Here is a 57,671-nt window from a genome sequence, read left to right as displayed (position 1 = left end):
AGAAAACAAGCCCTGCAGATATCCAATGTATAGAAGATATTCCATAACAGCCTTTGGATTTGATATAGCAAAAATACTTAAAGATTTCTTTGATATAAAACTAATCTGGTGTTCCAACAAACTTCCAGAATACGAACTTGCCGTTTCAGCAATTTTCATATAAAAAAGCTTTAGATTTGTTCATCTAAAGCCTTTTTTAGGAGAAAAAACTAGCAGATTTCACCGCAGTTTTTTAATATAATCTCTGAAACAGTTCCCATGGAGCATTTCTTCTCCATACTTAATAATCTTATTTTTTTATAGGCATGATCCTCAGAAAGACACTCGGCTTTCATAAGATAACCCTTGGCTTTTTCAATAACCTTCCTGTCAGCCAGCCTTTTTTCCATAAGAGATAAATCATGCTGAATTTTTTCCAGCTTAAGGGCATTGGACAAGGCGATTTCACAGGTAGAAACAAGAGTCTGGGCATTACTTACAGGCTTAACAAGATATCCCAAAACCCCTAAATCCTTAGCCTTTGACAAAAGACTACTGTCGTAAGAAGAAGTCATAAGAACAATAGCCTTACTGTTTTTTTCCTCATGAATAACCCTAAGAGCGTTGAAATCCTCTGCCACAGGCGTTTCAACATCAAATATGGTAACTTCAGGATTAAACTGCCTTGAAAGATAAATGGCATCAAAACCGTCCGTTCCCTCCGCAACTACCTCATTATCAGCATTTTCCATAAAACATTTGATATTCAGACGCGCATCCAAATCCTCATCAATAATCATAATTTTCATTTTCCACATTTACTCCCTTAACCTTTTATTTTTAGAAATTCCGTAATATATTTCGGAATATATCAATAATTAATTGATAATTATTAAGCACAAATATATAAATTTAATAAATTAGACAAAAATCAAATAGATAACAAATAATAAAAAAAATCTCATATTGTTCACAAAAATATTTAATATATCAAAAATAAGAAATCCCTCGATAAAATCAGAAAAATAAAGGCGTTTGCAAAAAATAGAGAGATAAAATAAGAAAATCTTAAAAAAAATTACAAGAAACCTTTTATTTTTGATAATAAAGAATTCTTTTGTTGTTGCTAGAATTTAATTATGAAAGCAAGAAAAATATTTTTGCAATTATAAATCCGTACAAAGAAAGGGAGAAAAAAATGAAGAAAAAAAATATAGCAGTAATTTTTGGAGGTAATTCCTCAGAATATGAAGTGTCATTACAGTCAGCATCATCAGTTATGGAAAATATTAATGGTGAAAAATACGAAATACTTCCCATTGGAATAAGCAGAAGCGGTAAGTGGTTTCACTATACCGGAGAAATGAAAAAAATAGCAAAAGATGAATGGTTAGAAGATATTGAAAATCTAAAAGAAGTATCGGTATCCTTAAATCCTTGTAATAAAGGATTTTTAGAATTTGATAAGGACAAAATAAATATAATTTCCATTGATTTAGTTATTCCTATTTTACATGGAAAAAACGGAGAAGATGGAACCTTACAAGGAATGTTTGAACTGGCACAAATACCTGTAGCCGGGTGCGATACTTTATCTTCGGCTCTTTGCATGGACAAGGATAAAGCCCATAAAATAGTAAGCTTAGAAAATATAAAAGTTCCAAAATCAATTACCTTTAATGAAATAAATAAGGATAAAGCAATAAGACAAATAGAAGAAGAACTGGACTTTCCGGTATTTGTAAAACCTGTAAGGGCAGGCTCATCCTTTGGAATAACAAAGGTTTTAGGAAAGGATGAATTAGAAAATGCCATAAATTTAGCCTTAGAACACGACAACTTGGTAATTGTAGAAGAAAACATTGAAGGATTTGAAGTAGGATGCGGAATACTTGGAATAGATGAGCTGATTGTGGGAAGAGTAGATGAAATAGAATTATCCAGTGGATTTTTTGATTATACAGAAAAATATACCCTAAAAACCTCAAAGATTCATATGCCTGCAAGAATAGATGCAAAAACTGAAAAAAGAATACAGGATACAGCTGTAAAAATATACAGAGCATTAGGCTGTAAAGGCTTTGCAAGAGTAGATATGTTTTATACAAAAGAAGGCCAGATAGTATTTAACGAGGTAAATACTATTCCGGGATTTACCAGTCATAGCCGTTTTCCAAATATGATGAAAGGAGCAGGTCTGTCCTTTGAAGAAACCATTGAAAAGCTGATAGATCTTTATTTGAAATGATTAGAGAAATTATTTTAGAAAACAAAGATATATACAAAGGAAATCTAATTCTTGTAAATGAGTATTATCCTCTTAAAAAATTTGAAATAAATGATTTAAAACCTCTAGAAGATTCTGATATTTATTTAAAAAATGATGTAGTTGATATATTAGAAAAAATAATAAAAAAAATATCAGCTAAGGGGAAGATAGTATATGTAAGTGGCTATCGCTCCTTAGAAGAACAAAAAAATATCTGGAATGATTCTATAAGAGAAAGTGGCGAAGAATTTACAAGAAAATATGTTGCCATTCCAGGTTGCAGTGAACATCATACAGGTTTAGCTATAGATTTAGGATTAAAAAAAGAGGAGATAGACTTTATTTGTCCTGATTTTCCTTATGATGGAATATGTGAAGAATTTCGAAAACTTGCCTGTGATTACGGTTTTATTGAGCGTTATCAAAAAGAAAAAGAAGAAATAACAAAAATATCAAAAGAGCCATGGCATTTTAGATATCTGGGATATCCCCATTCAAAAATAATAAAAGAAAAAGGTTTTTGTCTTGAAGAATACATTGATTTTATAAAAGAATATGACAATGAAAAAAAATATATATTTAAAAACAGCAAAGAAGAAACTTTTGAAATATATTTCCTTCCTGCAAAGAAAGATAAGACCTTGTTACAGATTCCGGAAGGCTTAAATTATGAGCTTTCCGGAAACAATGTTGATGGCTTTATAATAACACTTTGGGGGAGAGAAAATGCTTAAAAAAGAAAAATATATAGCAATAGATTATTTTAGAATAATAGCTGCACTGTTAATTGTAGCAATACACACTGCTCCTCTTATAACCTACACAGAAACGGGAAATTTAATATTAGAAAGGGTTATAGGTCGCCTTGCAGTTCCCTTCTTTTTTATGACCACAGGATTTTTCCTCATTACAAGATATAGAAAAGATGACAGCAATTTAATAAATTTTCAAAAAAAGACAGCCTTTTATTATGCCATAGCCATAATAATTTATATACCTTTAAATATTTATACAGGCTATTTTAAAGTGGATAATCTTTTGCCAAATATAATAAAAGATACAGTATTTGACGGAACCATGTATCATTTGTGGTATCTTCCGGCATCAATTATGGCAGCAAGCCTTGTCTGGTATCTTTTAAAGAAATTTGATTATCAAAAATCCTTTATAATACTTTTAATTTTATACATTTTGGGTTTAATGGGAGACAGTTATTATAATCTGGCATGTAAAATCCCGGTATTAAAATCCTTTTATGATTTAATATTTCAGGTAAGTGATTACACAAGAAACGGATTGTTTTTTGCTCCGGTATTTTTTTTGCTGGGGGGATATATAAGTGATAAAGAAAAGATTATTTCTCTTAAAAAAAGCCTTATAGGTTTTGGAATCTTTTTTACTTTAATGCTTATAGAAGCTCTTATTATAAACAATCTTAATTTAAAAAGACATGATGCCATGTATATTTTCCTGATTCCTTGTATGTGGTTTTTGTTCAACTTTCTTTTAAATTTCAGGAAAAAACGTTTAAAAGGTCTGGGAAGGATTAGTCTTATTGTTTATATTATTCATCCATTAATGATAGTTTTCATAAGACTTATTTCAAAAATAACAGCTCTAAAAATCCTAATAGAAAATAGCCTTTTATTCTATTTTGAAGTTTGCGTACTGTCAATAATATTCGCCTTGTTTGTGGATAAGATAAGAAAAAAACTTAAATCTGAAAATAAAAACCGAGAATCTCTAAAAGACAGGGCTTATCTTGAAATAAATATTAAAAATTTAAAGTCAAATGTAAGGGAAATAAAAAAGGCAATGCCTAAAAAAGCTAAGTTAATGGCAGTAGTAAAGGCAAATGCCTATGGACACGGAGACTTTGAAATTGCCACAAACCTTTGTAAAATGGGGGTATCTGCCTTTGCAGTGGCAACAATTGATGAGGCTATAAGTTTAAGAAATTACGGAGTAAAAGGAGAAATATTAATACTTGGCTACACCTCACCACTGGAGGCAAAAAGACTTTCAAAGTATGATATTACCCAGTCTCTTATTGATTATGACTATGCTAAAAAACTTAATGAACAAGGTTACAAGGTAAAAACCCACCTAAAGGTGGATACCGGTATGCACAGACTGGGATTTTCCTATCAGGATAAAGAAAAAATATTAAAGGCATTTTCCATGAAAAATCTTAAAATTGATGGAATATTTTCTCATTTGTGTGTGGCAGACAGTTACGAAGAAAGCGATGTGGAATTTACAAAATTACAGATAAAAAGATTCTTTGAGGTAACTAACTATCTTAAAGAAAATGGTCAAAAGCCAAAAACCCATATACAAAGCAGTTATGGATTTTTAAATTATCCGGAAATAGAATGTGATTATGTTAGAGCGGGAATCTGCCTTTACGGAGTCTTAAGCTCACCAAAGGATAAAACAAAGCTTAAGCTTGATTTAAAACCTGTCCTTTCATTAAGATCAAAAATAGTATTAACCAGAAATATAAAGGCGGGAGAAAGTGTAGGCTATGGCAGAGCCTTTGTGGCACAACAAGATAGTAAAATCGCCGTAGTTCCCCTTGGATATGGAGATGGATATCCCAGAAATTTATCCTTTTGCGATAATTATGTACTTGTATCAGGTAAAAAGGCAGCAGTTATTGGAAAAATATGCATGGATCAGTTAATAATAGATATTACGGACATTCCAATGGCAAAATGTGGAAGCATCGTAACATTAGTAGGAAAAGATGCTGGAGAAGAAATACAATCAGTAGTAGTGGCAGATAATTCAGAAACCATAAATAATGAATTCTTATGCAGAATGGGAGGTAGATTGAAGATAGTGTAAGTGAAAATACTTTAATAAGTTGCTTATTTTTTATAATTTAAATGATTAAAATTATATATTTATTATCCCCCTGTGGGGCTTGTGGGTGAAAAAGTGATTTGCTATATTGAGTCTTATGTATGAGAATATTTATAAACAAAACAGAAACAGGAACATTACAGTAATAACATTTGTAGTTTTAGCAGTAATATTTTTGGCAATAGTAAGTTTGTTTACAGGCTCATCTAATATGACCGTAAAAGATGTGACAGATACACTTATTTTTAAAGGCGACGCAATAAATGGCAGAATAATCTGGAATATCAGAATTCCAAGAATAATGGCTGCTATAGTCGCAGGGGCAGGCTTGTCACTTTCTGGACTCATTATGCAGACTGTTTTAAACAATCCCATGGCATCTCCTTCTACGCTGGGAGTTTCAAATGCAGCTGTTTTTGGAGCAAATTTATCCATTATAGCCTTTGCAGGGGGATTTTTAAATGTTGGAAACAATTTGTCTAATTATCAGACCTCAGCTAACCCTTATGCCACTTCTTTAGTGGCTTTTGCTTTTTGTGTATTTTCTATTTTTTTAATTCTGGGTCTTTGCCGTATCAGAGCCTTTTTACCGGGGATAGTAGTTTTAGCCGGGATTGCCATTGGCTCCATATGGACGGCAGCCACAACTGTATTGCAGTTTTTTGCAACAGATGTAGGTATTTCGGCGGCTGTAATCTGGAATTTTGGGGATCTTGGACGAGCCACTTACAAGGTGGATTTGATAATGTCTTTAGTTGTTGTAATAGCAATAATCGTTTTTTCATTTCTATCCTGGAAATATAATGCTGTACTAAGTGGCGATCAGGTTGCAAAGTCAGTTGGAATAAATGTAAACAGGCTCAGGTTTTTGTCAATGCTTTTAGCTTCATTGTTGACTGCTGTGTGTGTTTCATTTCTGGGAATAATAGGTTTCATAGGAATAATAGCTCCACATATTACAAAAAAAATATTTGGACAGGACCATCGCATAACAATTCCTGTTTCTGCATTAACCGGAAGTTTGATTTTACTTCTCTCAGATACCTTTTCAAGAACCCTTGGAAATGGTTCTGCATTGCCGGTAGGTGCTATTACCTCACTTTTGGGAGCACCTTTTTTCCTTTTTATAATTTTTTCAAAAAGGAGGGATTATTAATGTTTGAAATAAAAAATCTCGTCTTTAGATACAAAAAGAAAGGAAATGACATTTTAAAGGGGGTAAATTTAAAACTTAAACCGGGAGAAATCGGTATTCTTTTGGGAGAAAATGGTGCAGGAAAGACTACTCTTTTTAAAAACATTTTAGGGATAGAAAAACCTGTGTCCGGAGAGATTTTGTTTGATGAAAAGGAGATGAGTAAGCTAAAAGAAGTGGAAAGGGCAAAATATATCGGCTATGTTCCTCAGAATATAAGATATGGAGCCCTTAGTGTTTATGACACTATAATGACCGGCAGAATATCCTGTTTTGGCTATAGGGTATCAGAAAATGACCACAAAAAAGTCTGCGAGGTCATAAAAAAAATGCGCCTTGAAAAATTAGCCGCTAAAAATGTTAATGAATTATCCGGGGGAGAAAGGCAGAAAATTGCCATTGCAAGAGCCATGGCAGCTGAGCCTGAAATGCTTATTTTTGATGAGCCCACGGGTAATCTTGACATTGCCAATGAGCAACTGATTCTAAAAGAGGCAAAAAAACTTGCAAAAGAATTAAACATTACCATCTTAACTTCATTACATGATTTAAACCAGGCGACCTTTTTAGGGGACAGGCTTTTTTTTCTGAAAGAGGGAAAAATCATTTATGATGTGAAAAAAGATGAAATCACGCCGGATATGATAAAAGAAACCTTTAATATAAAGGTAAGGATTATAGATATAGACGGTGAAAAATTAATTATTGGAGGAGAAAATGAAAAATAAAAAACTTATATCAATTATTTTAACAATTTTAACAATTATTGCTTTAACGGCATGTGGAAATAATGAAAAAGCTACTGCTTTATCAGACGAAAAAACTCCTACCACAGCCAATGCAGATGAAACTTCAGAAACTGAAGTAACTGACATGATTGGAAGAAAGGTAACAGTAAATCCTGGTAGTTACAAAAAAGTAGTATGCATAGGTGCGGGAGCCCTTCGTATGTACAGCTACATTGGTGATGTTTCCCTGCTTTCAGGTGTGGAGGATATTGACAATACATCTCTAAGTGAAAGACCACAAATGTTTGACGGTGTAGCCCGTCCTTATGTAATAGCTAATGAAGAAGTATTTTCACAACTTCCTTCCTGTGGTGTGGGAGGCCCAAATGCCCAGGCGGCAGAGGCAGAAAAAATCCTTAGCTGCAAACCGGACATAGTAATTTCAGAATATGAAGATGCAGATAAAGAAGATGCTTTACAAGAACAGCTTAATGTTCCGGTAATTACCTTAAAAACCGGCCCTATGGGAGTGTTTGATGATGCTTTTTTTGAATCAATGAATCTTTTGGGAGAAATTTTTGAAAAAGAAGATAAGGCAGAAAGTCTTGTAAATTATATTACTAAAGAAAAAGAAGACATAACAAAAAGAACTTCAGATATTAAAGAAGAGGAAAAACCTTCAGTTTATATCTGCGGTCTTGGAAATTGGGGAACCACAAATCACTTAATGACAGCACAAAATTATGTATCATTTAAGGTTGCCAATGTAAAAAATGTAGTTACCGGATTAGAGGCAGACGGAGTCCAGGAAATAGAATCAGAAAAATTTGTAAGCCTTGGTGCAGATACAGACATTATGTTTATAGATGCGGCAGCTGTAAAAAATATAAAACCTTTATATGAAGAAGACCCTTCCATGTTTGATACAATGAAAGCATGGAAAGAGGGAAATGTATATCTGGAAATGGCATTTAATGCTTATTATACAAATTATGAAACTGCCCTTATAAACACCTGGTACATTGCTAAAACAGTATACCCGGACAAATTTGAGGACATTGACATTACCCAAAAAACAAATGAAGTAACAAAAGCATTTTTAGGAAAGGAAATGGCCAAAGAAATCTTTTCAAAACCGGCAAGTTTTGGAGGATATCAAAAAATTGACACAAATTCTTTCTTTAAGTAAAGAAGGTTATAGCTTAATCTTTCCAAGTTCATAAGGGGATAAAAAATATGATAAAAAAACAAGATGTAATAACTTTTTTTGACAATTTAGCTTACCAATGGGACGATATGGAAATTCGTTCAGATAAAAAAGTTAATAAAATACTGGATAATGCCGGTGTATTTAAAGGAAAAAAAGTTTTGGATGTGGCCTGCGGTACCGGAACCTTAATAAAAGATTACATAAAAAGACAAGTATCAGAAGTAACGGGAATCGACATATCTCCCAATATGATAGAACTTGCCCAAAAAAAGTACGAAAACCTGCCAGGGGTTAAATTAATTTGTGGCGATGTGGAAGAGTGTGTTTTAGAAAAATATGATTGCATAGTAGTTTATAATGCTTTTCCCCATTTTCCAGACCCTGACAGACTGATTTTGTGCCTGTCAAATAAGCTCTTAGAGGGAGGAATCCTTACAGTTGCCCACTCAATGAGTAGAGAAAAAATAGACAGTCACCATGAAGGTATAGCAAAACATGTATCAAATGGCCTAATGGAAATAGAAGAACTTTCTAAAATTTTCGGAAAATATCTTCAAGTCACAAAGAAAATATCCAACGAGGAAATGTACCAGATAACAGGGAAAAAAATATAACAACAGTGTCAATATGTCCTTTTTCTTCATTTGTGAGAAAAAAATAGTGAGTAGTCTTGCTTCCACTTTTATTGTGGAAGCAAAACTGACTCACTAAACAAAAAGACTTAACAAGTAGCAAGAAAAAGTTAATCAAAACTCATTGTTTAGGAAATTTACATTTATTCCAAATGTGTGTGTGAGATAGATTAAGTTCATTTAGACTGAAAATTCAGCCAGGACATAATTTTAAATGTCAATAAGGACGAAGAAAACATTGACACTTACAAGGTAAGCAGGATTAAACTTACCGTAAAACCTTTGGATTAAGAACTTAAGTCTTAGGTTTCCTTCTGGCAATCTTTAAAAGAAACCTAAAAAAAGGAAAAAAGCAAAATCCGGTTCTTGTCATCTTTTTGTAAAAATGAAATCCACCCTAAAAGCAAAGCAATTGCCAAAATTCCCTAAAAAAGAAGCAAAATCATTTTTAATGTTAAATGCACATACTATATAGGAAAAATTTTTAAATTAGTTATTGGGCATTGGCAAAAGGTAAGCTTTATTAAGTATAAGCTGTAAAATTTCACCAAATACTTACGGGCTTAATGCAATATTTTTTGCACTGACAAAATAATATCAGATAATATTTGGGAATTTAAGCCACAAGGGGGGATATTTTTTAAATTTTCTATAAATTTTTTCACTCTGACCATGAAAAAAGGCATAAAGTATTAACTCTTTTAAACAAAAGGAAACTTACTCCGAATAATGTATAAATATTATGTTATAATTAAAGAAATTTTTGATTAATACACATCAATACCTTAAAAAAAGAAAATTTTACAAAAAGGAGAGAAAAATGCCACAAAGAAAAGATATAAAAAAAGTTCTCATTATCGGCTCAGGCCCTATTATTATAGGCCAGGCCTGTGAATTTGACTATTCCGGAACCCAGGCTTTAAAAGCATTAAGAAGCTTAGGTTACGAAACAGTACTGGTAAATTCCAATCCTGCCACCATTATGACAGACCCTGAGATGGCGGATATTACCTACATAGAGCCCTTAAATGTAAAAAGATTAGAGCAAATTATAAAAAAAGAAAAGCCGGATGCCCTGCTTCCAAACCTGGGAGGACAGTCAGGCTTAAATCTTTGTTCTCAATTATATAAAGAAGGTATCCTTGATAAATACAATGTAAAAGTAATTGGAGTTCAGGTAGATGCCATAGAGCGGGGAGAAGACCGTATCGAATTTAAGGACACAATGAATAAGCTGGGCATAGAAATGGCAAGAAGCAAGGAAGCCTATTCTGTGGAAGAAGCCTTAAACATAGCAAAAGAACTTGGATATCCTGTGGTATTAAGACCTGCCTACACCATGGGGGGAGCCGGTGGCGGACTGGTTTACAATAAAGAAGAGTTAAAAACAGTTTGCGAAAGGGGCTTAAAGGCCAGCCTTATCGGTCAGGTTTTGGTAGAAGAGTCCATTTTAGGCTGGGAAGAGTTAGAACTTGAAGTTGTAAGAGATAAAGATAATAACATGATAACCATTTGCTTTATAGAAAATGTTGACCCTGTGGGTATGCATACAGGAGATTCATTTTGTACGGCACCATTTTTAACAATTGACAAAAAATTAGAAGAAAAACTTAGGGAGCAGGCCTATAAAATAGTTGAGCATATCGGTGTTATCGGGGGAACCAATGTACAGTTTGCCCATGATCCTGTATCTGATAGAGTAATAGTAATAGAAATAAACCCAAGAACATCCCGTTCCTCTGCCCTTGCCTCAAAGGCAACAGGCTTTCCAATTGCCCATGTTTCGGCACAGTTAGCCACAGGACTTACCCTAAAAGAAATTTCCTGCGGAAAATATGGAAGTCTTGATAAATATAAGCCGGACGGGGATTATGTAGTAGTAAAATTTGCCCGCTGGGCCTTTGAAAAATTCAAAAATGTACAAGACCGCCTGGGCACCCAAATGAGAGCCGTGGGAGAAGTAATGAGCATAGGAAAAAATTACAAAGAAGCCTTCCAAAAAGCCATTCGCTCCTTGGAAAAAGACTGCTACGGCTTAGGTTTTGTAAAAAATTTAAATGAATTGTCCAAAGAAGAATTATTAAAAGAGCTTATAACCCCTTCAAGCTTAAGACATTTTCAAATGTATGAAGCCCTTAGAAAAGGTGCCACAGTAGATGAAATCTATGACATAACAAAAGTAAAAAAATTCTTCATTAAAGAAATGAAAGAGCTTGTAGAGGAAGAGGAAAAACTTCTTTTAAATAAGGGAAAACTCCCATCAGATGATGCTTTAATACAGGCAAAAAAAGACGGCTTTTCAGATAAATATTTAGCCAAAATTCTGGAAATTTCTGAAGATGACATTAGAAATAAAAGAGAAGAACTGGGGATAACGGAAAACTGGGATAAGGTTCATGTAAGTGGAACAAAAGACAGCTCATATTTTTATTCCACCTACAATGGCAAGGACAATAATCCTGTACAAAATGAAAAGAAAAAAGTAATGATACTTGGAGGAGGTCCAAACAGAATAGGTCAGGGTATAGAATTTGACTATTGCTGCGTTCATGCTGCCAAATCCCTTAAAAAGCTGGGCTTTGAAACAATAATAGTAAACTGTAATCCTGAAACCGTTTCAACAGATTACGATACCTCGGATAAATTATATTTTGAGCCCCTTACCTTAGAAGATGTATTAAGTATCTATAAAAAAGAAAAACCTGTAGGGGTAATTGCCCAGTTTGGAGGTCAGACTCCATTAAATTTGGCTGAAAGCCTTAAGAAAAACGGTGTAAACATATTGGGAACCACTCCTGAGGTAATAGCTTTAGCAGAAGACAGAGACCAGTTTAGAAATGTAATGGATAAACTGGGGATACCAATGCCTGAGGCAGCTATGGCATCAACCATTGAAGAAGCCTTAAAGGCAGCAGGTCAAATCGGCTATCCGGTAATGGTTCGTCCGTCCTTCGTCCTTGGAGGAAGGGGAATGGAAGTGGTTTATGACGATGAAAGCTTAAAAGATTATATGGATAAAGCTATAGGTGTAACTCCTGACAGACCTATACTTATAGACAGATTTTTAAACCACGCCTTAGAATGTGAAGCTGATGCCATAAGCGATGGAAAAACAGCCTTTGTACCTGCAGTAATGGAGCATATAGAACTGGCAGGAATACATTCCGGAGATTCCGCCTGCATCATTCCATCAAAGCATATTTCACCAAAAAATCTTGAAATAATAAAGGATTATACCAAAAAAATCGCTGAAGAAATGAATGTTGTGGGATTAATGAATATACAATATGCCATTGAAAATGACAAGGTATTTGTAATAGAGGCAAATCCAAGGGCATCCCGTACAGTGCCATTGGTTTCAAAGGTATGTGGAATAAGAATGGTACCATTGGCTGTTGATATATTAACTGCTCAGTTTACAGGAAGAACTTCACCTTTAAAAGAATTAAAAGAAAAAGAAATACCATACTACGGGGTAAAAGAGGCAGTTTTTCCATTTAATATGTTTCCGGAAGTTGACCCGGTACTTGGTCCGGAAATGCGTTCAACAGGAGAGGTTTTGGGAATATCAAATACTAATTCAGAAGCTTTTTATAAGGCTCAAGAAGCTGCAAACCAGACCCTACCTTTAAGTGGATGTGCCCTTATTTCTCTTAATAGAAAAGATAAAGACGAAGCCCCGGAACTTGCTAAAATGCTTAAAGAGGCAGGCTTTAAAATAGTAGCAACAGGTCAGACCTATGACAAAATTAATGAAGCCGGCATAGAAGTTACAAAAGTAAAAAAACTCTATGAGGGACGACCGAATATAATGGATATGATAACCAACAAGGATATTGACCTGGTAATAAATACTCCAAGTGGCAAAGAAAGCATCCATGACGACAGCTATCTTAGAAAAACAGCCATAAAGGCACAGGTTGCCTATATTACCACCATAACAGGGGCAAAGGCAGCAGTAGAAGGTATAAAGAATGTATCCCAAAATGGCGATGATGAAATAAAATCCTTACAGGAATGGCATTCAAAAATACGATAAATAAAAAGGAAGGTAAACATGACAAAATTAATATCCTGGAATATAGATTCCCTAAATGCAGCCTTAACATCAGATTCTGCCAGGGCAAAGCTTTCAAGAGATGTCCTTGATACTTTGGTAAAAGAAGATGCTGATGTAATTGCAATACAAGAAACCAAACTTCCATCTACCGGCCCATCAAAAAAACATATGGAAAAACTTTCAGAATATTTTCCGGATTATAAATATGAATGGGTAAGTTCTGCTCCCCCTGCCAAAAAGGGCTATGCAGGAACAATGGTTTTATATAAAAAAAATTTTAGTCCCACAAAAGATACTCCAAAAATCGGGGCACCTGATACCATGGATGAGGAAGGAAGGCTTCTAACCTTAGAATTTGACGACTTTTATCTGGTAAATGTATATACCCCAAATGCCGGGGATGGCTTAAAAAGGCTTAAAGAAAGGCAACAATGGGACATAGCCTATGCAAATTATTTAAAAGAATTAGATGATAAAAAGCCTGTTATCGCCTGCGGAGACTTTAATGTGGCTCATAAAGAAATAGACCTGAAAAACCCTGACAGCAACCACTTTTCCGCCGGATTTACTGACGAAGAAAGAGAAGGATTCACCAATCTTTTAAACAAGGGATTTATTGATACCTTCCGTTTCATTAACGGCGACATAAAAGATGTTTATTCCTGGTGGGCACAAAGAATAAAAACCAGTAAACAAAATAACTCCGGCTGGAGAATAGACTACTTTTTAGTAAGCGAAAGAATCAAAGAAAAAGTAAAACAATCATCTATGATAGACTCCGGTCCAAGACAAGACCACACACCGATTCTTTTGGAAGTGGAAATTTAGGAAAAAGATATAAATTATAACAACTAATTTTGAAGAAACGAAGCTTTGTAAAGGTCCCCCATTTACTGGATAGTTAAACCAGTGAATGGGGGTTTTACAGTTCTTTGATAATTTTGTCCTGATTACGACCAGAATAGACAAATCTCAAAACAACAATTTCTTTTTCAATATCATTGATCAAATAATAAACAATGTAATTTTTAACGACAAAGTGTCTTACTTCTTCTCTTTTTAAAAAATCATTTTCAACAAGGCGTCCTGTAAGTGGATGTTTACATATATCATCAATTTTTTTCTCAAATTCGTCAGCAAGAAGTGATGCTGCATCCTTATTTTTTAAAACTTTAGAAATATATGCGAATGTTGAATCAATATCATTTTCTGCGGTCTTGGTGAGAACATAGTCATATGCATTAGATGCCATGGTTTTCTCTCAACTTTCTTAAAGATTCTTTTCCCTTAACTACATTACCTGTTTCGAAATCTGAAATACCTTTGTTGACAAGGTTTGCTTCATCAATTTTTTGTAAGATACGTTCATAATAATCAATATCCATTACAACAAGTCTTCCATAACCATTTTTTGTCACAAATACCGGTTCATTAGATTCTGCACATAAGCGCTCAATTTCTACAGTATTTTTTAGAACTCTCATTGGAACTATTTGCATAATAAAACCTCCTATCTGTGGCTAAATTATAATATATATTTAGCCACAATACAAGAAACAAATCTCAAAAATCATAGCAAACCTCGAAATTCAACTGCCCATCGGCTAAAGCCAATGGGTTTCTCGCCGAGGGTCGAATTATGAATCAGGAATGTCTTCCTGGAGAAGGCAAAAAGCATGGGGGTGGGTGGGAAGAATGTAAAGAAAACTTAAAAAATATAAAAATAATGTGAAAAAATAATACTGGTATAATTAAATAAAGTGAAAAATAAAATTAATTATCAGGAATTACAAAAATATTACCAAGAAAACCAAAAAAACGCTAAACACTTCTTAAAATATTTCGATAACTTTACTAGAGTATCTAACCGGATAGCTATATCCGGTGGTTTAAAAACTAAAGAAAGCATACCCTGATTAGATAATTACTCATAAAAGGCATCTATTAGATTCGGCTTAGGGGGGTTAAAACTTCTAACTCGTAGCTAAAAGAAGAATTACTGAAATTGTGAAAAAGGGATGTTATTTAAGCTTTTTGTTCCTTTATTAAATATCTTAAATAAAGGACCTAAAGGATAAAAAGATTATTCTAAAGCCTAAAAAAGATTAGTCTAAAGTCTAAACAAAAGATTAGACTAAAGCCTAAGTTAAATATCCTGGTAGAAAAAAGTGGATTAGGAAAGGTTTTTACTAAGAAACTTCCACAGCTTCAAAGGACCGGCTTACTTAAATAACAGTTACCAATATTTCAGAAATAATAAAGTGAGAAAGGAGATAAAAGTTAAGTATTATGGGTTTTGTTTAAAGAGTATGTGAAAAAAATATTTTAAGAAAGGTGAGATAAAAATATGAAAAAACGAAGTTTACAAAAATTTTGTGCATTATTTTTAGCGTCATTGATGATAGGCGAGTCGGCAGCCCAAGTGCCCGGCAGTGTGTTGAATATGTCATTAGAGGCATTTGCGGATTCTTCTGCAATTGTAGTAAAAGAAGGTGCTAGTGCTAGTGCTTTAAATAAAGAATATGACGGGGAACCAGTTAACCCTACTGCAGCAGAGTTTGTTGAAGCAAATGAAGGATTTTCAATAGTGGGAGATTGTACTGCACTGTATAAAAAGATTACAGATGGTGTAGAAGTAGAACAACCAGAAGCTCCGGTAGATGCAGGAACTTATAAACTTTTAATAAGTGCACAAGTAGAAGATGAAAGTGAAGGTCCACTTCAAGATGTAGAGATAGAAATCGGTACCTTCACAATATCAAAAGCCAGCCCAAAGATAACAGAAGTAAATCTTAGAAGAAAGTACAATGAAAGCGGTGTAACTTTAAGTAAAGGAGACTTTGAACTTGACTATCTAAAAGAAGAAGATTTTGACGTAACCTACATGAACTCAGCAGGCGAAGTAGTAGCTCAGATGTATGACGTAGGTAAATATACTGCTGAGATAACGATTATAGGATCAGATAACTATGATGCACCGACTCCGGCTAAAACAACAGTTGAGGTAACCATCTATAAATCAGCGATTACTGCAAAAACTGATTTTGGAGCAGATACGGATTTAGATAGAAATTCTTCTACCAAAATAGGTAAAGCCTATGACGGACAAGCTGTTAATCCAAGAGAAATGTCAACATATGTGGAACTAGATGGTGGTTATTACGAAGAACCTGTATTTAAGTATGCTAAGGGAGAAGTAGCCCCAACAGTTGATACTGAAGGTGCTATTGATGGTTATATATTTAATAAAAACTCAGCAACTGAGCTAGCTCCTTCTGCAGTAGGTAGATACATGCTTTATGTACAAGCACCGGCGCAGGCAGCAGCTGCCGAAACAGAATCTACACATGATGTAGATGCTTACGATGAGATGATGGAACCAGTTGGATATTTCACTATCTCAAAACCTGCATTTGCTGTATTAGATGGTGCTACAGCAAAAGTTGAAAATTTAAACAGGTTTGAAGGTGAAAATAGAGAAGAACTTACAGTAGATGATTTAGTAAAAAAAGAAAGTGATTATGCTGTAGTTGATAATCCTGAAGTTAAGTATTTGAAAAAAGGTGATGAGGGGTATCCTGATATTAATAAAGATACTAGATGGGAAGTAGGTTTTCCAACTGATGCAGGTACTTACATGGTATATGTAGTAGGTGCTGAACAAGAACAATCTATGGAAATTCCTTTCTACGAAGCACTTAATCTTCCAATAGGAGAATTTACTATTGATGCTACTTCTATTGAAAAGCAACCTACAGTAGGTGTAACAGATGGCAGCGGTATTGAAGAAAAAGGTTATATTAAATATAATGATAATCTCTTAAATATTTCTTACACTGGAAAACCTGTAGGTTATGATTTTGCTGGTTTAATAAAAGCGAAGGAGAACTACAAAGGTCTTGACAAAGTTACCTTCCAATTTGCTAAGCAAACTCAAAAAGAAAGTGGAAAATACAAAGAAACATTTGCTGAATATACAAGTGAAGCTCCTACCCAGGTAGGTACCTATAAGGTAAAAGCAGTAGCTCCAGCTCAGGCAGTTGTAAATGAAAGCGATATAGCGTTTAAGGCTTGCTCAATTGAACTTGGTAAATTTGATATTAAAAAAGCAACATCAGCTATAACAGAAACTAAAATAACCAGAGCTTATAGTGAAAATGATGAGATTAAAGTTACTAAGAATGAATTAGGTCTTGATCATGTAGCTGATAGTGACTTTAGCATATCTTATGTTTACCATGGAGCAGATGGAAAAGACGATCCGGTAGAAGTAACCACTCCAAAAGAAGCAGGTATCTACAAAGGTACAGTTACAGTTACAGAAACTGACAATTATACTGCATTAGATACAGATCATAATACTTTTGCTTTAACTGTTTATGCACCTTCATTTGAAAAATATGTATATTCACAAGATGAAGTAGCTAAGTTATCTAAAGTAGATGATAAAACAGCAGTAGCGCCAGGCGATGCTAAAACTTATGTAAAAGTTAAAAATGATTATAAGGGAAATCTGGGATTTAATTACTATGATTTAGGTGGTAATGGACTAGACGAAGCTCCAAGTGCTCCAGGAACCTACAAATTAGCAGTATATGGACCAAAACAGGATTCAACGCAAGCTAATCCAGAATACGCTGCACACGAAGTTGAAGTAGGAACCTTTACAATTTATCCGGCTTCAATAGAAATATCTTCTTCTAGTGCAACAAACTTAAGTAATTTAGGTAAAACCTATGATGGAATAATAGTTGAACCTACAGCAAGTGATTTTGTAACAGCAAATGGAGGATACGACTTAAGTGCAGTAACTTTTGAATATGCTAAAAAAGATGGTTCTGATTATGAAGAAGCTACTAGCAAAGCTCCAAAGGATGCTGGAACATATAAGCTTATAGCAGTAGCACCAGCACAAGGTGATTTTGTTGAGTGCGTACTTGAAATTGGTGACTTTAGTATTACTAAAGCATCTCCGACTATTCCAGATAAAAATTTGAGAAAACCATTTACAGGAGAAGCTATTGTTTTAGATAGTAATGAACTGCCATTACTTGGTTATGTAGATAAAGATGATTTGACAATTACTTATAAAGATGAAGCAAATAATGATGTTTCTGAGCCTACAGCTTACGGTAAATATACAGGAACAATTGAAGTTAAAGCAAGCGATAACTATAATGCTCTTACAACTTCTAACACATTTACTTTAACTATTTATGCACCGGCTATTACATTAGACCCAGGTGCAGCAACTGAAGTCGCAAAATTAACTAAGACTTATGATACATTAGCTGTTACTCTTCCAGACATAAGCACACTTGTTGTGAAAGCTGATGGATATAATGGAAAGGTTACATATTCATTTGCAAAACAAACTAAAGCTGCTACAGATACTAAAGCGGCAGAATATGCTGATCCTACTACTGTAGTTCCAAGTCAGCCTGGAACCTATAAAGTTATTGCAAACGCAGCAGCTCAATCTCCTTCAGCTGGAGAAAATCCTCAAGAAGCATTTAGTGCAGAAACACTTACTTTAGGAACATTTATAATTTATGAACCATCTATGCGTCAGAAAGCAGATGCTGCTGATGTGATTAAGAAAACTTATGATGGAAACGCAGTTGTTCCTAATATAGATGCCCTTATAGAAGTTGCTAGTGATTATAGAAAAGCAAATATTACCTTTAAATATGCTAAAGCTAATACAGATGGTACATTTGAAGAGGCTAGCGAAGTTGCTCCAAAAGATGTAGGAACTTATAAATTAATTGCAGTAGCACCTGCTCAGATGGCTAATCCATTAGAAGAGATTTCAGAGTTCCCTAACTATGAATTACCTTTAGGAACATTTGAAATCACAAAAGCTAAACCAGTTATTAAGAATACTACAGTTTCAAAGGCTTATACAGGAGCACCTGTTGAAATTACTAAAGAGGATATTGGTTTAACATTAGCAGATGCATTTAATGTAGCATTTAAGGATGTAGATGGAAATCCACTTTCATCAGCTCCTGTAAATGTAGGAACTTACACAGCTGTTATTACACTTGATGCTAGTGATAATTGTGAAGCTCTTGAAGGAAGCGTTGCTTTAACTATCGAAAAAGCTACATTAGCTTTAGAAAAAGATGAATTTGATGTTACTTATACAGGTGACAAGATTGCACTTACTCCACAGGATTTATTTGGAGAAAATACAGCTATTACAGCAAATGACTTTACAGTTAAATATGCTAAGGCTACAGAACCTGAAACAAGTGTTGATCCAGTTGAAGTTGGTAAATATACAGGTACTGTTACAGTAGCAGGACTTGCAAACTACGAAGACTTTACAAAATCATTTACATTAAATGTTACTAAGGCACAGCCTACTTGCGAGTTTGCAGAGACTGAATTTACATATAATAAAGCAGTACCAGTTGTAGTAGTTAATGTACCGGAAGAAGTTAAGAGTACATTAAAATTAGAATGGTATTCTGACGAAGAAGCAACAACTAAACTTGCTGCAGCTCCAATGAATGCAGGAACCTACTATGCAGTAGCAAGCACAGAAGCTACAGCAAACTTTGAAGCTTTCGAATCAGCTCCTGTTAAGATTACTATTAACAAAGCTACACCACAGCTTAAGTTAGATGATAAGACAGCTACTTACAACAAGAAAGCTCAGACAGTTGAAGCTGAAGTTGTACCAGAAGGTATAGTTGTTGAATATGCATATTATGCAGACAGCGCCTACATTAAGAAACTTGATGCAGCTCCAGTAAATGCAGGAACTTACTATGTAGAAGCTACTACAGCAGAAAATAATAACTATGTAAGTACTTCAACAAGAGCTACATTAACTGTTAAGAAAGCTGCTACAACAGTAACATTTAAAGCAAAGACACTTACATATACAGGAAAAGTTATAGCTCCTAAGGTTACAGTTAGCAGTAAAGCAAAGGTTACATTTACCTTCTACAAAGATGCAAAATATAAGACAGTAGTTAAGTCTCCTAAGAATGCAGGAACCTACTATGTAAAAGCTACAGCAAAAGCTACAACAAACTACAATGCAAAAACTGTTAAAGCTAAAATAACTGTTAATAAAGCAGACTTTACTAAATTAACTGCTAAAGCTATTACTCTTAGAGCTGCAGATCTTAAAAAAGCAAATAAGACAGCTAATATTAAAGTAACAGCTACATTTGGTAATACAAAAATTACAAAAGGATTTACCTTTGCTAAGGCTTCCGGAAATAAGAAAATTACAGTTAGCAAGACAGGAAAGCTTACTGTAAAGAAAGGTCTTAAGAAAGGAACATATAGTGTTGGAGTTAACGTATCTGGCACTAACTTTAAAGCTAAGAAAGTAACAGTTAAGGTTGTAGTTAAATAACAGTTAACTTACAAATTAAAAAGAAGTACAAAAGATTTCATAAAAATATCTTTTTCACCCATAGTCTACGCACAGATTAAGGGGAGCCCCGTCGGAAGCCTCCGGCGGGGTATTTTTTTAAGTTTGACCCATATTATTGAAGCTGCTCAGTCTCTTCTTCGTACTCTAAAAGAGCCTTTTTTAATTAATGTAAAAATATTTTTGGGAAAAATCGCCGATACGGCGGGGTATTTTTATCTTGCATACAGAACATGAGTTTGGTATAATGGGAGTATAATATTATTCATGGATTAAAATTTTAAAGTGCTTTAGAAAATATGTAACTAAGGAAGGAGCCGATTTCGTCGTTGTCTAATTAATTTAACGATGATAAAATATAATAAAGAAATGAAGGAACAAAAAAGAATCCAATGGCATCCGCCATTTTGTTCAGCCATAAAGTTGGAATTAAGAGCTAATAAGAAGGATTTATCTTTTGATTCAGAGCGTGTTCTTAATACTAAGCCCATACAAATGGATTTACTTGTAATTAAGAAACTACCACATGCCCACATCCAAAACGAAATAGGTAAAATCTTCAAAGGACATAATATATTTGAATATAAATCTCCGAAAGATACTATTAGTGTAGATTCATATTATAAAACATTGGCTTATGCCTGTCTTTACAAGGCGAATAGTCCTACTGCTAACGGCATAAAAGCTGATGACATTACCGTTTCCCTTGTTCATGAAGGAAAACCTGTTAAACTGTTTAAGTGGTTTGAAGATAACGATTGTGTTATAACTGAACAATTTCCCGGAATTTATTATATCTCCGGCATAAAAGCTCTTTTTCCGACACAAATTGTTGTTTCTTCCGAGCTTAAAACGCAAGAACATGAATGGCTTAAATCACTCACTGATAACATTGGTGTAGAAGTTGGAGAACGATTACTATTATCAGCTAACAAACTCTCAGATAAGGACGATAAAGAAAATGCCGATTCTGTTATACAGTTAGCCATGGCTGAAAACGGTAATCTTTTCAAACAGTTAAAGGAGGTACCTGAAATGTGTGAAGCACTTAGAACTCTCATGCAACCCGAAATAGACGAAGCAGTAGAAAAAGCAGTAGAAAAAGCAGTAGAAAAAGCAGTAGAAAAAGCTGAGAAAAAAGGTATAGAAAAAGGAATAGAAAAAGGAATAGAAAAAGGAATAGAAGCATTAGATAATGCAATTGAACGTCTTAAAAAGGGAGAAACTCCGGAAAACCTTCTAAAAGAAGGTTTCTCTGAAGAAATAATAAAACGCGCAAAGAAATATATTTAAAATGATTGCCACTTAAACTTATTTAGGTGGCAATTTTTTTTCAAAATTTCCCCACTTCCTTATCCCCTTTTCATATAAAGTAAGCTGATTTTTGTCGATAAATATAGATGAGAACCCGTAGTTTTTCACGAAGGTTAAATTTTTTTTAATGAAAGTTTAATAATTTGTTTATGAAAGGTGAGGTAAATGATGAAAAAAATTAGTTTTAAAAAGAAGATATCACTTTTTTTGGTGGCAATATTGCTAGCGCAATCCCTTGCCAACCTGCCTTGTAGTTTTTTTAATATGCCTATTGTGGTGTATGCTGCTGATGCTCCGACTATAAGCTGGATGGGAACTGCCTCCTCTAAAGCTAATTATACCGGAGAGGTTTTGGATCCGGCAGCAGATTTTGTGAAAGATACAAATTATGAGGTGACATCAGTTGATGCAGATCCTACTGTAACTTTTGAATATTTTACAGATTCGTCTTTCTCTGCTAAAACAAGTATCACAGATTCTAGCGGAGCAGTAAGCGAAGGAGGAGCACCTAAAAATGTCGGTACATATTACATAAAAGCAACTGTAACTGCTACTAATGGTACTGCATCTACAATCGGTGCTTATACATTTGAAATAGAAAAAGCTACACCAACTATTACATTAAAATCCGAAAAAAAGACTGTTACATATGATGGTATTAATACTTTTTCTATAACAGCTGATGATTTTACTGTAACAGGCGCAGTGCATGATGATAATTATACACCCCCTGTAGTTTCCTTTGATTATTATTCAGATGAAGAGTGTACTGAAGCTAATAAAATTACAGATAATTTACCTACTGCAAAAGGCACTTATTATGTAAAAGCAAGTGTAGAAGCTGACGGAAATTATGCAGCAGCTAGTGCGAAAATTGAAGTTAAAATAGTTTCTGGAAAACCTGGTTCTTCTATAGTATTAAAATCTGGAGTAGCCACTTCAAAAGAATATGACGCTCTTCCATTTGAATTTTCAAAAGCAGATTTTAATATAACTGGAACAACTAAAGAACCTGAATTTATATATTATGTAAAAAAAGGAAACACGAGAGAAAGATTATCATCTGCTCCAAAAGATGTAGGAGAATATTACTGTATTGCTTTTGCTGACGAGGATGATGAAAATGATGCAACTGGTGAATTGGAAGTTGAATTTAAGATTACAGAAGCCACTCCGAATATCACCTGGAATTCTACCAAAATAAACCGTTATTATTCAAATAGTCTATTGAAGATAACTAGTAGTTTTTATACTATTACAGGTGCTGAAGAAGACAAGAGTTTTTCTAATGATTTATTTGAAGATGTTAAATTTACATATTATAAAGATGAAGATGGAACTATTCAAACAACTACTTCAGATGGAGCTAAAAGCGTAGGAGAAACTCCGAAAAATGCTGGAAAATATTATATCAAAGCTTCTATAACACCGAAAGATTCAACAAAAAATTATACAGGAGCCGAAACTAGACCTCTTATCGAATATGAAATTGTATCAAATAAGGCTACCGCTTCCTGGAAAATAACAAATGCAACAAAAAAATTTGATGGAACAGATGCCTATCCTTCAGATATTAAGATTGAAAATGTAAGTAAAAGTGGAGATGGAGCAGTAAGTTTTAAAGCTTATTCCGACGAAGAGTGTGCAAATGAAGTAGAACATCCAATTAATGCCGGAAAATATTACATAGTGGCAGAAGTAGCCAAGTCTGATAATTCCGATCCTGCTTTTACAAAGCCTCTTGTTTATACCATAACAAAGGCTGACCAGACTATTACATGGAAAATTACTAAAAAAACACATGAATATAATAATTCTGATCCGAAGTATAAATTAGACACTGATTATATGCTAGCTGGGGTAGCTAATGATAGCAATTATAGTGGAAATGCCAAGGATGTTACTTTTTCATATTATACAAACAGGAATTTAAAAACACAATTATCGTCACCACCAAGTAAAGTTGGAACATGTTATGTTGTAGCTAGTATTGCTGAAAGTGAGAATTATGAAGAAGCTAGAACAATTCCGTTGGAAGTTGAAATTACTAAAGCTACTGTTAATTTTGCTTGGTCTGATAATCCTGAGGACTATGTGGCATTTTATACTGGAAAGCCTATAGACTCTAAAAAACTTCATATGGCTAAATTAACAAATAATACAGGAGATGAGTTTTCAGGGGACATTACTTATTCATTTTATAAAAATGAAAATGACACTTCACCTCTTCCAAATCTTGCTGCAAAAGGAAATTATTATGTAGAAGCAAAGGTAACAGTAGATACAGATAACTATGAAATTTCAAATCCATCTGAAATTACAGGGAAAAAACAATTTACAGTAAGAGAAGAACTCTTAAGTATGCTTATTAGCAATAAGACGGTGGAATATACCGGAAATCCTGTAAAAACAAACCAGGCAAAGGTATGCGGAGAGGATGGTGAAATTAAGGATTCTCTCTTGGGAAATCTTTCTTTGAATTATGCTTATTATGAAGATGAGAATTGTACAAAATTATTAAGCGGCTATCCTACAGACAAAGGGGAATATTATGTTCAGGTATCCCTGCCAGAAAGTGAATATTATACGGTTGCTCCAATTACCGGAAAAATTGTAATAAAAAAGGCAACTACAAATATTAATATTTCAAATCCATTGTCTGTAGTAAAGATAGAAAACGAAAATGATTTTATAGATAAATCTGAATTGAGCTTTACAAATAATGATGGTGAAAAGATATCTAAAGTTGGTAGGTCATTTTATTTTTGTAATTATAATCCTAGTGTGAATAATGAAATAGGTGAAAAGGTTAATCTTCCTTTAAAGGAGGAGGGAGAATATCGTGTAAAAATAACGGTCAATCCTACAAGTAATTATTCTGATGGAGAACAAATTATTAAGCTTATTATAACCAATAAAGAAGCAACCATTACTCCAAAAGAAACCAATTACACTAAGGTTTATGATGGCAAACCAATCTCTCTTAGCAGGGATGATTTTAACATAACGCCAAGTAGTTTAAATGATGTTTCCTTCAAATACTACACTGATTCATCCCTAACCAATGAATTAAAACAAGCTCCTAGTGATGTAGGAGAATATTACATTGTTGCCACTGTTGCTGGAGATGGGACATATGCTAAAAATTCAACAGATAAATTTAAATATACCATTACAAAATCACCTACAACAATTTCCTTAAAGGAAGATGCGGTTACGGTGAAAAAGCATGATGGTACAAAGCTTTCTATTTCATCAAATGACTTTGATATTATAGGAAGTAAGGGATATATTACTATTGAGTATTTTACAGATGATAAGGCGACTAACGAAATTTCAGCTCCTAGTGAAATTGGAAACTATTATGTAAAGGTTTCGGTGGCAGCTGATGAAAATTATGAAGCAGCAAGCGATATTTTTGGATTTAACATTATTGGAACTGATAGTGAAATTTCCTTTAAGGAGCAGACTAAATCAAAGACTTATGATGAGAAGGTAATAGCTCTTTCAAAAAGTGATTTAACTATAGCAGGAAGTAGCGGAGAGGTTGAATTTTTATACTACAAAGATGCAGAATGTACAGAAAAATTGGACAGTGCACCGAAAAATGCCGGAACCTATTATATTTTAGCAAAAGTTGCATCTGACTCTACCTATAATGAAGCTACAACCAGGGAACCTTTGGTATATACCATAAAAAAAGCTCCTTCCACCATTAGCATAGAAAGTGCACAGTATGAATGTGATGATACAAAACATACCGTGAAAGCTGCTATTGTTACAGGAAGTAGTGGAAAGGTTACCTATAATTACTATAAAGATATAGATTGTAAAAAACGTGTTTCCACTACCGGTTGTCAAGGGGAAGGAATATTTTATGTAATTGCTAAAGTTGCGGCAGATACAAACTACGAAGCTGCTACTTCAAATAAGGCAACCCTTATAAATGTAAGGTATGATTCCCAGATTTCCATACAATCCAAAACTGTTACTTATAATGGAAAGAAACAAAAAGTTGATAAAGCTCTGGTAGCCGGAAGTGAAGGAACTATCAGATATTACTATTATACGGATTCCGCTTGTAAAAATCTTATATCAAAAAGCGGTGTTAAAGATGCAGGAACCTACTATGTTAAAGCTGTTGTAGCAGCTAAAGGAAAGTATAGAAAAGCTACTTCAACTGCAGTAATATTTGTTATTGAACAAAAAAGTCAGACCTGTAATATTGTGGCTTCAAACCAGACTGTTAAGCTTTCTGTTATTAAAAAGAAGAAAAAGACCTTTAAGGTTTCAGCAAAGGCCACCACAGAAGTTGAATTTAGCCTAAGCAGCAGTAATTCAAGCTACTTTAGTATTGATTCCAAAACAAGAACCATTACCATAAAGAAGGGTACACCAAAGGGAATTTATAAGCTAACTGTAGAAGCAGTGGCTAAAGAAAACAATAATTATAAAAAAGCAAGTAGTAAAAAGACAATTAAAATCGTGGTTAAATAAAATCTATTATACTTAAAAAGTCCTGTCGGTTAATCCGGCAGGATTGTTTTTTGGGGCAAAATTCAGACGGAAAAAATCTATTGTTCCAAAAATGTTGTAAAAAATGTAAATGACAAAGCCCGGGATAATTATTTAATTAAATGTGTATTAATACTATGAAAAAAGCATTAAATAAGACTAATATTCCCAAAAACTAATTATTTAGGCCGATATATTATTAGCAGGTTAAGGGGGAGTGTTTTAGGAATGAGGTGTGATGCTTATGAAGAAAAAAGTTTTAATGAAAAGGGTAGCATTTTTGTTGATGGTTCTTACTTTTATTTTTACTGGGGTTAAGTGGTTAAGTGATGATTTTTCCATGACTTTGGAGGCTTCCCAGACTGTAAATATTTCTTTAAATGCAGACAGGATAGACGCAGTTTACAACGGTAAAGAAAGGACTTTTGAAGACCTTGGGGGAACGGTCAATATTAGAACAAATAAAGGAAAGGTAATTACTGATGCAAATGTGAATTATACCTATTATACAAACTATGATTCCGATAAAAAACAGAAGGTGGAATGTCCCTTAGGTGCCGGTAATTATACGGTTATTGCCTCTGTTAAGTCAGATAAATATGTGGGAAACAGTAAGCCGGTCAGCTTTAAAATTAAGACGGCAACCACTACTCTTGCTTCTACTCCTGAGGTTTATGTTAGATATTCAGGTAAGGCTGTTAAATTAGACGATATTGAAAATTTGTCTTTGGTTTTTGCAAATCAGTATGGGGAGGAAATAAAAGGTATAACCATAGGAGATTATATCTTTTGTAAATATGATGAAAAGTCTCAAAATCATGTAGGTGCAGTTATAGAAGCTCCAAAAGAGGCAGGCAGATATATTATTGCCATGAGCGTTTTACCTACCTACAATTATTCTTATGCCACTGCTCAGACGGTGCTTGTTATAAAGGAATAGTTAGTTGTGCTTTTATTCTGATAATTCAAAAAAATTCGATTATAACGGATATTATGTATTGATAATTGGGGCTTATTGATAAAAATTATCAATACATTCCTTTGTCCGTTTTAATAAAAAGTCAAAAAGTATATAAAAATAAGTATATATGTGACTTGACATTGCCGTGTGAAAAATTTACAATGTAAAAGGTAATTTTTGCTGAAAATGATATGTATTCATTTTGACTGGAGTAATATTAAGAGAGAGGACAAAATTTAATATGAGAAAAAGCATGAAAAAATTATTGGCACTTGGTATGTCAGCTGCTATGGCTGTAAGTGCCCTTGCAGCATGTGGAAATAATTCATCTACAGATAATAAGACTGCAAGCACAGGTAAAGACACTTCTACAACACAATCATCTAACGATTCATCTGGTGAAAAAGTTCTTAAGTTTGGAGTTCAGATGTACTCAGACGGATTAATTGATCCGGCAAGCCAGACAAATGAAGCTTGGAACTACATGAGATTTGGTATCGGTGAATCTCTTTTCAAGTTTAATGACAACATGGAAGTAGAACCATGGCTGGCTGATTCTTATGAAGTTTCAGAAGACCATAAAACATGGACAATCAAATTAAAAGACGGAATTAAATTCTCAGACGGATGTGAAATGACCGCTTCTAAGGTTAAAGCATCTTTAGACCGTCTTAAAGAAGAAGGACCAAAAGGCTCTTCAACACCTGAAAAATACTTAGAGTATGAAGCGGAAATCACAGCTGATGATGATGCTAATACTATTACTATCGTTACTCAAAAAGCTTATGTTGATTTAACAGGAAATCTTGCAAACCCTGTTATGGCTATAGTTGATGTTGATGATACAAAAGATTTTTCAAATGAAACTATTGGAACAGGTCCATACAAGGTTGAATCTTTTAAAGATCAGGTTGGATATACCATGGTTGCTAATGAAAACTACAGAGAGGAAGTTCCATACGATAAAGTTGAAATCCTTTTCATGGGAGATGCTTCTGCAAAAGCTATGGCTTTAAAGAGTGGACAGATTGATCTTGCAGAAAACATTACAAATGTTTCAGATATCAAGGATTTTCAAGATAATGATGATTTCACTGTAGATATCGCTTCCGGTGTTCGTACAGGATTTTCATGGATGAACCAGAATGGTGTTCTTAAAAATGAAACTCTTAGAAAAGCTATCCTTATGGCTATTGATTACGATACAATTTGCGAATCTAATGCTATCGGTGGTCTTTACACAGCAGGTTTCTCAGTACTTCCTTCAACATTATCCTATGGATATGACAAATTAAAAAATCCATATGCATACGATGTTGATGCTGCTAAAAAACTTCTTGACGATGCAAAAATAGTAGATACAGATGGAGATGGAATCCGTGAGTTAGACGGAGAAAATATCAATCTTAAATATGTTTCTTATGAAAACAGACTTCTTAACGATTTCTCTGATGCTCATGCACAGTATCTTGCAGAAATCGGAATCGGTGTTACAGCTGATTACGGTAGTTCAGATGATCAGTGGAGCAAGCTTGTTGCAGGAGAATATGACTTAAACAACAACAACTGGACAACTGTAGGAACAGGAGATCCAACAGAATATCTTGCTAACTGGTATTCAAAATCAGAAGCTGATTATTGTGGATACAAGAATGATGAATATGATAAACTTTATGAAGAACTTTTAGCTGAGTTTGATGCAGATAAGAGAGCAGAAATCATTCAGAAATTACAGCAGGTTCTTGTTGATGACGCTGTAGCTGTTATTGACGGTTATTACAACTCATCAATGATTTATTCAAAGAATGTTGGATATGCACATATTCACACAGCAGATTACTATTGGCTTTCAACAGAAATAACACCAGCAAAATAGATCTAGGAATTTTAATCTTGCATTAAATTACCATTTCAGGAATACATATGAAACATCTATTGTAACTTATTGTTTAGGACTAAAAGAAAGGATACCTTAAAAAGTATCCTTTCTTTGCAATATACTTTTTGAAGAAAGAAAGGAGAAAAAGTTGTCTAAGAAAAAGATTATTTCCAGATTAATACAAATTGTTGTTGTATTATTTGGAATCAGTTTTTTGACCTTTTTACTTACCTACATGTCCCCGGGAGATCCTGCAAGGACTATGCTTGTTGCCACAGGTGTTATGCCGACTCAAGAAACTTTAGATACCCTTCATGAGCAAATGGGACTTAATAAGCCTTTTGTTGAACAATATATAACTTGGCTTACTAATTGTTTACATGGAGATTTTGGGACTTCATATTCTTTAGGAAAGCCGGTTTCAGAGCTTTTACTTGCCAGACTTTGGCCAACTATTAAACTTACTTTATTATCAACTGCTATGATGATGATTTTAGCAGTACCCCTTGGAACATTATCGGCAGTCTATAAGGATTCACCGATTGATTATATAATTCGTAATATTACATTTTTGGGAGTTTCTTTACCTAACTTTTGGGTAGGACTTTTACTTATGCTGGTATTTTGTGTACAGTTGGGAGCATTTCCGGTTATCTGTTCTGACTGCGATTTTAAATCTATGGTACTTCCGGCAGCCACCCTGGCCATTGCCATGGCAGCCAAGTATGCAAGGCAGGTTAGAACCGCAGTTTTGGAAGAGTTGAATCAGGATTATGTAATAGGTGCTAAAGCCAGAGGCGTTAAAGGATGGAAGATTCTTTGGTTTAATGTATTTCCAAATTCATTATTTCCACTTATTACCATGTTTGGTTTATCCCTTGGTTCACTTTTAGGTGGTACTTCTGTTGTAGAAGTTATTTTTTCTTATCCGGGACTTGGAAATTTGGCTGTATCAGCTATTACCTCCTGTGATTATAATCTGATTCAGGGATATGTACTTTGGATTGCTTTAATTTATATGGTTATCAATCTTTTAGTAGATATATCCTATAACTTTTTAGACCCACGAATGAGAGTGAAGAGGTAAGTAGAATGAAGAAGAATTTTTTCCTTAAGAATATTAGTTTTACTATCTTTTCTGTATTGGCTTTGCTTATTATTTTAGCAGCCGTATTTGCACCCCTTATTACCCACGGTATCGACCCTTTAAACGGAAGCTTAAAAGATAGTATTATTGCTCCAAATGCAGAGCATATTTTTGGAACAGATAAAATGGGCAGAGATATTTTTGCCAGAGTTATATATGGTGCCAGAACTTCTTTGGTATCAGCTTTTGCGGTAGTATTTATTGTATTTATTGTTGGTATGATTTTAGGAGTTGTAGCAGGATATTTTGGCGGAATTGTAGATGCAATTATCATGCGTATTGCAGATATGATGATTGCCTTTCCGGGACTTGTTTTGGCTTTGGCTGTTGCAGGTATTATGGGAGCCAGCATTAAAAATGCGGTTTTGGCTATTTCCATTGTTACCTGGCCAAAATACGCAAGATTAGCAAGATCTCTTGTTATGAAGGTCAGAAATATGGATTATGTAAATGCAGCTATTGTTACCGGTTCAAAAACCTTACATATGCTTGTTAAATATATGGTACCAAATGTTTTGCCAACCCTTATTATCACAGCTGCAACAGATATTGGTTCAATGATGCTTGAAATAGCAGCTCTTTCCTTCCTTGGTTTTGGAGCAGTTGCTCCGACTCCTGAATGGGGACTTATGCTTAGTGAAGGCCGTGCCTATATGCAGTCTGCACCGTGGCTTATGGTTTATCCGGGTCTTGCTATTTTTATAACAGTTGTAGTTTTTAATATGCTTGGTGATGGTTTAAGAGACATCCTTGATCCAAGGGAAAATGATTAGGAGGTAATTATGGCTTTATTAGAAATTAATAATATAACTATCTCTTATGGAAAAAGAGAAATTGTAAAAGACTTTTCCCTTACGCTGGATGAAGGTCAGATTTGTTCTTTGGTAGGAGAATCCGGAAGTGGAAAAACCACGGTTATAAGATCTGTATTCGGACTTTTACCTAAGGGCGGTAAAATCACAAAAGGTGATGTGATTTTTGAAGGAGAATCCATTTTAGGATTTTCAAAGGATAAATGGAGAAATTTACATGGTACGGATATTTCTATGATTTTTCAGGATTCAGGTGCCATGATGAACCCTACAAAAAAGGTTGGAAAAGCCTTTGTTGAATATATAAGAACTCATGAAAATCTTTCTAAAAAAGATGCCTGGGATAAAGGCATTGAAATGCTTGAAAGAATGAGACTTCCTGCAGCGGATAATATTATGAAAAGCTATCCTTTCCAGCTTTCTGGTGGAATGAGACAAAGAGTTGGTATTGCCATGGGAATGACTTATCAGCCTAAGCTTTTGTTAGCAGATGAGCCTACCTCAGCTTTGGATGTTACCACCCAGGCTCAGATTGTCCGCCAGATGATGGAACTTCGTGAGGATTATGGAACCAGTATTATTATTGTTACCCATAATCTGGGAGTTGCAGCTTATATGGCAGATTATCTGGTTGTTATGAAAAATGGAGTTGTGGAAGACAGAGGTGACAGACATTATATTCTTCACCATTCTCAAAATGAATATACAAACAAGCTTTTAGATGCTGTTCCGTCTTTAGGAGGTGAAGAACATGAGTGTTGATAACGACTTTCAGGTTGTTTTAGAGGCAAAACATGTTACCAGAAAATTTCAGGTTGCAAAGGATGTTTATTTAACAGCTAATAATGATATAAATTTAAAATTTTATAAGGGAAAAACCCTAGGACTTGTGGGTGAATCCGGATGCGGAAAATCTACCTTCATGAAGTTTTTAGTTTCCCTTGATACACCTACAAAAGGTGAGATTCTTTACCGTGGAGAAGACATAACAAAGTTAAAGGGAGAAAAACTTCGTCTTCACAGACAAAATATTCAGATGGTTTTTCAGGATCCTAACTCTTCTTTTAGTCCAAAGATGAAGATTAAAGAAATTATTTGTGAGCCTCTTCTTAATTTTAAAAGAATTAAAAGAAGTGAAGTAGATCAAACCGCAAAAAATTACTTAAGACTTGTTGAGCTTCCTGAGGATCTTATAAACAGATATCCTCACAGCCTTTCCGGGGGACAAAAACAGCGTGTGGCTATAGCAAGGGCTCTTTCATTGGAACCGGAAGTTATTATCTTTGATGAAGCTACAAGTGCTTTGGATGTTTCCGTTCAGAAAAATATTGTTGATTTAATAAAAAAACTTCAAAAAGAAAATAATATTACTATAGGGTTTATCTGCCATGATATTGCCCTGATAGCAGATATAGCAGATTATGTTGCGGTTATGTATCTTGGAAATATTGTGGAGACTTTGCCGGGAGATAAGCTTTCAACAGATGCAAAACATCCTTATACTAAAGCTTTAATTGATTCCATATTTGATATCGGAATGGATTTTAGTCAAAAGATTCAAAGTATTGACAGTGAAATTCCAAGTCCTTTAGATATCCCTGCTGGATGTCCGTTTTGTGACAGATGCGATAAGGTTATGGATATTTGTAAAAAGGAAAGACCTACTGAAAAAACTATTTCACAAGGACATGATATAGCCTGTCATCTTTTTTAAAAAGTTATTGTTACCACATCTTCTAAATAAAGAGGATGTGGTTTTTTTTTCCTTTAGTAAAAACTTTACTTCATTTTAAAAAATTAGGAAAATATGGCATTTTAGGTTATAATTAAAATTAACTTTATTTATTTGTTCAATGAAAAAGAGGTGTAGTATGAAAGTTCTTATTTTAAACGGAAGCCCTAAGAAAGAGGGAAATACGGCTGTTGCCATTAAAGAAATGTCTGAAGTTTTTAAAAATGAAGGCGTGGAAGTTGAAGTGGTAAATGTAGGAATTGAAAATATCAGAGGTTGTATTGGTTGCGGAAAATGCAGAGAAAAAGGAAAATGTGTATTTGATGACCTGGTAAATGAAGTTGCTTTAAAATTTAAAGATGCAGATGGCCTTGTGGCAGCAAGTCCTGTTTATTATGCCAGTGCAAATGCCACTTTGGTAGCACTTTTACAAAGACTTTTTTACAGTTCAAACTTTGATAAAACCATGAAAGTCGGAGCAAGTATTGTCTGTGCCAGAAGAGGGGGATGTTCTGCTACATTTGATGAATTAAACAAATTCTTTACCATAAGCGGAATGCCTATAGCTTCCAGCAGATACTGGAATTCTATTCACGGAGCAGCACCGGGAGAAGCTAATGAAGATTTAGAAGGCAAGGCTGTTATGAGAACACTTGCTAAAAATATGACTTTTTTAATGAAATCTATAGAACTTGGAAAAAAAGAATTTGGTTTACCTTCACAGGAGCCATTTGTACATACTAACTTTATAAGATAATAAGGAGCAAAAATGTCAGGATTAAATATCCCTTCAGATTTGGATGAAAAGGTAAAAAAAGCCACAGAATTTTTTTGGTCTACGAGAAATAAACAGTTTAAAAAGCAGGAAACTTCTGCTGTAAGTGATCAGGGAAACAGAAGTGCTGTTACTGCCGGAAAGCAATTAGATGCTTTTGTGGAACTTATTAAAGAAATACTTTTAGAAAACGGCGTACCAAAAAAATGTATTTTTACAAGCTCAAATCTGGAATTACCGGGCTTTTACAGGCCTAATAAAAAGTGGGATTTGCTGGTTGTCCATAATAAACAGTTAATTATCACCATAGAATTTAAAAGCCAGGTGGGACCTTCCTTTGGAAATAATTTTAACAATAGAACGGAAGAGGCTATGGGAAGTGCTCTGGATATCTGGACAGCTTACAAAGAAGGGGTATTTGGAGATAATCCGCCCCCTTGGCTTGGTTATTTTATGGTTTTGGAGGATTGTGAAAAATCCTCTACTCCCGTTAAAACAAAATCTCACCATTTTGACATTTTAGAGGAGTTTAACAATGCTTCCTATAAGGAGCGTTACAGGATTTTTTGTAAAAAGCTTTTGCTGGAGAGAAAATACTCTGCAGCTTGTTTTTTAACCACAAAAAAAGACGAAGAAGAAAAACTTGTAACCTTTATGGATGAAGCTTTAAGTATAAATACCTTTATAAGGTCTATGCTTGCAGCTATCCTATCTCATGATTTTAGCTGATATTATTTTTAAAAAAGGATTAACAAAGGAAAATGACAAAGCATACAATATACAACAAAGATGCCAGAAATCTTGATTTTATAGAAGATGAAAGCGTACATCTTGTTTTAACCTCCCCTCCCTATTTTAATTTAAAGCCTTATGAAAGAGGAGAAAATCAACTGGGGATAATTGATGATTATGAAACCTTCCTAGACGAACTTTCAAAGGTTTTTAAGGAATGTTACAGGGTTTTAGTTCCCGGGGGAAGGGTGGTTTGTGTAGCCGGAGATGTCTGTCTTTCCAGAAAAAAATACGGAAGGCATGTGGTTATGCCCCTTCATTCAGACATTGCGGTTTTTTGCAGGAAAATAGGTTTTGATAACTTAAATCCTATTCTCTGGCACAAAATATCCAATGCAAAGTATGAGGCAAACAAAAGAAGTTCTATTTTGGGAAAGCCTTTTGAGCCGAATGCCATTATTAAAAATGATATGGAATATATTTTAATGGAGAGAAAACCGGGAGGTTACAGAAAACCTACTAAAGAGCAAAGGCAGTTAAGTAAAATTGATAAAGAGGATTTTTATGAATGGTTTAGTCAAATCTGGACAATGCCCGGAGCTTCCACCAGAGCCGGACATCCTGCCCCTTTTCCTTTAGAACTTGCCTTAAGGCTTGTAAAAATGTTTTCTTTTGTGGGGGATACGGTTTTAGACCCCCTTTGTGGCAGTGGTACAAGCATGCTTGCAGCCTTAATGACAGACAGAAACAGCATAGGAATAGATGTGGAAGAGGCTTATTGTAAGCTTTCCCTTAAAAAATTAGAAAAGGAAAACAAACATATCAAAAGGGGAGAAATCTCATATATAGCCCCTTAATTAAATTTTTTAAAAATAATAATATCATTTTTTTTCAAAGTCAAAGAAGGGGTGGGCAATATGGAAAGTTCATCCCTTATTATAAGATAGATGATTATATCCTTAATCTCCATTATTTTTTTATTACAAAAATCATCATTTTTTTCTACTTTAATTTCTAAAATGTCTTTGCTGTCTAAGTTGGAATAGTTTAGTATATGCTGATCTTTAGTATACTCTTCCACAAAACCGGCACTTATAATACCGGTAGGAATCGCCACTGCGCCTACTCCCAAAAAGGCTATGATTATTGCCATAAACTTTCCAAGAGCCGTTATCGGGTATATATCCCCGTAGCCTACAGTTAAAACTGTACTTACAGCCCACCATATTCCGGAAAAAGCATTATTAAATACCTCCGGTTGGGCTTCATGCTCTGCAGAATACATACATAAGCTTCCTGCTAGCATTAATATCATTATTATGAAAATGGAAGAAGCAATCTGGTTTTTCTTTTCTATGATAACCGATGTGATGACATTAAAAGAGTCATATTGGGCATTTAATCTGAAAAGATGGAATATTCTTACAACTCTAAGCATTCTAAAAGCCACAAAACCTGTCAGATATAAAGTAGGAATAATTGTTAACAGGTCGATTATCCCATCAAAACTTATTAAAAATTTTAGTCTTGCCTTTATTTTATCTGTCTTTGGATAAAGATAATCAGCTGTCCATATTCTAAGAATATATTCCATCAAAAAAAACATGGTTGTCCAGAATTCTATCTTTTTAAAAAGAGCCTTGTAAAGATATAATTCAGAAAAAGTCTCTAAAAACATTACCCCTATATTGGTAAAGATTATTATTACCAGTGTTAAGTCAAAGGCACGGCTAACTATATTGGATTTATCACTGATTTGTATAATATCAAAGATTTTCTTTTTCATATTAATCTCCCGAATGTAATATTTATTATAAATTTTTAGTAGATTACTTTTATTATACAAAAATTTGGCGTGAATTTAAAAGAAAACATATATTTGGCTGTTTTTTGTCTTGATAATAAATATTTGTTGATTCCTTTTTTTGCTATAATACAATAATAAATTTATATTTTTTTTTACACAAACTATGGATTTTACATTATAATATACTTTAGTGATTTAAAACAATGAATTACTAAAGGGGTGTAAATAATATAGTAATCCCAGAAAAAATGAATTATTAAAGCTAAAGGAGAAAAACATGTACACACTTGAAGACATCAAAGAGACTGACTCGGAAATCGCCTCGACGGTTGTAAAGGAATTTGAAAGACAAAATTCTCACATCGAGCTTATTGCATCTGAAAACTGGGTAAGCCCTGCTGTAATGTCAGTAATGGGAAGCATTTTTACAAATAAATATGCTGAAGGTTATCCTGGACACAGATATTACGGAGGATGTGAAATTGTAGACGAAGTCGAGACCCTTGCCATTGAAAGAGCTAAAAAGCTTTTTTCATGTGAATATGCAAATGTTCAGCCCCACTCTGGTGCCCAGGCAAATATGGCAGTTCAGTTTGCCATGTTAAAACCAAATGATACCATTATGGGAATGAATTTGGAACATGGGGGACATTTAACTCACGGTTCACCGGCAAATTTCTCAGGAACCTATTTTAATGTTGTACCTTACGGGGTTACAAATGACGGCGTTATTGATTATGATGAGGTATTAAAAATTGCTAAAGATTGCAAACCGAAAATGATTATCGCCGGGGCTTCTGCCTATGCAAGGACTATTGATTTCAAAAAATTCCGTCAGATTGCAGACGAAGTTGGAGCTTATTTGATGGTGGACATGGCTCATATTGCAGGACTTGTGGCAGCAGGTCTTCATCCAAGTCCAATAGGTTTTGCAGATGTAGTTACTACTACTACCCACAAGACCTTAAGGGGACCAAGGGGTGGTCTGATTCTTTCAAGCAAAGAAATAGCAGAAAAATTCAACTTTAACAAGGCAATTTTCCCGGGAATTCAGGGAGGACCTTTAATGCATGTTATAGCAGGAAAGGCAGTCTGTTTTAAAGAGGCATTACAGCCTTCTTTTAAAGAATATCAAAGTCAGATTATAAAAAATGCCAAAGTTCTTTGCAACGGATTAAAGAAAGAAGGCATAAAAATCGTATCCGGAGATACTGATAATCACCTTATGTTACTTGACTTAACTCCGAAGAATCTTACAGGAAAAGAGGTTGAAAAGCTTCTTGATATGGCTCATATTACAGCCAATAAAAATACAATTCCAAACGATCCTCAAAGTTCTTTTGTAACCAGTGGAATTCGTCTTGGTACACCGGCAGCCACCACAAGAGGTCTTGTGGAAGAGGACTTTGAAGAAGTGGCTAAAGCCATAGCTTTTGTGATTAATGAAGGGGAAAGTGCTGTAGAAAAAAGCAGACAAATAGTTGAAAAACTCACAAATAAGTATCCTTTAAAATAATAGAAAAAATAACTTTATTACTTTAAGAATTTACTTGACAAAAGTATAATGCCAACTTATAATTATTCACATATAAAAACCTGTGAGAAAGAGTAGTAGTTCGAAAACAGCGTTGGTTACAGAGATTGCACGGTTGCTGAGATGTGCATTAAGATGCTTCGGATGAATGGACTTTTGAGGGCGCTTTGAAATAAGTAATTATGTAAGAAGCGACGGAGTTTTGACCCGTTATCAGTCAAACGCATTGATTCGATGTGAAGAGTGAGCATATTTTTTATGCTAATTTGGGTGGCACCGCAGAAGTGATATATAAGCTTTTGTCCCATGTATTATGTGGGATAAAAGCTTTTTTTAATATCAACACTTTTGTCCCAAAGGTTACTTTATCTCATTATTAAAAAAGCATATTTAAGGAGGACGTGAAAATGAGAAAATTTTTAGCACTTACTTTAGCAGCAGTAATGACAGTATCTTTGGCAGCTTGTGGGGGAAATACCAAGACAAATGACACAAGTAGTAAAAACACCACGGAACAAACAGACAACGATGAAAAAAGCTACAAAGTAGGAATTATACAGTTTGTAGATGACGCTTCGTTAAACCAGATTGAAAAAAATCTTGAAGATGAACTTGACGCAAAGTCAAAAGAACTTGGAATAACCTTTGATTATGAGGATTATACCTATAACGGACAGGCTGATGCCACAGCTCTTAATCAGATGACAGCGGAGTTAATAGATAAAAAAGTAGATATTATTGTTCCAATTGCGACTCCGACAGCACAGATTGTTCAGTCAGCTACAGAGGAAAATCCTATTCCTGTTGTATTTTCAGCAGTTACAGATCCTGTAGGTGCAGGTCTTGTAGAATCAATGGAAAAACCGGGAAGTAATATCACAGGAACTTCTGATGCCTTAAATACCGAGGCTATTATGAATCTTATTTTTGCCACAAATCCTGATACAGATTATGTGGGACTTCTTTATTCAAAAAGCGAAGATGCTTCCAAAAAGGCAATTGAAGAAGCAAAAGAGTATTTAGATGCAAAAAATATTAAATATATTGAAAAAACTGGAACAACAGTTGATGAGGTAACATCAGCAGCAGATGCCCTTGTAGCTGAGGGAGTAGATGCGGTATTTACTCCTACCGATAACACAGTTATGACAGCACAGCTTAGCATTTATGAAAAATTCAAAGATGCAAAGATTGCTCATTTCGCAGGAGCTGACTCCTTTGCCTTAAACGGAGCATTTCTTGGATATGGAGTTGATTATTCAAATCTTGGAAAAGAAACAGCAGATATGGTAGTGGAAATATTAGCTGAGAAAAAAGACCCTGCAAGTCTTGCAGTTAAAACCTTTGATAATGGTATAGCTACCGTAAATACAGAAATTTCTGAAGAATTAGGTTATAAATTAGAGGATTTAAAACAAGCTTATTCAGATTATTGTTCTGATATTGTTGAAACACAAACAGCAAAAGAATTTGAATAAAAATAATATTGTGTATATTCCGTAAAAGTGGATTTGCAGGAGTTAGAGGACCTGCAAAAAATGTTGAAAAAATAGAATTTTTAGGAGGCAATTAATGTTTATTACACCTGCAATTATACAAACGGCACTGGAGGTAGGACTTATTTACTCTCTGGTTGCACTGTCCTTATATTTAAGTTTCTCAATCTTGAATTTATGTGACCTTTCTACAGACGGCTGTTATACCTTAGGCTGTGCAGTAGGAGCCATTACCACTATGGCGGGGCATCCTATTTTGGCAATACCTTTGGCAATGATTGCAGGTGTTTGCTCTGGTTTTATAACAGCATTTTTACAAACCAGATTAAATGTTGAATCTATCCTGGCGGGAATCATTGTAAATACCGGTCTTTATACAATAAATCTTTTTGTAATGGGACTTTCATCAAATATATCAATATTTGGTGTAGATACGGTTTTCTCCCTCTTTAAGGGAATAAGTGATTCACCTTTCTGGACAGAATGGCACAAGCTTATTTTACTTTTTATAATTGTTTTAATTTCTTGTCTTTCCATGGCATTTTTCCTGGGAACAAGACTTGGTCTTTCCATTCGTGCCACAGGTGATAACGAGGCAATGGTAAAATCCTCTTCCATAAATACAGCAGGCACCATTACGGTAGGTCTTTGCGTGGCCAATTCCTTTACGGCTTTAGCAGGCTGTCTTATAGGACAATATAATAAAAGTTGTGATATAAATCTTGGTACCGGTATGGTAACCATAGCCCTTGCTTCTTTGGTGATAGGTGAAACCATATTTGGTCGTTACAGTGTAAAAAAAGGAATAGTGGGAGTGGTTTGTGGTTCTTGCTTATATAGATTTATTGTTGCCATGGCACTTAGATTAAATGTTCCTACAGAGGCCTTTAAGCTGGTTTCAGCCATTATTATCGCAGTAGCCATAGCAGCACCAAGGTGCAAAGAATATTTCCTTTTACAAAAGGCAAAAACAGAGGCTAAAAAAGCCCATGAAGCAGAAAACAAAGCACTTGGGAGGGCAAAATAATTATGTTAAGACTTAAAAATATATATAAGACTTTTAATAAAGGAAGCATAAATGAAAAACAGGCTCTTTCAGGTCTTGATCTGGATTTAAAAAGAGGAGATTTTGCCACTATCGTAGGTTCAAACGGTGCAGGAAAATCCACACTTTTTAATGCCATAGCAGGCTCCTTTTATGTAGACAGAGGATTAATTGAATTAGATGGCGAAGATATTACCTTTATGAGAGAACATGAAAGAGCAAAAATGTTAGGATATCTATTTCAGGATCCCATGAAGGGAACAGCACCTCATATGACAATAGAGGAAAATCTAGCCATTGCCTATTTAAGGGTTTCCACGGGAAAATACCAGATTTTCACCAGAGTTTCCAAAAAAGATAAGGAAATGTTTAAAGAGCATCTTTCTCTTTTAAATATGGGACTTGAAGACAGGATGAATCATCCTGTAGGTCTTTTATCCGGAGGTCAAAGACAGGCTCTTACACTTTTAATGGCTACTTTGGTTACACCGAAACTTTTATTACTTGATGAGCATACTGCGGCCTTAGATCCTGCTACGGCAGCAAAGGTTTTAGAACTTACCAAAAGCATTGTAAAAGAAAGAAATATAACCTGTCTTATGGTAACTCACAATATGAATCAGGCTTTAGAGCTTGGAAACAGGACTCTTATGATGGACTGTGGAAGGATTGTTTTTGATGTTTTTAGAGAGGAAAGAAGCCACATGAAAGTGTCGGATTTACTGGAAAAATTCAGTTTAAATGCAGGAAAAAATCTTGATGATGACAGGGTTTTATTAAGTGTTGACCAAAAGAAAAACTAAAGAGCTATTATTATTAAAAAAACAACCGATAAATAAGAAAACAGGAGAAGTAATTATATACAAAGGGAAGTCTTAGGTTTCTGGGATTTCCCTTTTTGATGTTTTTTAATAAAATGTTACTATGAACGCAGTGTAAGCAATCCCCCGCTTCAAAAGCGTAAGCTTTAAGCGGGGGTATAAGCTTACTAGTGTCAGAAGGGGTTAAAGCCCCTTCTGACAGGTGGCACAAAGTGCCACTGCGTTCATGAGGAAGTAGCGAAGCGGATTCCGAATGTCCGCTTTACTAAAGAAAATGCTTTTCTTAGAAGGGAAAAACTGTATGTATATAGAAAATCAAGCTTTTATTGACTCGTTAAATAAAACAGGATTAGATGAAAATAACAGAGGTAAATCAGTGGAATATATTAAAAATTCTGATATTTTAGCTCATGGAAAGCCTGTTCCTTTTTCTTATATCCCGTTATTTATAAATGATAATGATCTGGAATTTTTTAATGAAATATTAAAGATATTGCAGGGGATTTTAGGTAAAATTACAAACAGATATATTATAGATGAAGAATACAGAAAAATATTTGGCTTTTCAAAAGACTTAGAAAGGCTTATCTGCCTGCCTTGTAATTATGAAGAAGTCATTCCCGTTGGAAGGTATGATATGTTTATCTCCCCGGAAAATGTGGATAAGGGTCTTTGGGATTTTAAATTTTGTGAGTTTAATACCGACGGCTCCGGGGGCATGAGCAGGGACTTGGAAATTTCAAATCTTATCCTAAAGGGAGAGGCAGTTAAATTAATGTCCAAGGAATATAAGCTTTTTTGTATGGACAGTATAAGCTTTATTACAAAGAAACTTTTACAGGTTTATTTTTCTGATAAAAACGCAGTAGACACCCCAAATTTTGCTATAGTGGATTTTAGGGAAGAAGGTGTTATGAGCGATTTTAACAGATTTATAGAATGTTTTAAGAAAGCCGGCATAAATGCTAAGTTTGTTGATGTGAGAGATTTAGAATTTGACGGTGAAAGACTAACTGATAAGACAGATGGCAGGGTTATTCATGGAATATATCGAAGGCTTGTAACCGGTGAAATATTAAAACGAATGGATGAATGTGAAAATCTAATTAAGGCCGTAGAGGCTGAAAAAGTGGTTTTGCTGGGGCATTTTAGGACTTCTATTGCCCATTCAAAGATTATAAATATCGCCTTGCATCACAAAAAAACAAAGGCTTTTCTTACAGATGAAGAGATAGATTTTATAAATTTACATATTCCAAAAACCTATTATTTAAGGGATGATTTAGAAAAACACATTTTAAAGGAAGCCCTTGAAAATAAAGATTTATGGATAGTAAAGCCTGAAGAGGGATTTGGTTCGATGGGAGTATGTGCAGGAATGGATGTAAGTAAGGATGAATGGGAAGGTATCTTAAGAAAAAACATGAATAGCTTTTATGTTTTACAGGAGTTTGTCAAACCTTTAAAAATGCCTCTTTTATCTGCCAAAGAAAAAATAATAAAAGAATGGCCTTTAATGCTTGGAGTGTATCAGGCTGCCGGTGAAGTGGCAGGTTTTTACAGCAGGGCTGGCTTTGAGGGAGTTATTGATTTTTCCCATGATGGAATATGTGTCACCACTTTAAAGGCTGACAGGAAATATTAGGAGGTATTTATGAGTATAAATTATCACGCTTTTCAAAACAGAGGAGTAGCTTTTAGCGAGCACGAAGAAGATGCTATAATATGGTATCAGAAATTTAGCGGTTTTAATCCCCAAAAAATATCTAATATTTTGCATTTACAAATAATTGATGGAAATCCCCACATTAGATATTTTAACAATGAATACAGATTAAACTGTCAAAATGGTAAAATCGAAAAATTAATTGATGATAAATGGGATGATGAAAGAGTATGTTTTAACGAGGCAATGGCTATTTATCATCTTTTTACCTATACAAAGGAAATGCCGGTTGTTTCAGGTGAGTATATGCTTGCATCATCATTACAAGGGGAGGTTGTGGCAAATCCCTATGTAAAAGATCCTTTAATCTGGCCCTTTGAAGAAAGGTTTAAAAACAGGGTAGATAGGTTAAGAAGCCTTTGTAAGAAAGCTTGTGGAATAGAAATTAATGAAGGAGATTGTGGTTTTGAATTTGAAGCATTTCCAATGGTACATATAAGACTTGTTTTTTGGGATGAGGATGAAGAAGATGATATGCCGGCATCTTTAAAAATCTGGGTGGATAAATGCATACTTGATTTTATGCATTATGAAACCATAGGGTGTATTACTTCGGATTTACTGGAAATGTTGGAAAAAGCAGATGATGTTTAAAATAGCATTTACGAAAATATCTTTATGTTCCAAATAAATAAACTGTGTTATAATAGCTCTAGCATAGACTAATAGGGAGAAAATGTAAAAATGAAAATTACCGATAGCAAAGACGTCTTAATTGAGCTTAGGAAAAGTACGGGGATGAACAGAAAGGAATTTTGTGAATATTTTGAAATTCCCTACAGAACTGTTACAGATTGGGAACTTGGCAATAGAAAAATGCCTCTTTACCTCTTAAATCTTATGTCTTATAAGGTTGAAAAAGAACAGCTTAATGTAAGAAATAATTAGTAAACTAAGATTTGACTTAACGGTTTAATGCCGTTAAAAACGAGGAGAATATGCGTATGAAGGGTGTTGTATTACACGAAGGAAAAAGATATTTTATGGATCTGTTAGAGATTATTAAAGCCATTAATAATAAAAATCTCGACTATAACTGGTTTATTACAGACACAGAATGTTATCCTGAAAATGATGATATAGATACCATTTTCTTAAAAAAATATAACTGGATGTCAGGGCGTCAGCTCCAAGCTATTTTAAATGTGGAAAACTTTAAATGGGAGTGGGCGGTTTTATCTGCCTTTAAAAAAGATGTGGAGTTAAAGGAAATTTTAGAATATGAATTTCCATGTGCAGATGTTTATCCGGGATTTTGGGATAATGGTATTTCACTACAGCATCCTTTAGCAGATATAGAAATTATTCCCTGGAACGGCAGTGCGACTTTTGTGATTTCAAAAGATGATGCAATTGTGGATGAGTTCATTGAATATTTCCCGGAATGTGAAGATTTGGAATCTTACAACAAAAGATTATAGTTTAAAAAAGATAGGGGAAAAATATGGCTTTACAATTAGTTTTGGGAAATGCGGGAAGCGGAAAATCAAAATATGTATTTGATTATATTACAAAGCAGTCTATTGAAGATAAAAAGGCTGCTTTTCTGGTAATTGTGCCGGAACAGTTTACCATGAGTACTCAGAGAAATATAGTAAAGGTACATCCTGGTCTTGGTATGATGAACATTGATGTTTTAAGTTTTCAAAGGCTTGCTTTTAGGATTTTTGAAGAAACAGGTTCTCTTAAAAAGACTATTTTAGAAGATACCGGAAAAAATCTTGTTTTAAAAAGGGTGATGGGCCAGGAAAAGGAAAATCTTAATGTATTAGGGGCAAATGTCAATAAAATTGGCTATATTACCAATCTACGCTCTATTATCTCAGAGTTTACCCAGTATAATGTAGATACAGATGATCTTTTTAAACTGGTACAAAAAGAAAAACCTGCCAGTGTATTATCCTTGAAATTAAAGGATATCCATACCATTTACAAAGGTTTTGAAGAATTTTTGGAAAATGATTTTGTTACGGCAGAGCAGGTTTTAGACTTATTATGCCAAGTTATCAAAAAATCTAAAAAGTTAAAAAATACCACCATTGTCCTAGATGGTTTTACAGGTTTTACACCTATTCAGGAAAGGGTATTAGAAGAGCTTTTAAAGGTATGTAAAGAGCTTATTGTTACAGTTACAATAGACCATAAAGAGGATTTAACTAAAGCACCTAAAGAGCAGGAGCTTTTTAATCTGTCAAAAAATACCATCAGAACTTTAAAAAATATAGCTGCAAGTGCCGGCAGTCCGGTAAAAGAAGATATTATTTTAGATAAACAATATCGTTTTAAAGCCGATGGAGAACTGGAATTTCTTGAAAAAAATCTTTTTCGATATAATCAGAATATTTACAAAAAAATTGGTGATGAAATATCTTTTCATTCCTGCAATAATCCGGATATGGAAGTGGAATATGTTGCAGATACCATAGATAAACTGGTAAGAAATGAAAATATCAGATTTAAAGATATTGGAATTGTATGCGGTGATATGGAAATCTATGGAAACTATTTTGAAAAAACCTTTAATAATTTTGAAATACCGTTTTTTATGGATTATAAAAGGGACATCTTACAAAATCCTTTTATTGAATGTATCAGAGCAGCATTAGAGATTGCAGACAGGGACTTTTCTTTTCAAAGTGTATTCAGATTTTTAAAATGCGGAATGGATGTTTTATCCAAAGATGATTGTGACATTCTTGAAAATTACTGCGTTACAGCAGGGATAAAGGGCTATAAAAAGTGGAAAAAGGACTTTGTTTATATTCCAAAGGGTTATGAAAAAGTGCAGGTTGACTATATTAACTATCTAAGAAAAAAACTTCTTGTTTTACTGGAGGATTTGTATATTGTTTTAAGAGATAAAGAAAACAATGTTGGAGAAAAAACCAGGGCACTTTATGATTTTATAACTAAGCTTGAAATGCAAAAACGCCTTAAGGAATATGAAATTTACTTTGCTAAGAATAATGAACCTTCTTTAGAAAAAGAATACAGTCAGATTTACAAAACTGTTATTGATATGTTTGACAAATATGTCACTTTATTAGGAGATGAAAAAATGTCTCTTAATGAATATTCTTGTATTTTAGATGCCGGATTTGAAGAATGTAAAATAGGAATCATACCTCAGGGACTTGACATGGTTCAGGTAGGAGATATTGAAAGAACAAGGTTTGATGATATAAAGGTATTATTTATTTTAGGAGTAAATGAAGGGGTTATTCCTTCAAATTCCCAAAGTGGTGGAATTATTTCCTCCATGGAAAGAGAATATCTTGAAAGCAGGGTGAAACTTGCTTATGGTGCCAGAAAAAAGGCCTACATTGAAAGGTTTTATATTTATCTTAATATGACAAAGCCTTCTGAAAAATTATATATTTGCTTTAGTAAAAATGATAATCAGGGAAAGACACTAAGACCATCTTTTATTATAAAAAATCTTAAATATATGTTTCCTGAAAAGGAAGTATTTGATGAAGGAGCAAAAGAAGGGATTTTAGGCATTTATAACGAAAAAACCGCCCTTGATTATCTGGCTAAAACCATTTCAAAATCCATAAAAGAAGGGGATTTTAAAGATGAATGGAAGGATTTATATGGCTTATTAAAGGATAATGTTAAGGATAAACTTCTTCTAAGAAAAATAGAGGAGGCTGCGTTTTTTACCAATGATGACAAGGAACTTGGCTTTGCCTTATCAAGATTATTATATGGAGATTCTTTGGAAAATTCAGTTACCAGACTGGAGGATTTTTCAAAATGTGCCTTTTCCCATTTTTTAGATTACGGCTTAAGATTAAATGACAGGGAAAATTATGAATTTGACAATCTTTATCTGGGAAGTATTATGCATAAATCTCTTGAAATTTATTCTTCTTCCTTAAAGGAAAAAGGATATGACTGGATAGATATTCCTGAGGATATTTCAAAAGAAATTTCTCATAAAAGTGTTGACCTTGCCATTGAAAGTCTTAATAAAGAAGTTCTTTATGAAACAAGCCGGAATGAATATAACATAAATAGAATCAGACGACTTATGGAAAGAACAGTCTGGGCTATAAAAATGCAGTTAAACACGCAAAAATTCAAACCGGATGAATTTGAATTTCCTTTTAAGATTAAAAAGAATATAGAACTTGATGAGTTTAAAGATAAATTTGAGCTTTATTTAAAAGGGCGAATAGACAGAATTGATTTAAAAATCGAGGATGACAGGGTTTATTTTAATATTTATGATTATAAAACCGGAAAAAAAGATTTTTCTTTAAAAGAGTTTTACTATGGTATTTCCCTACAGCTTTTGGTTTATATGAATGCCGTAAAATCAGTTAAAGAAAAGTATTTTAAGGATAAAAAGCTGATAATTGCTGGTCTTTACTATTATCATATTGATGACCCGGTAATGGACGGTGATAAAATAAAATTAGAAGATGTAAATGATGCAATTGTCAAGGAACTTTCCCCTAAAGGAATTGTAAATATTGATATTTCGGGAAATGAAGGAAAAAATAATGATAAGGATAAATTAAGCTCTAAGCAGATAAGACAGCTTTCAGAATATCTGGATATTAATATTAATAAATTTGCCAAAAGGATAATGAAGGGGGATATCTCAAAAAAACCCTTTAACGATAATAAAGTCAACGGATGTACCTATTGTAATTACAGCGCAATATGCGGATTTGATGCCAGAGAGGATTCTTATTCCTATAATTATCTTAAAAATATTAAAGAGGACAGAATATGGCAGCTTATAGAAAAGGAGTTAGAAAGTGGGCTGGACTAAAGATCAACAAAAGGTAATAAATGCCAGGGATTGCAGTATTTTGGTTTCGGCAGCGGCAGGCTCCGGAAAAACTGCGGTTTTAGTAGAAAGAATAATTAAATTAATAACTGATAAAGAAAATCCTGTAGATGTGGACAGGCTTTTGGTAGTTACATTTACAAAAGCAGCAGCAACAGAAATGAAGGAAAGGATTATTATTGCCCTTGAAAAGGCCATAGAAGAAGACCCTTTTAATGACCATCTCCAAAGGCAGATAACCCTTATTAATAATGCAAAAATAACAACCATTGATTCATTTTGTTATTTTGTAGTAAATAATTATTTCCATTATATAAATCTGGATCCGGATTTTAAAATTGCAGACGAAACAGAGGTCAAACTTTTAAAAGAAGATGCTGTTTCAAATGTTTTGGAAGAATATTATAAAAACAAAAATGAGGATTTCATTGAATTTGTTGAAGCTTTTGCTACAGGAAAAAGTGATAATAATCTAAAAGAAAAGATTGTTAAAATGTTCGATTTTGCAGGATCTCATATAAATCCTTTAAAATGGCTTGATGAATGTTTAAATGCCTATGATTTTGAAAGCTTTGAGGATTTTAAAAAAAGCGATACCCTAAAAGAATGTTTTAATTACTTTCAAAAAAGATTATCAGAAGCCAAAAGATATAACAAAATGGCAAAAAAGGTATGCGAAAGGGATGATGGACCCAAATATTATTTGGAGGCTTTGGAGGATGATAGTGATTTTTATGAAAGTCTTGAAAAATCCAAAGATATTTCTGATTTTCTTCAAAAGATTGAAAAAATTGATTATAAAACCTTATCCAGAAAAAAAGCTCCAAACCAGTCAGAAGAGGCTAAAAATCTGGCTAAAGCATTCAGGGATGCATCTAAAAAGGCCATAAATGACAAGATAAAAAAGGATTATTGTAATCATAGTTTAATTGAATACTATGAATATGAAAAAAAATGCAAAAATTATGCTAAGGTTCTTATTAATCTGGTTAAGGATTTTACGAAGGAATTTTCAAATCTTAAGGCCGCAAGAAATCTTCTTGATTATAATGATATTGAGCATTTTGCCCTGAATATTTTACTGGATAAGGAGAATAATCCTACTCCTTGTGCCTTGGAATTAAGGGGAGCTTTTTATGAGATTCTTATTGACGAATATCAAGATAGTAATGAAGTTCAAGATAGTCTCTTACACAGCATTTCCACTGAAGATGAAGGAAAAAATAATGTATTTATGGTAGGAGATGTAAAGCAGAGTATCTATAGATTTCGTATGTCAAAGCCGGATCTTTTCATGGAAAAATACAATTCCTATTCCTTAGAGGAAGCTCCTTTTAGAAGAATTGATTTAAAAATGAATTTCAGAAGCCGCAAAGAGGTTTTAAACAGTATAAATTTTTTCTTTGAGCAGATTATGCATAAAGAAGTGGGAAATGTGGAATATGATAAAAACTCTGCCCTTTATGTGGGAAACGCGGACTATAAAGAATGTAAAGCTGGTAATAATACAACAGAAATCTGGCTTATTAATAATGATGAGAATTTTTTACAGGATAATGAAATTTATAAAGATAATAATGAAATCGAAGCTTTGGCTATTGCAAAAAGAATAAAGGAAATGGTGGAAGGAGAAAATCCCCTTATTGTTACTGATAAAATAACCAAAGAGCTTAGACCTGCAAGATATAAGGATTTTGCGGTTTTATATAGAAGTATAAACAGCATAGGAGAACTGGTTTTAACCACCTTTTTAAATGCAGGAGTACCTGCTAAGTTAGATACCTCCACTGGTTATTTTAATGCTTATGAGGTAAAACTATTATTATCTCTTCTTTCAGTAATTGATAATGTAAGACAGGATATTCCTTTATGTGCCACCATGAGTTCTCCGATGGGAGATTTTACCGAAAAAGAACTGGCAATAATCAGACTTGCTTATAAAGATGAAAGCTTCTTTTATCAGGCAGTTTTAAAGGTGGCAGGAAGACAATTTGATTATAAAATTCCTGATGAGAAAGCCAAAGAAACAAATGCTGTCGAGAATGAAGAGGTCCTTGAAGATAAAGAGTTTATAGAATTTGAAAAAGGAGACAGACTTTTAAATCAGGTTATAAATTTAGAAAAAACACCGGATAAAGAAATTTCAAAAGAAGATATTTTACAAAAGGAATTAGAGGCCTTAGGTGGAATTATTGGGGAGAATGACTGGCTTTTATTAAAAGAAAAAGTGAAAAAGTTTCTTGAAAAAATTGAAGATTACAGCAGGGCAGCCACTTTTATGAGGGTAAATGAACTTATAAATTATATCCTTGATGACAGCGGTTTTTTAAATATAATACAGGCAATGCCATCAGGAAATCTAAGAGTATTAAATGTAAAAATGTTAATACAAAAGGCTGTTGAATATGAAAAAACCAGTTATAAGGGCCTGTTTAATTTTAATCGTTATATTGAAAAATTGCAAAAATATGAGATTGATTTTGGTGAAGCGGACTCTGGCGGCAAGAAGGATGATAATGTAAAAATAATAAGTATTCATAAAAGCAAGGGACTGGAATTTCCGGTGGTCATAGTTGCAAATCTTGGAAAAAAATTTAATAAAATGAATACCCGTGATAGTATATTGCTCCATGACAAAAAAGGTCTTGCCATGAATTATGTGGATACAAAAAACAGGATAAAATATAAAACTTTGTCCTATAAAAATCTTTCCAATAAGATACAGGAAGAAGACTATGGTGAGGAATTAAGAGTCCTTTATGTTGCTCTTACAAGGGCAAAGGAAAAGCTTATTTTATCGATTTTTAACAAGGATATGGATAAGTACATTTCAAAGCATAAAGATGCAGTTTTAAATGATAAAAAAGCATTTTTAGACCATGAGATTTTAAATGCAGCTTCTATGGGAGACTGGCTTATAAGGGCTGCTTTCAGGCATCCCACAGCAAAAGCTTATCTTTTAAAGCATGGGGAAGAGGTGGAAGGCTATCCCTATGAATTTGATGAAAATGATAGCTGTGATTTAAAATTTACTGATATTTTTATATATGACATCTTTGCAGAAAATATGGAAGAAAGCATAGAAAAAATGGACAAATATGCACATTTTAAGAAATTGGATTTTAACATGGATTATGGCTATAAAGATATGTTTAAGGAAAAAATAAACTATCTTTATCCCTTTAAAAATATGATTACCATGAAAAGCAAATTTTCCGTATCGGAGATTAAAAAGGCTCATATGGTAGATGAGGAGGGAGAAGAAATCTTTAAAGAAGAAGTGCCCCTTCCTTATATTCCTGATTTTGTTGAGAAAAAAGGAGAAAATATCGGTGCCATTAGGGGAAATGCATATCACAGAATACTGGAATTACTTGACTTTTCAAAGGTTTGTGATAAAGAAAGCATATCAGCTCAGATAAAAACAATGATTGAAAATAATCTTTTAGAAGAGGAAGAATCTAAGCTTGTAAGGCTTGATGATTTAATTACACTTTTTGAGTCAGACCTTGGAGGGCGTATGATTAAAGCCTTTGAAAGAGGGGATTTGGTAAAGGAAAATCCATTTGTAATGGGAAAACCTGCCAGTCAGATAAATCCGGATTGTGAGGAAGATGAAATTGTATTGATTCAAGGAATAATTGATGTATTTTTGTATGAAAATGATGAAATTGTTCTTATTGATTACAAAACAGATAATGTAAGAAGCCCAAAAGAACTTGTGGACAGATATACCACCCAGATGGATCTTTATAAAACTGCCTTGGAAAATGTCACTGGAAAAAATGTAAAGGAATGTATTTTATATTCCTTTAAACTAAATAATGCAATAAAACTTTAAGAAGGATAAGATAATGAAAAAAAGAATAATACTGGCTTCAGGATCTCCCAGAAGAAAAGAGATGCTTGAAAGAATAGGACTTGATTTTGAAATAATAAAAAGCAACTGTAAAGAGATTATTACAAAGACCAATCCTGATGAAATCGTTATGGAACTGGCCTTATGTAAAGCTAAGGATGTGGCCCAAACTCTTAAAGAGGAAGGCCTTGTTATAGCAGCAGATACCATAGTGGTATATGACAAAAAAATAATGGGTAAACCAAAGGATGAAAAAGAAGCCTTTGAAATGCTTTCACTTTTGCAAAACAATACGCATGAAGTTTACACCGGAGTTTGTATAATGGATGCCTCAAAAAAAGAAGAAGTGGTATCTTTTTATGAAAAAACAGATGTATATGTCTGTGAAATGACAAAAAAACAAATTGAGGATTATATTGCCACAAAAGATCCCTTTGATAAGGCAGGAGCCTATGGAATACAGGGGATTTTCGGAAAATATATTAAAGGAATAAACGGAAGCTATGATAATGTAGTGGGGCTTCCCCTGGGAAGACTTTACAAAGAACTATTATCCCTTAAAGAAAAAGGTTATGACTTTGATTTAGATTAAAGAAAAAAATTAACCAAAATAAGGTCAGTATGATATAATATTTAGGTTGTTTTTTCATTTTAAGTGAAAAAATATTCCTTATTACTGCCCGAAATTTTTGGGGCAGCTGATAAGAATTTAGTGTGTAGAAAAAGAGGTATGATGATTTGAATAGTAATAATTACGATGTAATAATAATAGGTGCAGGCCCTTCAGGTATTTTTTGTGCCTATGAGTTAAAGAAGAACCAGCCGGATATTAAGGTTCTTATGATTGAAAAGGGAAGAAGCATTGAAAAAAGACAATGTCCTAAGAGAAAGACTAAAAAATGTATGCATTGTCAGCCATGTTCCATTACAACAGGTTTTGCCGGAGCAGGAGCTTTTTCTGATGGAAAATTATCTCTTTCACCGGATGTAGGTGGAAATCTTCCTGAAATATTAGGCTATGAAAGAACAAAAGAACTTATTAAAGAATCCGATGATATTTATTTGAAATTTGGAGCTGATACAAGTGTATATGGTGTAGATAAACAGGAAGCCATACGAACCATAAGAAGAAAAGGTATCGAAGCAAACTTAAAGCTTATTGAATGTCCTATCAGACACCTTGGAACGGAAGAAGGTTATAAAATCTATGGAAAACTTCAGGCAGACCTTCTTGAAAAGGGAGTAGATATTATCTTTAATACCATGGTAGATGATATTATCATTGAAGATGGAGTTGCCAAGGCAGTAGTCACAGACAAAAATGAAACTTATTATGCAAAAGAAATAGTTTCTGCAGTAGGTCGTGAAGGAGCTGACTGGTTCGCCCATCTTTGTCTTGAAAAAGGAATCAATACTACTGTGGGAACAGTTGATATCGGTGTCAGGGTAGAAGTAAGAAATGAAGTAATGGAGTTTTTAAATGAAAACCTTTACGAGGCAAAACTTGTATATCATACACCGACTTATGATGATAAAGTCAGAACTTTCTGTACAAATCCATCAGGTGAGGTTGCTACAGAATATTATGACGGAAATCTTGCTGTTGTAAACGGACATGCCTATAAGTCAAAAGATTTAAAAACAGATAACACAAACTTTGCAATCCTTGTATCAAAGCATTTTACAAAACCTTTTAAAACTCCTATTGAATATGGAAAAATTATTGCAAAATTAAGTAATATGCTTTGTGACGGAAAAATACTGGTTCAAACCTTTGGAGATTTTAGGCGTGGAAGAAGAACCACAGATGAGCGTCTTTGCAGAAACAACCTTATTCCAACCCTTAAAGATGCCGTACCGGGAGACCTTTCTTTGGTATTTCCACACAGAATAATGGTAGATATCGAGGAAATGATTATGGCTCTTGATAAGGTTACACCGGGTATTGCCAGTGATGAAACTCTTCTTTATGGTGTTGAAGTTAAATTTTATTCCAACAAGGTTGAAGTAAATAAAGACTTTGAAACAAATATAAAGGGACTTCGTGCCATCGGTGACGGTTCCAGCGTAACAAGAGGTCTTCAGCAGGCATCAGCCAACGGATTAAGCGTGGCAGGAAGCATATTAAAAAAGCTTTACGGTAAAGAAGACAAGGATTGATTAAGCAGCAGTTGACATGGGATTTTAGGAGAACAAGAGTAAAATGAAAAAAACAATAGTTTGCCTAATGGCAGTATTAATAGTTGCAGTAAATATTATTGGCTGTGGGAAAAATAGCTCTAATAACCAGGAGAACCTTTTTACCTTGGGAAAGATTGATTGTAGCAAGTCAGAAGCGAAAGTATTTCTTCTAGCCAATCAGATGCTATATGAAAAAGTCCTTGGAAGCGGGCATTTAGACCAGGAAGCCGGAAGTTTAAATAATGCAAAAGACCTTACAAAAGATGAATCTGCTAATTCTGCTATGACTTTAAAAGAAGTAATAAAAGAAAAATCCATGTCAGAGCTTATTAGAATAAAATGTTTGTTAAACATGGCAAAAGAAGATAATACAGAGCTTACAAAAGAGGAAAGCAATAAAGCAGATTCCAATGCATCAAAATATTTTAAATCACTATCTAAAGAAGAAAAAGAATATATTAATCTTGAAGAAAATGATTTAAAAACAGTTTTTGAAGATTATACCCTTGCCATGAAGGAATATTCTCAAAAAACAAAGGACATAAAATGCGACATTAGTAAAGATGATGCAAAAACCATAAGCATAGAAGAAATTTTCTGGCCGACAACCACCCTTTCAAAGGATGGGAAAGTTGTAAAAGAAGAAAAGTCCATGATAGAATCCATTAAGAAAAAGATGGAAGGAGCTTTATCAGAAATAGAATCCGGTTCAGATTTTTCTTATGTGGCGGGAAAATATAACCAGGCTTCAAAAAGCCGACAAGATATTTACTTAGGAGACAATGTTTTACCTGAGGATATTGAAAAAGAGGCTTTTAAACTCAAAAAAGATGAAGTAAGTAAGCTTTTAAAATCAAAGGATGGTTATTATATTATAAAATGTGTTGAAACAGACAATAAAGAGCTTAGCGAAAAAAACTACGAAAAGATGCTTAAAGATTATAAGGAAAGTGAGTTTGAAAAGGATTATGAAACATTTTTGGATTCCTTATCTTCAAATCTGAATGAAAAAGAGTGGAAAGCTCTTGATTTAATGGAAGCTACAGATACTTCAAAGGAAACATTTTTCGATTTTGCAAACATTAATTGAGTGATAGAAAATGACAATATTACAGATTTTAGATACAAAAGATTTTATGTCAAAACTTTTGGTTAAGGATACTTTTGATGATTTTTTACTGGTTAAGGCGGATATTTGCACCAGTGTAAGTACATCAATAGACGGCAGGATAAATAAGGATTTTTTTGACGATACTGAAATTATCCCGGAAGAATATCCAAAGTGGTCCAATCTAAAGCCTTTGTGTTTTGAAATAATAAAGGGAAAAGTATTGCCCCTTTCTGTAAAAATAATCCTTAAACTTCCTAAAGAAAGTCTGGAGGATTTTTTATCAAAAGCCGGTATTCCTGAAAGAAAAGGAGAAATTCAGGGACTTTTTATCAATATTCATTTTGATAAAAACAATCTGAAAGTGGTTACCGGAACTTCACTTAAAACTTTTTCCATTGATAAAACCATTGAATTTGAATGGGACAAATGGGTAAAGAATTTTATGTTTAATGAAAAAATTGAAAATGAAGAAGCATAAATATTAAAAAAAATATTTGATTAGCACTCATGTTATTTGAGTGCTAATTTTTTCTTGACTTTTAATTCTGCCGGGTTTAATATAACTTTTAGGTGTTGTTAGCACTTGAACGAATTGATTGCTAATGATTAAAATTAAAAATAAACGAATTAATTTTATATAAGGAGTGATTTAAAATGAGTGAGAAACACGGAAGTCTTTCAATAAACAGTCAAAATATTTTTCCTATCATAAAAAAATGGATGTATTCAGATCATGATATTTTCGTCAGAGAGCTTATTTCCAATGGTTGTGATGCCATAACCAAGCTTAAAAAACTTGACATAATGGGAGAATATGAGATTGCTGAAGATTATGAGCCAAAGATAAACGTTGAGATTAGTCCTGAGAATAAAACCATTAAATTTACAGATAACGGACTTGGCATGAGTGCAGCAGAGGTTGAAGAATATATTAACCAGATAGCTTTTTCAGGAGCTGCTGATTTCCTTGAAAAATATAAAGACAAAGCAAATGATGACCAGATTATCGGACATTTTGGCCTTGGATTTTATTCAGCATTTATGGTAGCTGATGAAGTTTATATCGATACAAAATCCTACAAAGAAGATGAAAAAGCAGTACACTGGGAGTGCGACGGCGGTACAGAGTATTCCATGAAAGAAGGGGAGAAAAAAGAAGCCGGAACCACCATTACTTTATTCTTAAATGACGACAGCTTAGAATTTTCAAATGAATACAGAGTCAGAGAAGTAATTGAAAAATACTGTTCCTTCATGCCGACTCCTGTATTTTTAAATGTAGAAAATGCAAAAGAAGAGTATGAAACAGTAGAAAAAGACGAGGTTACAGATAAGGATACTGTTATTGAAACAGTAGTAGAAGAGGCTAAAACCGAGGAACGAGAAAATGAAAACGGTGAAAAGGAAGTTGTAGAAGTTTCTCCAAGAAAAGAAAAAGTTAAAATTCTTAAGCGTCCTGTAGCTTTAAATGATCCTAATCCATTATGGCTTAAAAATCCAAGTGAATGTACTGAAGAAGAATATAAAGAGTTTTACAGAAAAGTATTTATGGATTACAAGGAGCCATTATTCTGGATTCATTTAAATATGGATTATCCGTTTAATTTAAAAGGAATTTTGTATTTCCCTAAGATTAACATGGAATATGAATCCATTGAAGGAAAAATCAAGCTTTACAATAATCAGGTATTTATCGCTGATAATATCAAAGAGGTTATCCCTGAATTTTTGATGTTATTAAAGGGTACTATAGATTGTCCTGACCTTCCTCTTAATGTTTCAAGAAGTGCTTTACAAAATGACGGATTTGTAAAGAAAATTTCTGATTACATTACAAAAAAAGTTGCAGACAAGCTTTCAGGAATGTGTAAGACAGACAGAGAAAACTATGAAAAATATTGGGATGACATCAGTCCATTTATTAAATACGGTTGCTTAAGAGATGATAAATTTGATTCTAAGATGAATGATTTCATTCTCTTTAAGAATCTTGATAAAAAATATGTTACATTACCGGAGCTTCTTGTAAAAGAGGAAGAAGTTGAAGTAGTTGACGAAAATAATGAACCTGTAGATGAAAATAAAGAAGAAAAAGAAAAGAAAAATATTTATTATGTTACTGATGAGAAACAACAAAGTCAGTATATAAATCTCTTTAAAGAACAGGGAATGGATGCTATTATTCTTGACCACAGAATTGATCCTAATTTTATTAATCATCTTGAAAGAAAGAATGAAGAGTACAGATTCTTAAGAATTGATACAGATGTTACAGATGAGCTTAAAGACAATGAAGAAGTCAACGAAGAAGAATTAAAGAAAAATGAGGAAACTCTTACAGAACTCTTTAAAAAAGCTCTTGATAATCAAAATCTTACAATTCAGGCAGCTTCTTTAAAAAATGAAAATGTTTCTTCAATGCTTACAGTATCAGAAGAAGGAAGAAGAATGCAGGATATGATGAAGATGTATGCATCTTCAGGAGCTGATATGTCAATGTTTAATGGCCCTGAAACTCTTGTATTAAATGTTAAAAACAAACTGGTTAAATATCTTTTAACTCAAGATGAATCAGATAAAAAAGACCTGTTTTGTAAACAGCTTTATGATCTTGCAAAATTAAGCTATAGACCTCTTGCTCCAGAAGAAATGACAAATTTTGTTGAAAGAAGCAATGAGATTATGGAGTTATTAGCTGATATGAAATAAATTAATAAGATTCCCCCAAGGGCTGTTTCGGGAAAAGAAATTTTTCCGGGACAGCCCTTTTTTTACCGTGCGCCTAGCGGCGCACGTTTCTAACGGGTTAAAGTCCCGAATCCGCCCGGTAGTGGGAAGGATATAGCCGAAAGCAAGGGTGTCCGCCGCAAGACGGAATCTGAAGGAAGCTGGATGTGAGGAACATACTAACTCACGGGCAAATCTCTGGTCTGACGAACAGAAATCTCATATGAGGTTATGCATGAGGGTAAGGCTGCGGTACAAGTCGAAGCCCCATAACTACACGGAATCATGCATGATAAATGAGGCAGATGGATGGAGAGGAAGAAACGTGTGGTACCTAGGGAGGTCTGCGTGAAATG

At 33.9% G+C, this 57,671-nt stretch carries 41 protein-coding genes and 1 other annotated feature (1 of these 42 running past the window's edge); of the genes, 37 read left to right on the top strand and 4 right to left on the bottom strand.

Translation table 11 applies throughout. The annotated features are described in order from the left end of the window. A protein-coding gene (locus BM153_RS10845; protein WP_092873662.1) for a DUF2284 domain-containing protein crosses the window boundary here: on the top strand, positions 1 to 163 show its 3' portion. The gene continues 386 nt to the left of window position 1, outside the view; only the last 163 of its 549 coding nucleotides appear in the window; its start codon lies off the left edge, out of view; it ends in the stop codon at positions 161 to 163. Positions 164 to 209: 46 nt separating this feature from the next. On the opposite strand, the gene BM153_RS10840 is transcribed toward BM153_RS10845, so the two are convergent. Further along, positions 210 to 788: an ANTAR domain-containing response regulator gene (locus BM153_RS10840; protein WP_177205646.1), complete on the bottom strand. Its 579-nt coding sequence runs from the start codon at positions 786 to 788 to the stop codon at positions 210 to 212. Positions 789 to 1,177: 389 nt separating this feature from the next. Between BM153_RS10840 and vanG the strand changes: the two genes are divergently transcribed. The 9 genes from vanG to BM153_RS10795 all read left to right on the top strand — a co-directional run bounded on the left by vanG (position 1,178) and on the right by BM153_RS10795 (position 13,769). Then, the gene (gene vanG / locus BM153_RS10835) at positions 1,178 to 2,227 is read left to right on the top strand and encodes a D-alanine--D-serine ligase VanG (RefSeq protein ID WP_092873655.1); all 1,050 of its coding nucleotides are present in this window, start codon (positions 1,178 to 1,180) and stop codon (positions 2,225 to 2,227) included. Beyond that, on the top strand, positions 2,224 to 2,982 hold the full coding sequence (locus tag BM153_RS10830) for a M15 family metallopeptidase (protein ID WP_092873652.1): 759 nt from the start codon (positions 2,224 to 2,226) through the stop codon (positions 2,980 to 2,982). Before vanG ends, BM153_RS10830 begins: the two co-directional genes overlap by 4 nt. After that, on the top strand, positions 2,975 to 5,098 hold the full coding sequence (vanT, locus tag BM153_RS10825; RefSeq protein ID WP_092873649.1) for a serine racemase VanT catalytic subunit: 2,124 nt from the start codon (positions 2,975 to 2,977) through the stop codon (positions 5,096 to 5,098). The genes BM153_RS10830 and vanT overlap by 8 nt, the downstream gene beginning before the upstream one ends. A gap of 115 nt (positions 5,099 to 5,213) precedes the next feature. Next, the gene (locus BM153_RS10820; protein WP_092873646.1) at positions 5,214 to 6,272 is read left to right on the top strand and encodes a FecCD family ABC transporter permease; all 1,059 of its coding nucleotides are present in this window, start codon (positions 5,214 to 5,216) and stop codon (positions 6,270 to 6,272) included. Beyond that, positions 6,272 to 7,039 carry an ABC transporter ATP-binding protein gene (locus BM153_RS10815; protein ID WP_092873643.1) on the top strand — a complete coding sequence of 256 codons (768 nt, stop codon included), beginning with the start codon at positions 6,272 to 6,274 and terminating at the stop codon, positions 7,037 to 7,039. Before BM153_RS10820 ends, BM153_RS10815 begins: the two co-directional genes overlap by 1 nt. Continuing rightward, a complete protein-coding gene (locus tag BM153_RS10810; RefSeq protein WP_092873640.1) occupies positions 7,029 to 8,228 on the top strand; it encodes an ABC transporter substrate-binding protein in 1,200 nt (399 codons plus the stop codon). Before BM153_RS10815 ends, BM153_RS10810 begins: the two co-directional genes overlap by 11 nt. A 47-nt stretch (positions 8,229 to 8,275) precedes the next feature. Continuing rightward, positions 8,276 to 8,863 carry a class I SAM-dependent DNA methyltransferase gene (locus BM153_RS10805; protein ID WP_092873637.1) on the top strand — a complete coding sequence of 196 codons (588 nt, stop codon included), beginning with the start codon at positions 8,276 to 8,278 and terminating at the stop codon, positions 8,861 to 8,863. A gap of 838 nt (positions 8,864 to 9,701) precedes the next feature. Beyond that, complete coding sequence (gene carB / locus BM153_RS10800) at positions 9,702 to 12,920, top strand: carbamoyl-phosphate synthase large subunit (protein ID WP_092873634.1); 3,219 nt, start codon at positions 9,702 to 9,704, stop codon at positions 12,918 to 12,920. Between the two features lie 18 nt (positions 12,921 to 12,938). Then, the gene (locus BM153_RS10795; protein ID WP_092873631.1) at positions 12,939 to 13,769 is read left to right on the top strand and encodes an exodeoxyribonuclease III; all 831 of its coding nucleotides are present in this window, start codon (positions 12,939 to 12,941) and stop codon (positions 13,767 to 13,769) included. Positions 13,770 to 13,863: 94 nt separating this feature from the next. Here the strand turns inward: BM153_RS10795 and BM153_RS10790 are convergent, their stop codons facing one another. Then, the gene (locus tag BM153_RS10790) at positions 13,864 to 14,193 is read right to left on the bottom strand and encodes a type II toxin-antitoxin system RelE/ParE family toxin (protein WP_092873628.1); all 330 of its coding nucleotides are present in this window, start codon (positions 14,191 to 14,193) and stop codon (positions 13,864 to 13,866) included. After that, on the bottom strand, positions 14,183 to 14,440 hold the full coding sequence (locus BM153_RS10785; protein ID WP_092873625.1) for an antitoxin PHD: 258 nt from the start codon (positions 14,438 to 14,440) through the stop codon (positions 14,183 to 14,185). The genes BM153_RS10790 and BM153_RS10785 overlap by 11 nt, the downstream gene beginning before the upstream one ends. Before the next feature lie 848 nt (positions 14,441 to 15,288). Between BM153_RS10785 and BM153_RS10780 the strand changes: the two genes are divergently transcribed. From BM153_RS10780 to BM153_RS10730, 12 genes are all read left to right on the top strand, one after another. Further along, positions 15,289 to 20,319: an MBG domain-containing protein gene (locus tag BM153_RS10780; protein ID WP_092873622.1), complete on the top strand. Its 5,031-nt coding sequence runs from the start codon at positions 15,289 to 15,291 to the stop codon at positions 20,317 to 20,319. Between the two features lie 387 nt (positions 20,320 to 20,706). Then, a complete protein-coding gene (locus BM153_RS13745; RefSeq protein ID WP_177205645.1) occupies positions 20,707 to 21,630 on the top strand; it encodes a hypothetical protein in 924 nt (307 codons plus the stop codon). A gap of 186 nt (positions 21,631 to 21,816) precedes the next feature. Next, on the top strand, positions 21,817 to 26,148 hold the full coding sequence (locus BM153_RS14440) for an MBG domain-containing protein (protein WP_242949133.1): 4,332 nt from the start codon (positions 21,817 to 21,819) through the stop codon (positions 26,146 to 26,148). A gap of 262 nt (positions 26,149 to 26,410) precedes the next feature. After that, positions 26,411 to 27,106, top strand: coding sequence for a hypothetical protein (locus tag BM153_RS10770; protein ID WP_143088304.1), 696 nt, complete (start codon positions 26,411 to 26,413; stop codon positions 27,104 to 27,106). Positions 27,107 to 27,380: 274 nt separating this feature from the next. After that, positions 27,381 to 29,003, top strand: coding sequence for an ABC transporter substrate-binding protein (locus BM153_RS10765; RefSeq protein WP_242949132.1), 1,623 nt, complete (start codon positions 27,381 to 27,383; stop codon positions 29,001 to 29,003). Positions 29,004 to 29,154: 151 nt separating this feature from the next. Then, positions 29,155 to 30,093, top strand: coding sequence for a nickel ABC transporter permease (gene nikB, locus BM153_RS10760; RefSeq protein ID WP_092873610.1), 939 nt, complete (start codon positions 29,155 to 29,157; stop codon positions 30,091 to 30,093). Positions 30,094 to 30,098: 5 nt separating this feature from the next. Beyond that, positions 30,099 to 30,926, top strand: coding sequence for a nickel transporter permease (nikC, locus tag BM153_RS10755; RefSeq protein WP_092873607.1), 828 nt, complete (start codon positions 30,099 to 30,101; stop codon positions 30,924 to 30,926). A 9-nt stretch (positions 30,927 to 30,935) separates the two neighbouring features. Next, complete coding sequence (locus BM153_RS10750; RefSeq protein WP_092873603.1) at positions 30,936 to 31,727, top strand: ABC transporter ATP-binding protein; 792 nt, start codon at positions 30,936 to 30,938, stop codon at positions 31,725 to 31,727. Continuing rightward, positions 31,717 to 32,679: an ABC transporter ATP-binding protein gene (locus BM153_RS10745; protein ID WP_092873600.1), complete on the top strand. Its 963-nt coding sequence runs from the start codon at positions 31,717 to 31,719 to the stop codon at positions 32,677 to 32,679. The genes BM153_RS10750 and BM153_RS10745 overlap by 11 nt, the downstream gene beginning before the upstream one ends. Positions 32,680 to 32,836: 157 nt before the next feature. Further along, complete coding sequence (locus tag BM153_RS10740; protein WP_092873597.1) at positions 32,837 to 33,454, top strand: flavodoxin family protein; 618 nt, start codon at positions 32,837 to 32,839, stop codon at positions 33,452 to 33,454. Between the two features lie 12 nt (positions 33,455 to 33,466). Beyond that, a complete protein-coding gene (locus BM153_RS10735; protein ID WP_092873593.1) occupies positions 33,467 to 34,201 on the top strand; it encodes a PaeR7I family type II restriction endonuclease in 735 nt (244 codons plus the stop codon). A 32-nt stretch (positions 34,202 to 34,233) separates the two neighbouring features. Next, on the top strand, positions 34,234 to 35,061 hold the full coding sequence (locus tag BM153_RS10730) for a DNA-methyltransferase (RefSeq protein WP_092873590.1): 828 nt from the start codon (positions 34,234 to 34,236) through the stop codon (positions 35,059 to 35,061). Here BM153_RS10730 and BM153_RS10725 read toward each other — a convergent pair. Further along, a complete protein-coding gene (locus tag BM153_RS10725; protein WP_092873587.1) occupies positions 35,058 to 35,990 on the bottom strand; it encodes an ion transporter in 933 nt (310 codons plus the stop codon). The two genes, BM153_RS10730 and BM153_RS10725, sit on opposite strands and share 4 nt — an antisense overlap. 298 nt (positions 35,991 to 36,288) lie before the next feature. Between BM153_RS10725 and glyA the strand changes: the two genes are divergently transcribed. The 15 genes from glyA to htpG all read left to right on the top strand — a co-directional run bounded on the left by glyA (position 36,289) and on the right by htpG (position 57,297). Then, positions 36,289 to 37,527 carry a serine hydroxymethyltransferase gene (gene glyA / locus BM153_RS10720; RefSeq protein ID WP_092873584.1) on the top strand — a complete coding sequence of 413 codons (1,239 nt, stop codon included), beginning with the start codon at positions 36,289 to 36,291 and terminating at the stop codon, positions 37,525 to 37,527. Between the two features lie 73 nt (positions 37,528 to 37,600). Further along, positions 37,601 to 37,855: a binding site (T-box leader), on the top strand. 97 nt (positions 37,856 to 37,952) lie between these two features. Continuing rightward, positions 37,953 to 39,023, top strand: a complete 1,071-nt coding sequence (locus BM153_RS10715) for an ABC transporter substrate-binding protein (protein ID WP_092873581.1) — start codon at positions 37,953 to 37,955, stop codon at positions 39,021 to 39,023. 94 nt (positions 39,024 to 39,117) lie between these two features. Then, entirely contained in the window at positions 39,118 to 40,068 is a 951-nt protein-coding gene (locus BM153_RS10710; RefSeq protein ID WP_092873579.1) for an ABC transporter permease, read from the top strand. A 2-nt stretch (positions 40,069 to 40,070) separates the two neighbouring features. Beyond that, complete coding sequence (locus tag BM153_RS10705) at positions 40,071 to 40,889, top strand: ABC transporter ATP-binding protein (RefSeq protein WP_092873576.1); 819 nt, start codon at positions 40,071 to 40,073, stop codon at positions 40,887 to 40,889. Between the two features lie 319 nt (positions 40,890 to 41,208). Beyond that, positions 41,209 to 42,552, top strand: a complete 1,344-nt coding sequence (locus BM153_RS10700; RefSeq protein ID WP_092873574.1) for an ATP-grasp domain-containing protein — start codon at positions 41,209 to 41,211, stop codon at positions 42,550 to 42,552. A 9-nt stretch (positions 42,553 to 42,561) separates the two neighbouring features. Next, the gene (locus tag BM153_RS10695) at positions 42,562 to 43,227 is read left to right on the top strand and encodes a DUF3786 domain-containing protein (protein ID WP_092873572.1); all 666 of its coding nucleotides are present in this window, start codon (positions 42,562 to 42,564) and stop codon (positions 43,225 to 43,227) included. A 144-nt stretch (positions 43,228 to 43,371) separates the two neighbouring features. Continuing rightward, complete coding sequence (locus tag BM153_RS10690) at positions 43,372 to 43,521, top strand: helix-turn-helix domain-containing protein (RefSeq protein ID WP_330392100.1); 150 nt, start codon at positions 43,372 to 43,374, stop codon at positions 43,519 to 43,521. 56 nt (positions 43,522 to 43,577) lie between these two features. Further along, positions 43,578 to 44,054, top strand: a complete 477-nt coding sequence (locus BM153_RS10685) for a DUF2691 family protein (RefSeq protein WP_092873568.1) — start codon at positions 43,578 to 43,580, stop codon at positions 44,052 to 44,054. Between the two features lie 23 nt (positions 44,055 to 44,077). After that, positions 44,078 to 47,419, top strand: a complete 3,342-nt coding sequence (locus BM153_RS10680) for a PD-(D/E)XK nuclease family protein (protein ID WP_092873566.1) — start codon at positions 44,078 to 44,080, stop codon at positions 47,417 to 47,419. Further along, a complete protein-coding gene (locus tag BM153_RS10675) occupies positions 47,406 to 51,278 on the top strand; it encodes a UvrD-helicase domain-containing protein (protein ID WP_092873564.1) in 3,873 nt (1,290 codons plus the stop codon). The genes BM153_RS10680 and BM153_RS10675 overlap by 14 nt, the downstream gene beginning before the upstream one ends. Positions 51,279 to 51,291: 13 nt before the next feature. Beyond that, positions 51,292 to 51,888 (top strand): Maf family protein, encoded by a 597-nt coding sequence (locus tag BM153_RS10670; RefSeq protein ID WP_092873562.1) that lies wholly within the window; start codon positions 51,292 to 51,294, stop codon positions 51,886 to 51,888. Positions 51,889 to 52,034: 146 nt separating this feature from the next. Continuing rightward, a complete protein-coding gene (locus tag BM153_RS10665; protein WP_092873560.1) occupies positions 52,035 to 53,456 on the top strand; it encodes an NAD(P)/FAD-dependent oxidoreductase in 1,422 nt (473 codons plus the stop codon). Between the two features lie 43 nt (positions 53,457 to 53,499). Then, positions 53,500 to 54,567 carry a peptidylprolyl isomerase gene (locus BM153_RS10660; protein WP_092873558.1) on the top strand — a complete coding sequence of 356 codons (1,068 nt, stop codon included), beginning with the start codon at positions 53,500 to 53,502 and terminating at the stop codon, positions 54,565 to 54,567. A 10-nt stretch (positions 54,568 to 54,577) separates the two neighbouring features. Beyond that, complete coding sequence (locus BM153_RS10655) at positions 54,578 to 55,066, top strand: DUF5721 family protein (RefSeq protein WP_092873556.1); 489 nt, start codon at positions 54,578 to 54,580, stop codon at positions 55,064 to 55,066. Positions 55,067 to 55,242: 176 nt separating this feature from the next. Beyond that, on the top strand, positions 55,243 to 57,297 hold the full coding sequence (htpG, locus tag BM153_RS10650) for a molecular chaperone HtpG (protein ID WP_092873554.1): 2,055 nt from the start codon (positions 55,243 to 55,245) through the stop codon (positions 57,295 to 57,297). Positions 57,298 to 57,671: the final 374 nt, after the last annotated feature.

The organism is Acetitomaculum ruminis DSM 5522 (assembly GCF_900112085.1).
Classification (GTDB): Bacteria; Bacillota; Clostridia; order Lachnospirales; family Lachnospiraceae; genus Acetitomaculum; species Acetitomaculum ruminis.
This window is presented reverse-complemented; position numbering and strand designations above follow the sequence as displayed.

Excerpts from the sequence above, each read along its gene's own strand:
- BM153_RS10840 (WP_177205646.1), bottom strand. The coding sequence starts at position 788 with ATGAAAATTATGATTATTGATGAGGATTTGGATGCGCGTCTGAATATC.
- vanG (WP_092873655.1), top strand. The coding sequence starts at position 1,178 with ATGAAGAAAAAAAATATAGCAGTAATTTTTGGAGGTAATTCCTCAGAA.
- BM153_RS10830 (WP_092873652.1), top strand. The coding sequence starts at position 2,224 with ATGATTAGAGAAATTATTTTAGAAAACAAAGATATATACAAAGGAAAT.
- vanT (WP_092873649.1), top strand. The coding sequence starts at position 2,975 with ATGCTTAAAAAAGAAAAATATATAGCAATAGATTATTTTAGAATAATA.
- BM153_RS10820 (WP_092873646.1), top strand. The coding sequence starts at position 5,214 with ATGTATGAGAATATTTATAAACAAAACAGAAACAGGAACATTACAGTA.
- BM153_RS10815 (WP_092873643.1), top strand. The coding sequence starts at position 6,272 with ATGTTTGAAATAAAAAATCTCGTCTTTAGATACAAAAAGAAAGGAAAT.
- BM153_RS10810 (WP_092873640.1), top strand. The coding sequence starts at position 7,029 with ATGAAAAATAAAAAACTTATATCAATTATTTTAACAATTTTAACAATT.
- BM153_RS10805 (WP_092873637.1), top strand. The coding sequence starts at position 8,276 with ATGATAAAAAAACAAGATGTAATAACTTTTTTTGACAATTTAGCTTAC.
- carB (WP_092873634.1), top strand. The coding sequence starts at position 9,702 with ATGCCACAAAGAAAAGATATAAAAAAAGTTCTCATTATCGGCTCAGGC.
- BM153_RS10795 (WP_092873631.1), top strand. The coding sequence starts at position 12,939 with ATGACAAAATTAATATCCTGGAATATAGATTCCCTAAATGCAGCCTTA.
- BM153_RS10790 (WP_092873628.1), bottom strand. The coding sequence starts at position 14,193 with ATGGCATCTAATGCATATGACTATGTTCTCACCAAGACCGCAGAAAAT.
- BM153_RS10785 (WP_092873625.1), bottom strand. The coding sequence starts at position 14,440 with ATGCAAATAGTTCCAATGAGAGTTCTAAAAAATACTGTAGAAATTGAG.
- BM153_RS10780 (WP_092873622.1), top strand. The coding sequence starts at position 15,289 with ATGAAAAAACGAAGTTTACAAAAATTTTGTGCATTATTTTTAGCGTCA.
- BM153_RS13745 (WP_177205645.1), top strand. The coding sequence starts at position 20,707 with ATGAAGGAACAAAAAAGAATCCAATGGCATCCGCCATTTTGTTCAGCC.
- BM153_RS14440 (WP_242949133.1), top strand. The coding sequence starts at position 21,817 with ATGATGAAAAAAATTAGTTTTAAAAAGAAGATATCACTTTTTTTGGTG.
- BM153_RS10770 (WP_143088304.1), top strand. The coding sequence starts at position 26,411 with ATGAAGAAAAAAGTTTTAATGAAAAGGGTAGCATTTTTGTTGATGGTT.
- BM153_RS10765 (WP_242949132.1), top strand. The coding sequence starts at position 27,381 with ATGAAAAAATTATTGGCACTTGGTATGTCAGCTGCTATGGCTGTAAGT.
- nikC (WP_092873607.1), top strand. The coding sequence starts at position 30,099 with ATGAAGAAGAATTTTTTCCTTAAGAATATTAGTTTTACTATCTTTTCT.
- BM153_RS10750 (WP_092873603.1), top strand. The coding sequence starts at position 30,936 with ATGGCTTTATTAGAAATTAATAATATAACTATCTCTTATGGAAAAAGA.
- BM153_RS10745 (WP_092873600.1), top strand. The coding sequence starts at position 31,717 with ATGAGTGTTGATAACGACTTTCAGGTTGTTTTAGAGGCAAAACATGTT.
- BM153_RS10740 (WP_092873597.1), top strand. The coding sequence starts at position 32,837 with ATGAAAGTTCTTATTTTAAACGGAAGCCCTAAGAAAGAGGGAAATACG.
- BM153_RS10735 (WP_092873593.1), top strand. The coding sequence starts at position 33,467 with ATGTCAGGATTAAATATCCCTTCAGATTTGGATGAAAAGGTAAAAAAA.
- BM153_RS10730 (WP_092873590.1), top strand. The coding sequence starts at position 34,234 with ATGACAAAGCATACAATATACAACAAAGATGCCAGAAATCTTGATTTT.
- BM153_RS10725 (WP_092873587.1), bottom strand. The coding sequence starts at position 35,990 with ATGAAAAAGAAAATCTTTGATATTATACAAATCAGTGATAAATCCAAT.
- glyA (WP_092873584.1), top strand. The coding sequence starts at position 36,289 with ATGTACACACTTGAAGACATCAAAGAGACTGACTCGGAAATCGCCTCG.
- BM153_RS10715 (WP_092873581.1), top strand. The coding sequence starts at position 37,953 with ATGAGAAAATTTTTAGCACTTACTTTAGCAGCAGTAATGACAGTATCT.
- BM153_RS10710 (WP_092873579.1), top strand. The coding sequence starts at position 39,118 with ATGTTTATTACACCTGCAATTATACAAACGGCACTGGAGGTAGGACTT.
- BM153_RS10705 (WP_092873576.1), top strand. The coding sequence starts at position 40,071 with ATGTTAAGACTTAAAAATATATATAAGACTTTTAATAAAGGAAGCATA.
- BM153_RS10700 (WP_092873574.1), top strand. The coding sequence starts at position 41,209 with ATGTATATAGAAAATCAAGCTTTTATTGACTCGTTAAATAAAACAGGA.
- BM153_RS10695 (WP_092873572.1), top strand. The coding sequence starts at position 42,562 with ATGAGTATAAATTATCACGCTTTTCAAAACAGAGGAGTAGCTTTTAGC.
- BM153_RS10690 (WP_330392100.1), top strand. The coding sequence starts at position 43,372 with ATGAACAGAAAGGAATTTTGTGAATATTTTGAAATTCCCTACAGAACT.
- BM153_RS10685 (WP_092873568.1), top strand. The coding sequence starts at position 43,578 with ATGAAGGGTGTTGTATTACACGAAGGAAAAAGATATTTTATGGATCTG.
- BM153_RS10680 (WP_092873566.1), top strand. The coding sequence starts at position 44,078 with ATGGCTTTACAATTAGTTTTGGGAAATGCGGGAAGCGGAAAATCAAAA.
- BM153_RS10670 (WP_092873562.1), top strand. The coding sequence starts at position 51,292 with ATGAAAAAAAGAATAATACTGGCTTCAGGATCTCCCAGAAGAAAAGAG.
- BM153_RS10660 (WP_092873558.1), top strand. The coding sequence starts at position 53,500 with ATGAAAAAAACAATAGTTTGCCTAATGGCAGTATTAATAGTTGCAGTA.
- BM153_RS10655 (WP_092873556.1), top strand. The coding sequence starts at position 54,578 with ATGACAATATTACAGATTTTAGATACAAAAGATTTTATGTCAAAACTT.
- htpG (WP_092873554.1), top strand. The coding sequence starts at position 55,243 with ATGAGTGAGAAACACGGAAGTCTTTCAATAAACAGTCAAAATATTTTT.